Source organism: Paractinoplanes deccanensis (assembly GCF_016862115.1).
In the GTDB taxonomy this organism is placed as follows: Bacteria; Actinomycetota; Actinomycetes; order Mycobacteriales; family Micromonosporaceae; genus Actinoplanes; species Actinoplanes deccanensis.
The window spans coordinates 1-56382 of record NZ_BOMI01000194.1 but is presented as its reverse complement, the minus strand read 5'-3'; the positions used below and the strand labels follow the sequence as shown (position 1 = coordinate 56382).

General features: G+C 72.8%; 51 protein-coding genes and 1 pseudogene. 17 read left to right on the top strand and 35 right to left on the bottom strand.

Annotation, left to right across the window (positions count from 1 at the left end):
* Positions 1-803: 803 nt before the first annotated feature.
* Positions 804-1277, bottom strand: coding sequence for a hypothetical protein (locus tag Ade02nite_RS46000; protein WP_203777753.1), 474 nt, complete (start codon positions 1275-1277; stop codon positions 804-806).
* Between the two features lie 483 nt (positions 1278-1760).
* On the opposite strand from Ade02nite_RS46000, the gene Ade02nite_RS45995 reads away from it, so the two are divergent.
* Positions 1761-2288 (top strand): LysR substrate-binding domain-containing protein, encoded by a 528-nt coding sequence (locus Ade02nite_RS45995; RefSeq protein WP_203777752.1) that lies wholly within the window; start codon positions 1761-1763, stop codon positions 2286-2288.
* On the opposite strand, the gene Ade02nite_RS45990 is transcribed toward Ade02nite_RS45995, so the two are convergent.
* From Ade02nite_RS45990 to Ade02nite_RS45925, 14 genes are all read right to left on the bottom strand, one after another.
* Entirely contained in the window at positions 2285-2776 is a 492-nt protein-coding gene (locus Ade02nite_RS45990) for a GyrI-like domain-containing protein (RefSeq protein ID WP_203777751.1), read from the bottom strand. The genes Ade02nite_RS45995 and Ade02nite_RS45990 overlap by 4 nt on opposite strands.
* 44 nt (positions 2777-2820) lie before the next feature.
* The gene (locus Ade02nite_RS45985) at positions 2821-3312 is read right to left on the bottom strand and encodes a hypothetical protein (RefSeq protein WP_203777750.1); all 492 of its coding nucleotides are present in this window, start codon (positions 3310-3312) and stop codon (positions 2821-2823) included.
* A gap of 25 nt (positions 3313-3337) precedes the next feature.
* Positions 3338-4132, bottom strand: a complete 795-nt coding sequence (locus Ade02nite_RS45980; protein WP_203777749.1) for an inositol monophosphatase family protein — start codon at positions 4130-4132, stop codon at positions 3338-3340.
* A gap of 78 nt (positions 4133-4210) precedes the next feature.
* Complete coding sequence (locus Ade02nite_RS45975; RefSeq protein ID WP_203777748.1) at positions 4211-4846, bottom strand: double zinc ribbon and FHA domain-containing protein; 636 nt, start codon at positions 4844-4846, stop codon at positions 4211-4213.
* Positions 4843-6108 carry a vWA domain-containing protein gene (locus tag Ade02nite_RS45970; protein WP_203777747.1) on the bottom strand — a complete coding sequence of 422 codons (1266 nt, stop codon included), beginning with the start codon at positions 6106-6108 and terminating at the stop codon, positions 4843-4845. The genes Ade02nite_RS45975 and Ade02nite_RS45970 overlap by 4 nt, the downstream gene beginning before the upstream one ends.
* A gap of 2 nt (positions 6109-6110) precedes the next feature.
* Positions 6111-7163, bottom strand: coding sequence for a protein phosphatase 2C domain-containing protein (locus Ade02nite_RS45965; protein WP_203777746.1), 1053 nt, complete (start codon positions 7161-7163; stop codon positions 6111-6113).
* Between the two features lie 193 nt (positions 7164-7356).
* The gene (locus Ade02nite_RS45960; RefSeq protein WP_203777745.1) at positions 7357-9561 is read right to left on the bottom strand and encodes a serine/threonine-protein kinase; all 2205 of its coding nucleotides are present in this window, start codon (positions 9559-9561) and stop codon (positions 7357-7359) included.
* Entirely contained in the window at positions 9558-10739 is a 1182-nt protein-coding gene (locus tag Ade02nite_RS45955; protein ID WP_203777744.1) for a hypothetical protein, read from the bottom strand. The genes Ade02nite_RS45960 and Ade02nite_RS45955 overlap by 4 nt, the downstream gene beginning before the upstream one ends.
* Positions 10736-11704: a glutamate ABC transporter substrate-binding protein gene (locus tag Ade02nite_RS45950; protein ID WP_203777743.1), complete on the bottom strand. Its 969-nt coding sequence runs from the start codon at positions 11702-11704 to the stop codon at positions 10736-10738. Before Ade02nite_RS45950 ends, Ade02nite_RS45955 begins: the two co-directional genes overlap by 4 nt.
* The gene (locus tag Ade02nite_RS45945) at positions 11704-13014 is read right to left on the bottom strand and encodes a GlnX family signal transduction membrane protein (RefSeq protein WP_203777742.1); all 1311 of its coding nucleotides are present in this window, start codon (positions 13012-13014) and stop codon (positions 11704-11706) included. The genes Ade02nite_RS45950 and Ade02nite_RS45945 overlap by 1 nt, the downstream gene beginning before the upstream one ends.
* Positions 13015-13081: 67 nt before the next feature.
* The gene (locus Ade02nite_RS45940; protein ID WP_203777741.1) at positions 13082-14629 is read right to left on the bottom strand and encodes a long-chain-fatty-acid--CoA ligase; all 1548 of its coding nucleotides are present in this window, start codon (positions 14627-14629) and stop codon (positions 13082-13084) included.
* Between the two features lie 31 nt (positions 14630-14660).
* Positions 14661-15923: an O-antigen ligase family protein gene (locus Ade02nite_RS45935; RefSeq protein ID WP_203777740.1), complete on the bottom strand. Its 1263-nt coding sequence runs from the start codon at positions 15921-15923 to the stop codon at positions 14661-14663.
* A gap of 88 nt (positions 15924-16011) precedes the next feature.
* Entirely contained in the window at positions 16012-16593 is a 582-nt protein-coding gene (locus Ade02nite_RS45930; RefSeq protein WP_203777739.1) for a dihydrofolate reductase family protein, read from the bottom strand.
* 66 nt (positions 16594-16659) lie between these two features.
* The gene (locus tag Ade02nite_RS45925; protein WP_239169553.1) at positions 16660-17292 is read right to left on the bottom strand and encodes a helix-turn-helix domain-containing protein; all 633 of its coding nucleotides are present in this window, start codon (positions 17290-17292) and stop codon (positions 16660-16662) included.
* Between the two features lie 372 nt (positions 17293-17664).
* Here Ade02nite_RS45925 and Ade02nite_RS45920 point away from each other — a divergent pair, with 372 nt between their 5' ends.
* Complete coding sequence (locus tag Ade02nite_RS45920) at positions 17665-18033, top strand: hypothetical protein (protein WP_203777738.1); 369 nt, start codon at positions 17665-17667, stop codon at positions 18031-18033.
* Between the two features lie 70 nt (positions 18034-18103).
* On the opposite strand, the gene Ade02nite_RS45915 is transcribed toward Ade02nite_RS45920, so the two are convergent.
* The 9 genes from Ade02nite_RS45915 to Ade02nite_RS45875 are packed head-to-tail and all read right to left on the bottom strand — an operon-like array spanning position 18104 to position 27697.
* Positions 18104-19387: a lipopolysaccharide biosynthesis protein gene (locus Ade02nite_RS45915; RefSeq protein WP_203777737.1), complete on the bottom strand. Its 1284-nt coding sequence runs from the start codon at positions 19385-19387 to the stop codon at positions 18104-18106.
* Positions 19380-20060: a sugar transferase gene (locus Ade02nite_RS45910; RefSeq protein WP_239169552.1), complete on the bottom strand. Its 681-nt coding sequence runs from the start codon at positions 20058-20060 to the stop codon at positions 19380-19382. Before Ade02nite_RS45910 ends, Ade02nite_RS45915 begins: the two co-directional genes overlap by 8 nt.
* 40 nt (positions 20061-20100) lie before the next feature.
* The gene (locus Ade02nite_RS45905; RefSeq protein ID WP_203777736.1) at positions 20101-21822 is read right to left on the bottom strand and encodes a bifunctional aminotransferase class I/II-fold pyridoxal phosphate-dependent enzyme/GNAT family N-acetyltransferase; all 1722 of its coding nucleotides are present in this window, start codon (positions 21820-21822) and stop codon (positions 20101-20103) included.
* A complete protein-coding gene (locus Ade02nite_RS45900) occupies positions 21819-22817 on the bottom strand; it encodes a glycosyltransferase family 2 protein (protein ID WP_203777735.1) in 999 nt (332 codons plus the stop codon). The genes Ade02nite_RS45905 and Ade02nite_RS45900 overlap by 4 nt, the downstream gene beginning before the upstream one ends.
* Positions 22814-23923, bottom strand: coding sequence for a DegT/DnrJ/EryC1/StrS family aminotransferase (locus Ade02nite_RS45895; RefSeq protein WP_203777734.1), 1110 nt, complete (start codon positions 23921-23923; stop codon positions 22814-22816). The genes Ade02nite_RS45900 and Ade02nite_RS45895 overlap by 4 nt, the downstream gene beginning before the upstream one ends.
* A complete protein-coding gene (locus tag Ade02nite_RS45890; protein ID WP_203777733.1) occupies positions 23898-24845 on the bottom strand; it encodes a transketolase family protein in 948 nt (315 codons plus the stop codon). The genes Ade02nite_RS45895 and Ade02nite_RS45890 overlap by 26 nt, the downstream gene beginning before the upstream one ends.
* Entirely contained in the window at positions 24842-25636 is a 795-nt protein-coding gene (locus tag Ade02nite_RS45885; protein ID WP_203777732.1) for a transketolase, read from the bottom strand. Before Ade02nite_RS45885 ends, Ade02nite_RS45890 begins: the two co-directional genes overlap by 4 nt.
* Positions 25633-26394: a TylF/MycF/NovP-related O-methyltransferase gene (locus Ade02nite_RS45880; protein ID WP_203777731.1), complete on the bottom strand. Its 762-nt coding sequence runs from the start codon at positions 26392-26394 to the stop codon at positions 25633-25635. Before Ade02nite_RS45880 ends, Ade02nite_RS45885 begins: the two co-directional genes overlap by 4 nt.
* The gene (locus tag Ade02nite_RS45875; protein WP_239169551.1) at positions 26384-27697 is read right to left on the bottom strand and encodes a tyrosine-protein kinase domain-containing protein; all 1314 of its coding nucleotides are present in this window, start codon (positions 27695-27697) and stop codon (positions 26384-26386) included. The genes Ade02nite_RS45880 and Ade02nite_RS45875 overlap by 11 nt, the downstream gene beginning before the upstream one ends.
* 151 nt (positions 27698-27848) lie before the next feature.
* Here Ade02nite_RS45875 and Ade02nite_RS45870 point away from each other — a divergent pair, with 151 nt between their 5' ends.
* Complete coding sequence (locus tag Ade02nite_RS45870) at positions 27849-29318, top strand: nucleoside-diphosphate sugar epimerase/dehydratase (RefSeq protein WP_239169550.1); 1470 nt, start codon at positions 27849-27851, stop codon at positions 29316-29318.
* Here the strand turns inward: Ade02nite_RS45870 and Ade02nite_RS45865 are convergent.
* Positions 29304-30131, bottom strand: coding sequence for a DUF1028 domain-containing protein (locus tag Ade02nite_RS45865; protein ID WP_203777730.1), 828 nt, complete (start codon positions 30129-30131; stop codon positions 29304-29306). The genes Ade02nite_RS45870 and Ade02nite_RS45865 overlap by 15 nt on opposite strands.
* Positions 30132-30176: 45 nt before the next feature.
* On the opposite strand from Ade02nite_RS45865, the gene Ade02nite_RS45860 reads away from it, so the two are divergent.
* Together Ade02nite_RS45860 and Ade02nite_RS45855 are read left to right on the top strand one after the other, a co-directional pair.
* Positions 30177-30716 carry a pyridoxamine 5'-phosphate oxidase family protein gene (locus tag Ade02nite_RS45860; RefSeq protein ID WP_203777729.1) on the top strand — a complete coding sequence of 180 codons (540 nt, stop codon included), beginning with the start codon at positions 30177-30179 and terminating at the stop codon, positions 30714-30716.
* 224 nt (positions 30717-30940) lie between these two features.
* Positions 30941-31306: a hypothetical protein gene (locus tag Ade02nite_RS45855; RefSeq protein ID WP_203777728.1), complete on the top strand. Its 366-nt coding sequence runs from the start codon at positions 30941-30943 to the stop codon at positions 31304-31306.
* Here the strand turns inward: Ade02nite_RS45855 and Ade02nite_RS45850 are convergent.
* Entirely contained in the window at positions 31303-31746 is a 444-nt protein-coding gene (locus Ade02nite_RS45850) for a universal stress protein (RefSeq protein WP_203777727.1), read from the bottom strand. The genes Ade02nite_RS45855 and Ade02nite_RS45850 overlap by 4 nt on opposite strands.
* A gap of 103 nt (positions 31747-31849) precedes the next feature.
* Between Ade02nite_RS45850 and Ade02nite_RS45845 the strand changes: the two genes are divergently transcribed.
* Complete coding sequence (locus Ade02nite_RS45845) at positions 31850-33220, top strand: APC family permease (protein WP_239169549.1); 1371 nt, start codon at positions 31850-31852, stop codon at positions 33218-33220.
* A gap of 53 nt (positions 33221-33273) precedes the next feature.
* Here Ade02nite_RS45845 and Ade02nite_RS45840 read toward each other — a convergent pair whose 3' ends face one another.
* From Ade02nite_RS45840 to Ade02nite_RS45820, 5 genes are read right to left on the bottom strand one after another with little or no spacing between them, the layout of a single operon-like run.
* On the bottom strand, positions 33274-33894 hold the full coding sequence (locus tag Ade02nite_RS45840) for a dihydrofolate reductase family protein (protein ID WP_203777725.1): 621 nt from the start codon (positions 33892-33894) through the stop codon (positions 33274-33276).
* Positions 33894-34361 (bottom strand): SRPBCC family protein, encoded by a 468-nt coding sequence (locus Ade02nite_RS45835; protein ID WP_203777724.1) that lies wholly within the window; start codon positions 34359-34361, stop codon positions 33894-33896. The genes Ade02nite_RS45840 and Ade02nite_RS45835 overlap by 1 nt, the downstream gene beginning before the upstream one ends.
* Positions 34362-34364: 3 nt before the next feature.
* On the bottom strand, positions 34365-34706 hold the full coding sequence (locus Ade02nite_RS45830) for an ArsR/SmtB family transcription factor (RefSeq protein ID WP_203777723.1): 342 nt from the start codon (positions 34704-34706) through the stop codon (positions 34365-34367).
* 43 nt (positions 34707-34749) lie between these two features.
* Complete coding sequence (locus Ade02nite_RS45825) at positions 34750-35415, bottom strand: response regulator (RefSeq protein ID WP_203777722.1); 666 nt, start codon at positions 35413-35415, stop codon at positions 34750-34752.
* Complete coding sequence (locus tag Ade02nite_RS45820; RefSeq protein ID WP_203777721.1) at positions 35412-36554, bottom strand: sensor histidine kinase; 1143 nt, start codon at positions 36552-36554, stop codon at positions 35412-35414. Before Ade02nite_RS45820 ends, Ade02nite_RS45825 begins: the two co-directional genes overlap by 4 nt.
* A 123-nt stretch (positions 36555-36677) precedes the next feature.
* On the opposite strand from Ade02nite_RS45820, the gene Ade02nite_RS45815 reads away from it, so the two are divergent.
* Positions 36678-37367, top strand: coding sequence for a GAP family protein (locus Ade02nite_RS45815; RefSeq protein WP_203777720.1), 690 nt, complete (start codon positions 36678-36680; stop codon positions 37365-37367).
* 106 nt (positions 37368-37473) lie between these two features.
* Here the strand turns inward: Ade02nite_RS45815 and Ade02nite_RS50065 are convergent.
* Positions 37474-37713 (bottom strand): annotated as a pseudogene (locus Ade02nite_RS50065) (helix-turn-helix domain-containing protein); the annotation flags it as partial.
* Positions 37714-37815: 102 nt separating this feature from the next.
* On the opposite strand from Ade02nite_RS50065, the gene Ade02nite_RS45805 reads away from it, so the two are divergent.
* Positions 37816-39285, top strand: coding sequence for an ATP-binding protein (locus Ade02nite_RS45805; RefSeq protein ID WP_203777719.1), 1470 nt, complete (start codon positions 37816-37818; stop codon positions 39283-39285).
* Between the two features lie 204 nt (positions 39286-39489).
* Positions 39490-39894 carry a hypothetical protein gene (locus Ade02nite_RS45800; protein ID WP_203777718.1) on the top strand — a complete coding sequence of 135 codons (405 nt, stop codon included), beginning with the start codon at positions 39490-39492 and terminating at the stop codon, positions 39892-39894.
* Positions 39895-40058: 164 nt separating this feature from the next.
* Here the strand turns inward: Ade02nite_RS45800 and Ade02nite_RS45795 are convergent, their stop codons facing one another.
* Both Ade02nite_RS45795 and Ade02nite_RS45790 read right to left on the bottom strand, forming a co-directional pair.
* Positions 40059-40277 carry a hypothetical protein gene (locus Ade02nite_RS45795; RefSeq protein ID WP_203777717.1) on the bottom strand — a complete coding sequence of 73 codons (219 nt, stop codon included), beginning with the start codon at positions 40275-40277 and terminating at the stop codon, positions 40059-40061.
* Positions 40278-40408: 131 nt separating this feature from the next.
* Positions 40409-42001 carry an acyl-CoA dehydrogenase family protein gene (locus Ade02nite_RS45790; RefSeq protein ID WP_203777716.1) on the bottom strand — a complete coding sequence of 531 codons (1593 nt, stop codon included), beginning with the start codon at positions 41999-42001 and terminating at the stop codon, positions 40409-40411.
* 386 nt (positions 42002-42387) lie between these two features.
* Between Ade02nite_RS45790 and Ade02nite_RS45785 the strand changes: the two genes are divergently transcribed.
* Positions 42388-44067 (top strand): dynamin family protein, encoded by a 1680-nt coding sequence (locus Ade02nite_RS45785; protein WP_239169555.1) that lies wholly within the window; start codon positions 42388-42390, stop codon positions 44065-44067.
* On the top strand, positions 44064-45509 hold the full coding sequence (locus Ade02nite_RS45780; protein ID WP_203777714.1) for a dynamin family protein: 1446 nt from the start codon (positions 44064-44066) through the stop codon (positions 45507-45509). The genes Ade02nite_RS45785 and Ade02nite_RS45780 overlap by 4 nt, the downstream gene beginning before the upstream one ends.
* Here the strand turns inward: Ade02nite_RS45780 and Ade02nite_RS50550 are convergent.
* Positions 45466-48168, bottom strand: coding sequence for an Hsp70 family protein (locus Ade02nite_RS50550; protein ID WP_203777713.1), 2703 nt, complete (start codon positions 48166-48168; stop codon positions 45466-45468). The genes Ade02nite_RS45780 and Ade02nite_RS50550 overlap by 44 nt on opposite strands.
* 159 nt (positions 48169-48327) lie before the next feature.
* Here Ade02nite_RS50550 and Ade02nite_RS45770 point away from each other — a divergent pair, with 159 nt between their 5' ends.
* The 6 genes from Ade02nite_RS45770 to Ade02nite_RS45745 all read left to right on the top strand — a co-directional run.
* Complete coding sequence (locus tag Ade02nite_RS45770; protein WP_203777759.1) at positions 48328-50562, top strand: GH92 family glycosyl hydrolase; 2235 nt, start codon at positions 48328-48330, stop codon at positions 50560-50562.
* Positions 50559-51809 carry a glycosyltransferase gene (locus tag Ade02nite_RS45765; RefSeq protein ID WP_203777712.1) on the top strand — a complete coding sequence of 417 codons (1251 nt, stop codon included), beginning with the start codon at positions 50559-50561 and terminating at the stop codon, positions 51807-51809. Before Ade02nite_RS45770 ends, Ade02nite_RS45765 begins: the two co-directional genes overlap by 4 nt.
* Positions 51806-52954, top strand: a complete 1149-nt coding sequence (locus Ade02nite_RS45760; protein WP_203777711.1) for a cytochrome P450 — start codon at positions 51806-51808, stop codon at positions 52952-52954. Before Ade02nite_RS45765 ends, Ade02nite_RS45760 begins: the two co-directional genes overlap by 4 nt.
* 341 nt (positions 52955-53295) lie before the next feature.
* The gene (locus tag Ade02nite_RS45755) at positions 53296-54951 is read left to right on the top strand and encodes a histidinol-phosphatase (protein ID WP_203777710.1); all 1656 of its coding nucleotides are present in this window, start codon (positions 53296-53298) and stop codon (positions 54949-54951) included.
* A gap of 354 nt (positions 54952-55305) precedes the next feature.
* Positions 55306-56037: a hypothetical protein gene (locus tag Ade02nite_RS45750; protein WP_203777709.1), complete on the top strand. Its 732-nt coding sequence runs from the start codon at positions 55306-55308 to the stop codon at positions 56035-56037.
* The coding region (locus tag Ade02nite_RS45745; protein ID WP_369076686.1) for a LexA family protein at positions 56037-56382 on the top strand (346 nt) is incomplete at its 3' end. The genes Ade02nite_RS45750 and Ade02nite_RS45745, both read left to right, overlap by 1 nt.

Sequence of the window (56382 nt, the reverse complement as noted above, 5' to 3'; positions counted from 1 at the left end):
GTCTGGTTCGGGGAACAGATACAGTGGCCCTGCCCGTATCAGGTCGGTGAGCTCCAGGAGGCCGCGGATCGTCCCAGACGCGATTAGCGTCGTTCGCGGGTTCAGATCCGGCATCGCGTAAATCCACCTGTCCGTCGTATGACTGCCGAGCTCGGCCTTGCTTCCCAGCTTCGGCTCGCTCGCCTGATGGTCGGACGCGGATCGTCCGCCGAAGGTGTCGGTCCGCAACGGGGTTTTATCGGCGGTTCTCAACCACCCATGATCAGTGCACGGATCTGCCGCAGATAAGGCGTGTGTCGCTTCTACTCCAGGCCTTCGGCCTGAAGGCCTGGAGTAGCCAGTGGCCAGTGTCGGCTACTTGGCCGTCCAGGTTTGGAAGACTCGACGGACTTCTTGTGGCCAGTCTCGAGTCCCGTTGGACCAGCCGGCACCCGGCTCGCCTGTCTCCTTGTTGACCACGAGGGCCGCGAGCGAGCAGTCCTCGCCTCTGGCCGGCAGTCCTCGGAGACATCGTCCAGAACGTGCCGTAGGTGGTTCCGGAGGCTGACACCTTCCATATCCGAAGCCATACCGAGCTCACCGTAAGTGAGAAGGGTCCGCCGAGTCGCAGCGATGACCAAGGCAGCACGGGCTTGGTGGACCCAGCGCGCCCGGTTCTCTGAAGGCATTCGACCAACATGTCGAATTACGTGCCGGAGCGCATCGTCGGTGCGGCCAACGTGAGTGACCGATTGTGCCAGATGCTCACTCTCTTCTGGCCGCGCTAGTGAAGCCGATGGTGGCGGCGGAGCCATCCCAGCGCCCTAGGTGTCGTATTCGCCGTTCCATGGCTCGTGGAACCCAAGTCCCTGTGGGTAGAGCTCGGCCCATGGCCCGCCGTGGCCCTCGTCTGGGTCGTCGGTAGTCTCATCGATGAGGCCGAAGACCACATTGTCGAAGTCGACTCGGAAGGGCCGGATGGCGATATCGCAGTTCGTGACCGCCCCGAGGCCGGCCAGCCAGTCCGACAGGACCTGTTCGGCGGCCTCGACGGCTGCGGGGCTGTCGCCCCTGACGCCGGTGAACCGGAGGTTCGAGCCAGTGTGGTGCCCGCTTTCGTCGAACAGATGGAGCACCGCGTAGATCCGCTGCTGGTTCCGCCAGTCGTGACCTGGCCTGACGCCTTCCTGATAGGCGCCGGTGATGTCAGCGAAGAACTGTCCGCTCGTATGCCGTCCGATGCGGCCGGTACGGTAATCGGGCGCGTACTTGATGGGGATGACGTCTGGGAGCCGCACAGCGCGGATCCTAGCCAGCGTCGCCCGGCGTCCGCTCATGGCCGCGATCCGATCGTTACTCCACGCCACCTCGGGTTCAGGCCGGCGCACAGCCGACGATCGGTCACCGCGGACACGACGTCCGCGACAACCTCCTTGATCGCATTCTTTGGGATTAACGCGCGTCGAGGTCGGGGTCAACTCGGCTGCCAGGGTGGTTTTGCCCTTGCCCGGGCCAGTCCGTCGACGACGACTAGATTAAACAAGGTCCGATGACGCCGACGCACCAGGTCTCGCCGGCCGTTGATACGCGGATGGCCGCGCATCAACGGCGTAGTCAGCAGGCGTGGCAGACTCGGCCGATCAACGTGGCGGCGGAACTCTCGGCCGTCGCTGCGCGAGCAGGGCCACTCCACTAGCAAGTGCACGTTTCCCCAGGTCACGGCTCATAGCGCCAAGGCGGTTCGGGTACCGCCCAAACGGATTCACGTTTTCCCAGCGCGCATGCCGTTTGTGATGCTGCTGGAGTTCGAACCGCACGAGAGCATGCCGGCGCTGCGCCGTGGGGACGCCGACGTCATCATCACGACGACGGACTTCGTGGGGCATCCGCTCGACCCGGCGATCGATCTGATGCCGCTCGGGTCGGATGAGGTGGTGCTGGTGCTGCCGCCCGGTCACCAGCTCACCGCGCACGATGCTGTGCCGTTGGCTGCCTGCGCCGACCAGCGGTGGATCTTCGACGTCGACAGGTCCTACATGTCGGACCTGTCGACGAGGCTGTGCCGCGAGGCGGGGTTCGAGCCGGCGGTGATCGGGCGCTTCAACAACTACATGGTGGCGTTGCAGCACGTGGAGGGCGGCGGCTCGATCACGCTGCTGCCGAGCCTGGCCGTGGATCCGCGCTACCGGGTGGTGACGCGGCCATTGTCGCCGCCGGTGACCCGGCGCATCACGGCCGCGGTCCGCCGCCCGGCCAGCCCGCGCCCCGAGATCACGGCGGTCCTGACCGCCCTCCGTGCCGCGCGTTAGTCGCGCAGGCGGATGGCGAGCTCGATCTGCCACTTGGTCTTCATGCGCTCGGCCCGGGGATCGGTCAGGTAGGCCTCGTACCGGCACGCGAAGCGATCGCCCGCGGGGTTCTCCTCCACGTCGAGGGCCTCGTCGCCGGCGCGGACCCAGTCGATCAGCGTGCCGTTGGCCCGGCGGCCGTGACCCACGTACGTCATCGTCGCGTAGCGGCCCGCGGGCAGCACCCCTGCCGCAATCCGCCCCGTGCCCCGGACCGGGGCTTTCGTGACCACGCCGGTCTCGATCTCCATGGTGCCGTTCATGTCCACCACGTGCAGCCGGAAGAAGGTCACGCCGTGCTCGACGCCGTGCTCGCCGAGCCAGGCGTACAGCTCCCTCATCAGCTCGTCGCGCACCGCGAACATGCCGCGGAACGGGGTCCGCACCCGGATGCCCACGCTGTGCCGCTCCGGCAGCTCGCTGACCGCCGGGCCCGCCAGGATCTCCATCCGCTCATCCAAGCGACTCGATCCCGGATGACCAAGGAACCGGGTCAGAGTTTCGCGCACTCGTTGCGGGCGTCCTGAATGCGTACGCCCACCGCGTCCAGCTGGAAGGTCAGCACCGTCTGGTGGGCCTGCTGGGCGGCGTCCGACAGCGACTGGTAGCGCTTGTCGTCCTGGGCGGCGGAGGTGGCCAGGGCGTAGGCGGCGGCCAGGCGGTTGGTGTTGGCCAGGTCGAACGTCTCGCGGGTCCAGGCGTCGGGGAGCCGGTCGAAGATGTCGCACGAAGCCTGGGCGTCGGCGGCGGCGTTCGAGTCGTCGCTGCCGAACGAGGCGGTCGCGGCCCAGACGAGCCCGACGACGAGGGCGCCGAGCAGCAGGCCGGCGACACCGGTCAGGGCGAGCGGCAGATAGCCGGTGCGGCGGCGGGGCGCCTCGGACTCGTAGGGCGGCAGGCCGGCGTACGGGTAAGGCGTGCCCGGCGCGGGGGAGTCCGTGAAAAGGCCGGGGCCCTCGGGGCGCTCCGGCGGCGGCGTCGTCATGGGATCGAAGTCTTCCACGTATCGATCAAGGTGTCGCGGCGGCCGCGCCGACCAGCTCCAGGACGGCCTCGCGGAGCGGCTCGCTGCGCGCGTACACCGAGGCTCCCGGTCCCGGGGCCAGGGTGCCGTCGACCCGGCTGTAGGTGCCGCCCGCCTCGCGCACGATCAGCGAGGTGGCCGCGAAGTCCCAGATCTGGCCGCCGGTCTGCACCGCGACGTCCAGGTCGCCGCGCGCGATCATCAGGGCGGGGTGGATGGGCCACGCCAGGGCCGGCGTCAGCGCCTTGACCGGCGCCACCAGCTCCTTGCCCCAGTCCTCGGGCACCACGGCGAAGCGGCTGCCCACCACGGCGTCGGCGCCCTCCGCGGTCACGTGGACGGGGGTGTCGGCCACGACCCGGCCGCCGACGACGCGGCCCTCGAACGCGCCCGCGCCCTTCGCCGCCCACCAGAGGCTGCCCTGCGCCGGGTGGGCCGCCACGGCCGCGACCATCTCGCCGCCCTCCTCCAGGGCGACGAGGATCAGCCAGCGCGGGTCGCCCGCCACGAACAGGGCGGTGCCGTCGATCGGGTCGATGATCCAGCGGCGGTGGGCCTCCTCGCCGGTCTGGCCCTCCTCCTCGCCCAGGATCGCGTCGCCCGGCCGCGCCTCGGTGAGCACCTCGCGGATCGCCGCCTCCACCGCGCGGTCGGCGGCCGTGACCACCGAGCCGTCGGCCTTGAGCTCGCGCGGCAGGTCGGCGAGGGCGGCGAAGTGCGGCAGGGCCACGGTCGCGCCGGTCAGGGCGGCGCGCTGGGCCAGTTGAAGATCCGTCTCCACGGCTCCATCCTGCCCGCGCGAGCCGGGCGGCGGCCCCGACTCGCGGCAGATGTCACCCGGATGTCGGGCGCCGGCAACCTACGGCGCGTGCAACGTGAGCGTGGTCCACGCGCCGACGTGGACGCGGTCGCCGTCCTGGAGCGCGCGCGAGTCGCCGGCGGTGAGCGGGCTCTGCTCGTCGTTGATGTACGTGCCGTTGGTCGAGCCCAGGTCCGAGACGAGCCAGACGCCGTCGACGCTCAGGGTCAGCAGCGCGTGGCTGTGCGAGACGCCCGGGTCGTCGTCGGCGAGGTCGATCTCGGGGTGGGTGCCCTTCGAGGAGCTCTTGCGCCCGATCCGCACCTGCGGCGGCGGGAGCGGCACCGTCCGGGACGTCGCGGTCGCCGGGAAGTCGATGCCCTCGATCGCGTTCTCCTCGAAGTACTTGCGGTCGGCCTCGATCGTCGCCGTCCAGCCCTGCGTCGGCGCGTCCTCGGCGGCCGGCGCGGTCAGCGTGGGGACGCGGCCGGTGTTGTGGTCGTAGCCGCAGTCCTCGCAGAACCGGCTCGTGCCCGCCCGCGGGGTGCCGCAGTTGGGGCACGGCGGTCCGCCGGCAGGCAGCGTCGGCCTGCTCTCGACCGGCGGCGGGGCGGCACCGGAGATCTTCGCCCCGCACGTGTCGCAGAAGTCGTCGGTCTCGGACAGATGACCTTTCGGGCAGGCGTACGTCGTCACTGGCCGCGCCCCACCCGCACGGTCTTGGTCGAGCGGGTGTCGAGCGCCATCTCGTCGGCCGCCGCCACCTTGCGCCGCAGGCGGACCGTACCGGTCGCCGCGTCCTCGATCTCCACCACCGAGGCGAGCAACTCCTCGGTGGCCGTGTTGCCGCTGGCATGCGCGAGCTGCGCCGCGCGGCCGAACTTCAGCGTCGCCGTACGGTCGTCGCCGGCCTTGCGCGCCTCGATGCCCGCCTGGATCGCCTCGGCCAGCTCCGCCTGGCCCGTGTAGTGGGCCACCTGCCGGTTGATCCGCGTCGACAGCGCCGTGTCGTCGGTCCACACCGCGCGCACCAGCGACTGCGCGTGCACGGTGTCGCCCTCCACCACCGACACGCGCGCGGCGAGCATCTCGTCGCCCGCGTTGCCCGGCGCCACGTCGACGCAGATGTGGTAATCGCGGCTCTCCCTGCCCCACGCGCCGAGCGGGTAGCGGCCGGCGCGCGGCCCGTCCGGCACCCGCTTGCCGGTCAGGTCGGCGACCTGCGGCTCGACCTGCTTGACGAAGCGCACCGTCGAGTTCACCGGGGTCCAGATCTTCAGCTGTACGTCGGCGCTGGTCTTGCCCATCGCGTTCGTCATCATCTGCTCGAACGAGGCGGTCAGGTCGGCCGGCTGCGCGACGATGTCCACAGTGCCCAGCATCGCGTCGGCGATCTTGCGGAGCTCGGACACCTTCCAGTTGGTGCCCACGCCCCGCGAGTCGACGGTGAAGCGGCCGGCGATCGAGTCGAGCACGCTCTCCAGGTAGCCCTGCCGCTCGCCGTTGTCGCCGTCGGTCAGCAGGATCGCGTGCGAGATGTCACCGGGCCGCTGGGCGAGCAGCTGCGCGGCGAGCAGCAGCCACGCGCCCATCGCCGTACCGCCACTGGCCTGGAGCCGGTCGATCGCCCAGGACGCCTCGGACCGCGTCTGCGGCGACGACACGGCGAGTTGGCCGGGCGCGGGGAAGAGCTGCTGAGCCGTGCCCACCCCGGCGATGATCGCGAAGTGCACCCCGTCGTCGATGCAGGCCACGGCGGCCTTCGCGGCCTGGCGCGCCGCGCCGATGCGCCCCTCGGCCTGCATGGAGCCCGACGCGTCCACGATGATGATCTCGGTGGCGCCGGCCGTACGGCGACCGCCCTCGGCACCCGACGAGGTGACGGTGACGATCGCGTTGACCTCGGTCGCGCCGAGCGCGAGATATTCGTTCTGGAAGGCCTCGGCGGTGTACGACATCCCTACTCCTCGGATGGGGCGGGCCGGACGGGGATCAGCGCCACGGTGATGTTGTCGGCGCCGCCGGCGTTGATCGCGTAGTCGGTCAGGTACCGCGCGGCATTGATCAGAGTGCCGTGCGTGTGCAACCCGGTCCGCACGGCGGCGGCGAACGCGGCCGGGTCGGTCAGGTAGTTCCACAACCCGTCGCTGCACAGCACCAGATGACCGGGCTCGGTGACGGTGAACGAGGCCCCGCGAGGCTGCACCGACCCGGCGTCCGCGCCGAGCCAGCCGGTGATCGCGTGCGCCTTGGGGTCGCGCATGGCCACCTCGGGATCGACGCCCAGGGCGATGACGTGGGTGGCCCAGGAGTCGTCCTCGGTGAGCTGCTCGGCGGGCCCGTCCAGCGGCACCCAGTAGGCGCGGCTGTCGCCGATCCAGCCGTACGCGATCTGGGGCCCCCGCACGACGGCCGCGACAATGGTGCAGGCCGGGTTGGAGACGGCGCGCCGGGGATCGCCGTCGTCGGCGAGCGCGGCGACGGCCTCCTTGGCGGCGAGGATCGCGGCCCCGACATCGGCGGCGAGCGCCTCACCAGCGGCCGGAGCCTCAGCGGCCGGCGTCGAGCCGGCGGCCGGCGTCTTATCAGCGGCCACCGTCTTGCCGCCGCAGGCGGTCAGCGTCTCGCCGGCGGCGGCGAGCGCTTCGCCTGCGGCGCCGGCGGCGGTGGCGGAGGCGACATCAGGGTCGAACGACGAGGAGACGCCGTCGCAGACGACCACATCGACGTCGCCGCCGCGAACGGCCAGCCACATCGAGTCCTCGTTGCGGTGGTGGCGCAGCCCCCGGTCGGTCACGGCCGCGGCGATGTCGCCGGCGTCGGCCTCGAGGTGGTCCCGGGGCCGGGCGGCGAGCATCCCGCACTGCTCGCAGTAGCCGTCCTCGCCGACCGCCCCGGCGGCCCCGCAGTGCGGGCAGGCCGGGCCGGCGGCGAGCGACCGGCCGCAGCTCTCGCAGAAGGCCGCCCCGGCAGCGCGCTCATCGGCGCACGAGGCGCACTCGGTCATCGTCATCGTGCCTCGCCGTCGTCGTGGTGCAAGTCGTCGTGGTGCAGATGGTCGTGGTGCAAATTTGAGAGAACCGAAAGATTACGCCGCCCCTGTTCGCCGCCTGCGCGGGGGACAAAGCCGGACATAACACTGGGTTGGCTCTGGGCGGGGCCTTGGTTCTGGGCGGGGCGTTGACCGGGGGTGGAGCGGGACCGGCTCACGTGCGGGTCCGGGGGCGGGCCGCGTTGGCCAGGTCGACGAGGGCGATCTTCTCCGCCCCGTGGGCCGCGCGGGCCATCTCGCGGTAGGCGGCCTCCAGCGCGAACCGGACCTCCCTCTCGCGCACCTCTCCTTGGTGTGCCGCCCCCAACACCGCCGGCGGCAGCTGCGCTCCACCCTTGATGGTCTCCAGGGCTTGTTCCAGCAGCGACACGCGCAGCGCCGCCAGCTGGGCCGCCTCCACCTCGAGCCGGTCGATCAGGGCTGCCGCCGCCGCCAGCGAGTCGACGTCCGCCGCCGCCGACGGGTGGGACTGCACCAGGGCCAGCACCGCGCCCACTTGGGAGCTTCGGTAGGCCGCCGACGTGCCGGGCACCCGGTTGTACGCCTCGACCGCGCCCGCCCGGTCGCCGCTGTGCAACCGGCATCGGGCCAGCCCGGCCGCCGCCGACGTGTAGGCCGGGTCGGTGCGGCTCACCACGTCGTAGTAGCCGGCCGCGGCCGGGTCGCCGGCCAGTTCGAGGGCGAGGGCCAGGGCCAGTTGGGGCGCCAGTTCGCCGGGCAGGGCGGAATAGACCGCGTCGAAGCGCTCGCGGGCGTACGCGTAGTTCTTCACCGCCAGCGCGAGCAGCCCGTCGTACCAGGCCACCCGCCAGTCGGCGCCCTCGGTGCGCAGCAGCGCGTCGCGGGCGGCGCGGGCGTCGTCGAAGTAGCCGTGCCGGGCGGCCAGGTCGATCTCGGCCCGCAGCGCGCGCAGCCGGACCTCCAGGGTGGCCACGGGGGCGCCCTTGAGCAGCGCCAGCACCTCGGCCGGGTCGGTGACCGTCACCGAGGCCAGGAACGCCGCCGACGGGTCGGCCAGGTCGATCAGCGGGGACGGCAGGTCCTGCCAGCGCGGGGCGTCCGACTTCAGGTCGGTGCGCATCTCGCCGGTGAACAGCCGGGACGTGGCGGGCCGGGGCGTGCCGTCGGCGGCCAGCACCTGGCGCAGCACGCCGATCATCTGCTCGGTCATCTCGGCGGCGTCGACGAAGCGTTCCGCCGGGTCGGGGCGGGTGGCCCGCTGGAGCAGCCGGTAGAACGACTCGAAGCGCTGGTAGACCTCGAACTCGCCGCGGTCGGGCAGGCTGTCCTTGAAGGTGCTCTGGTAGCCGCGGAAGTCGGTGGTGAGCACCGCCAGGGTGCGCCCGATGGTGTAGAGGTCGGAGGCGATGGACGGCCCGGCGGTCGCCATCTCGGGCGCCTGGTAGCCGACCGTGCCGTAGATGGCGGCGTCCATGTCGTCGAAGCGCACCACGCCGCCGAGGTCGATGAGCTTCATCTGGTCGCCGGACTGGATCACGTTGTCCGGCTTGAAGTCGCAGAAGATGAGGCCCCGGTCGTGCAGGTAGCCGAAGGCCGGCATGATCTCGACGATGTAGGCCAGCGCGCGGTCGACGGGCAGCGGGTCGGGGCGGCGCTCCTTGAGGATGCCCTTGAGCGACTCGCCGCCCACGTACTCCATGACGATGTAGCCGGCGCCGTCGTGCTCGACGAAGTTGTAGATCTTGACGATGTTCGGGTGCTCGACCTCGGCGAGGAAGCGCCGCTCGGCCACGGCGGCCGCCAGCGCGTCGTCGTCGCCGGAGTTGAGCAGGCCCTTGAGCACCACCCAGCGGTCCGAGACGTTCTTGTCGACGGCCAGGTAGATCCAGCCGAGGCCGCCGTGCGCGAGCGGGCCGACCACCTCGTACTGCCCGGCCACCAGGTCGCCCTTGACCAGCTTGGGGGTGAAGTTGAACTGCTCGCCGCACTGCGGGCAGAAGCCGGCGGTGCGCCCGGGCCGGTCGCCGCGGGCCCGGCCGACCGCGTTGCCGCACTTCGCGCAGTAGCGCTTGTCCTCGGGCACCTCGGCGGTGGTCATCACGGCGGTGGCCGGGTCGGCCTGCACGATGGGCTCGACCTCGACGAGGCCGCCGCCGAAGCGGCGCCGGGAGGCGGTGCGGGAGCTGCCGGCGCGCCCGCTCCCGGCTGTACGGGTGGAGAGCGCGCCGGTGCGGGCCGAGGGCCCGGTCGCCGCGGTGGCGGTGCGCTGCACGGGCACCGGCGCGGGCTTGTACGACACGGCGGACGGCGCGGTCGCCGGGGTGGTCAGGGGCGCCATGCCGCATGTGTCGCAGTAGCCCTCGTCGATGGTTCCGGGGCAGTTGCGCTGGCACTTCATCGGGTGTCCCTCGCGATCGTGGCGGTGAGCGCGTCCTGGTAGGCGTTGACGGCCGCCCGGGCCGTGCCGAGGTCGCAGGGCGCGGTCCAGAGGGCCGCGCGGGCCGCCTCGTGCAGCGGCACCAGCCGCGGATGCTCGCCGAGGCCGCGCCGCAGCGCCTTGGCCTGGTAGGCGTCGAGCCGGCCGCGCAGCTCGTTGCGCGCGGCGAGCAGCCCGGCGTTGTGCGCCGCCGCCTCGCGCAGCGCGGTGTGCCGTTCGCGGGCGCGGCGGGTCCAGTCGGCGAGCCGGGGGCTGATCAGCGACCAGTGCCCGGCCGCGGCGAGCGCCTCGATGGCCGCGAGGTCGGGCCGCAGGTCGCCGCCCGGGGCGACGGCGAGGAGTTCGCGTGGCAGGAACCGGCCGGCGGCCGCCTCGGTGGCGCTGATCGCGGCGGCCTGGGCCTCGGCGAGGGAGTCGAGCAGGCGGCGGGCGTCGGCGAGGCGCTGCTCCAGGGCCGACCGCAGCTCGGTGGCCGAGGTGCGCTCGGCGTCGGCGCGGTCGATCAGCACGCGGATGGCCTGCAGGTCGCGCTCGTCCACGCCGAGCGGGTCGCCGGCGAGGGTCGCGGTGAAGGCGCCGAGCCGCCGGTCGGCCTCGGCGAGCGTCGCGGCGTCGCCGCCGAGCCGGCGCACGTGCTCCAGCGCCGCGGCGGCGTCGGCGGCCGCGGGCAGCATCTTGTCCCAGACCTCGCCGGCCCGGATGGCGACCGCCACCGCCGTGGTGAACGCCTGCTCCATCACCGAGAGCAGCTCGGCCGGCGTGCAGACCGTGGTCACGTGTCCCGGCCCGAGCAGGCCGCGCTGGGCCAGCGGCACCACCTCGGTGGACAGCGTGATCGACTCGCCGAGCACCTCGTGGGCGAACTCGGCGCGCTCGGCGTCGCTGATCCGGCGCTGGCCGCTGATCGCGCGGGCCCGGGCGATCAGCTCGGTGAGCAGCCGGTAGCCGTCCCAGAGGCGGGTCAGCGCGTCGGACGCCGCGGCCCACGCCGAGGCCGTGCGCCCGGTGAGCCGGGTGCGGTCGAGCTCCTTGCGGGCCGGGTTGTCGTCGAGGTCGACGAGGTTCGTGGAGATCGCGGCGACCGCCTTCTCGAGGCGGAGCAACTCCGCCTCGGCCGCGGCATAGCGGGGAGAGGTCATCGATACTGGGCCACCGGGGGTGCAGGCGCCGGCCGGATGTCGCCGAGCCATTTCTCGTACGTCGCCTTCCACGTGCCGTCCGCGCGGTTCTTCGCCAGCACAGCATTCACGAACCGGGTGAACTCCGGGTGCTGGCGGGGCATCGCCATACCGTACGGCTCCTCGGTGAAGCGGTCGCCGATGACCTTGGCGTACGGGTCCTGCGCCGCCATGCCGGCCAGGATGGTGTCGTCGGTCGTGATCGCGTCGACCTGGTTGCGCTGGAAGGCGACCAGGCAGTCGCCGAACGCGGCCCGGCCCACCGGCACGAGCGGCCGGGGCTGCGCCTTGACCGTGGCGATGTTGTCGTACGACGTGGAGCCCTGCACCGAGCAGACCCGCTTGCCGCCCAGGTCCTCGATCTTCTTGGCCGCGGAGCTGGTGGAGACCAGCACCTTTTGCCCGGCCTCGTAGTAGATGCTGGAGAAGTTCACGTCCTGCCAGCGCTCGCAGTTGGCCGTCATGGTGTCGGCGACGATGTCCACGTCGCCGTTGACGACCGAGCTGACGCGCTGGTCGTACCCGATGACCTTGATCTGGATCTTGCTGGGGTCGCCGAAGATGGCGGCGGCGATCTGCCGGCCCATGTCGACGTCGAAGCCCTCGATCTGGCCGGTGAGCGGGTTGCGCGAGCTGAACAGCAGCGTGTCCTGGCTGGTGCCGAGGATCAGCCGGCCGCGCTTCTGGATGTCGGCCATGTAGCTGCCGGCGGGCATCTTGCCGGGCTGCGGCAGGCCGGCCGGGCGCAGGCTGGCCCGGGGGTTGCAGGCCGGCGCCGAGCCGCCGCCCTGGGCGGGCGCGTTGCCGGGCAGAGCCTCGACGCGGGGCCCGGTGGTGAAGCCGGGCAGCGGCGACGAGTCGGCGGAGCAGCCGGCCAGGCCGATCGCCAGGAGCACCGCGGTGGCGGCGGCAGCGACGGTACGCATCAGCGGTATTCCTCCAAGCGCGCTCGCAGGCCCGCGTACGCCAGCGCGCAGATCACCAGCGCGAGCAGCGGCCCGAGAACCGTGAGCAGGCCGAGCCCGCCGGACGCCGCGCCGATCTCTTCGGTGAAGACGGCCTTGCGGTCGTCGAAGGCGGCGTCGAGGTCGCGGCGCAGGCTCTCGAACGTCTCGGTGGTCTTCGCGCCGATCGCGAGGTCGACAGCGCCGTCGTAGTTGCCGTTGTCGTCGAGCGCCCGCACCGCGTCGTGCGCGTCCACGTAGGACCGGAACGACGTGGCGGCCCGGTTCATCACCTCGCCGAGATGCGGGTCGAGGGCGCCGTACTGGTTGACCAGTGGCCCGCCGGACGCGGTGAGCCGCTCGCTGACGGCGTCGAAGTCGGCCTCGTACGCGGCGCCGCTGCCCCGCGCGGCGAGCGTCAGCGCCTCGTCGCCGCGCGCCTGGAGCGCCAGAATGCGGCTCTCGGCGATCGACGCGGCGGGGGCGGAGCCGTAATTCTCGGCGCGGCCGAGGTGGGCCTGCTGGTTGATGACGACACCGAACGCGACGAGGGCCAGCACGGCGGTCACGGCGGTGGCGCCGAGCAGCGGCACGTTGAACGTGCGGTGCGTGCGCCGGCTCAGGTAGCGCTGCACGAGCAGCAGGGCGACGAGGAGGCCGCCGAGCAGGAGCAGCAGCGGCACCATCCAGCCGAGCGCGGCCGCCGCGCCGTACCCGTCGTTGACCTCGGTCTGCGCGGTGCGGAAGAGCGCCCGCGCCTGCGGTTGCAGCGTCTCGCGGTTGAGCTTCGACGCCTCCGACAGGTACGACGCGCCGACCGGCAGGCCCTGCCGGTTGTTCGCCCGGGCGGTGGCGACCAGCGCGGAGTATTCGGCGACACCGGCGGAGAGGACGCGCACCGCGTCGGCGGCCGCGCCCTCGGCGGGGGTGCGGCGGGCGGCCGAGGTGAGCGCGGTGGTGGCGCGCTGGAGGTCGTCGTCGTACCGGTCGGTCAGCGTGGCGGGCTCGAGGCCGCCCGCCAGGAACGCCTGGGCCGCCGTGGTGTCGGCGTCGGCGAGCGCCGAATAGATCGTCTCGGCCTCGACGAGCAGCGGCTGGGCCCGGCCGCCCAGGTCGCGGGTGCCGGCGCGGGCGGACTGGCCGGCGGCGGCCGCCACCACACCGGCGAGCAGGCCCAGCGTGAGCAGGGTGGTGAGCAGCAGCTTCAGGCGGCCGGGGGACGTGTGCCGCAGACCCCCGACGCGCTTGACCAGGCCCACGGGCTCGGGCCGGGTGATCAACGCAGTGCTCATGCTTCCCCCCGTCCCGGATGCTGTTGTGTGTGCCCCACTGTGCTGCATCGGCGCAACCCCGGTGTGGTCAGTGCAGTTCGCGCTTGAGCAGCTTGCCGGTCGCGGTCATCGGCAGCGACTCCACGATGCTCACGACGCGCGGATATTTGTACGCCGCCATCTGCTCCTTGCCCCACGCGACCAGCTCCTCCTCGGTCGCCGTCGCGCCCGGCTTGAGGATCACGAACGCCTTGATCTCCTCGCCGTGGCTCGGGTGCGGCACGCCGATCACCGCGGCCAGCGACACCGCCTCGTGGGTGATGAGGACCTCCTCGATCTCGCGCGGGTACACGTTGAAGCCACCCCGGATGATCATGTCCTTGGCGCGGTCGACGATGTAGTAGAAGCCGTCCTTGTCGCGCCGGCCCAGGTCGCCGCTGCGGAACCAGCCGTCGCGCACCACCTCGGCGGTCGCGTCGGGACGGTTGTAGTAGCCGCGCATGATGTTGTGGCCGCGGATGGCGATCTCGCCGATCTCGTCGGCGCCCTCGATCGTGTTCCACTCGGCGTCGATCAGCTTCACCTCGACACCCCAGATCGGGATGCCGATCGAGCCGGGCCGCGGATCGCTGTGCGGGTCGCTGAAGGTGGCGACCGGGGAGGTCTCGCTCAGCCCGTACCCCTCCAGGATGGTCACTCCCAGCCGCTCCCGGACCTCCTTGATGATCTCGACGGGGAGGCTGGAGCCGCCGGAGACCGCCACGCGCATGGTGCGCGCGATGCGTGCCACGTCCACGTCGTCGGTGAGCGCGTTGAGCAGCCCCCAGTACATCGTCGGGACGCCGGCGAAGAAGGTGACGTCCTCGTCCTGCAGCAGCCGGACCGCGGCGGCGGCGTCGAAGCGGGGCAGCAGCACCAGCGTGGAGGCGGTGGCGAAGCCCGCGTTCATGTTGACGGTGGAGCCGAACGAGTGGAACAGCGGCAGCACGAGCAGGTGCGTGTCGCTGCCGACCGGGCTGCCGAAGAGGCGGTTGCAGGTGAGCGCGTTGAGCAGCAGGTTGGAGTGGGACAGCTCGGCGCCCTTGGCCTGGCCGGTCGTGCCGCTGGTGTAGAGGATGACCGCCGGGTCGGTCTCGGGCAGCAGCACCGGCTCGAAGACCGGGGCCTGGCCGGCGAGCGCGGAGCCCATCGTCTCGGCGCCCTCGATCGGCGACGGCGCGGCCGGGTCGGCGGTGATCAGGAAGAACGTCTCGCAGCCGTCGGTGCGCTCGAAGCCCTCGTGGCCGGCGGCGCCCATCGGCAGCTCGGCGGTGCCCTCGAAGCAGAAGTAGGCCCTGGCGTCGGAGTCGTCCAGGTGGTACGCGATCTCGCGGCCCTTGAGCAGCACGTTCAGCGGGACGACGACGGCGCCGGCCTTGAGGATGCCGTAGTAGACGACCGGGAAGTACGGCACGTTGGGGCAGGAGAGGGCGACCTTGTCACCGGGCCGGATGCCGCGGCTCACCAGCAGGTTGGCGACCTGGTTGGCCGCCGCGTCCACCTGCGCGTAGGTCAGCCGCCGGTCGCCGAGCACCACCGCCGCCCGCTCGGGGAAGTGCCGGGCGCTGTCCTCCAGGAGGATCGAGAGGTTGAGCATGCGGGTCGTCCCTTCAGGTGTGGCGGCCGTCTCATCCCACCATCCCCCGCGAACCTGAGAAACCCTCCGTTCCGGTGTTGTTACTTGCCTGCTGCGCGGCGGTGACGGCCGGGTGGATGGCCGCGAGCAGCCACAGGATCCACATCAACCGGGTGTCGTAGTAGTCGCCGGAGAACAGGCTGGCGCCCAGCACGAAGAAGCCGGCGTACGCCGCGGCGCGGCTCTCCAGGGAGCGTTCCCGCACCGGCAGCCGGGCGTACTCGGTGCGCAGCGACCAGAACGCGAGCAGCAGGATGATCAGGCCGACCGCCCCGCCCTCGGCCGCCACGGCCAACGGCAGATTGTGCACATATCGCTCGCCCGGCCCGAGGTTGGTGATGGCGTAGAAGCCGTGCACGCCGGAGCCGAGCACCGGGCGCTCGAAGAAGACCTCGACGCCCTTCTCGTAGAGCACGTCCCGGTCGGAGGCGTACCGGTTCTGCAGGGTGGTGGCGACCAGCCGGTTGTTCAGCAGGTCGGTCACCATCTCGCCGATGATGCTCCACAGCACCGCGAGCAGGACGGCCAGCGCGGTGAACGCCTTGACGAAGCGCATCGACCGGATCGTCGGCCACAGCGACCGCAGCGCGATCCCCGTGGCGATGCCGAGCGCCGCCAGACCGCCCCGCGACCCGGAGGCCAGCGCGCCGACCAGGAACGGTGGCACCCCGACCAGCCAGATCAGCTTGCCGTTGTGCCGGAAGTAGAAGTACGCGGCCGCGAAGATGCCGAGCACCATCACCCGGACGAAGACGTTGGGCCCGCCGCCGAACGCCGCCCACCGCCCGCTCGCCGTGTGGCCGCGGCCCGACGCCGCGTACAGGAAATAGAGCCACCCCGCGAGGTAGAGCAGCGTGAACGTGATCCGGACGACCCGGTCGCGGTCCCAGACGGCCAGGTTGGTGTAGACGATCAGCAGCACGCCCATCGCGACCAGGTCGCTGAGCACGTCGTTGATGATCGCCCCGCGCGGCGCCCACGACGCCGACAGGATCTGATAGCCCAGCAGCAGCAGTACGGGGTAGAGCGCCCGCGACGCCGACCGGTTGTGCCAGCGCGCGGCCTCGCCCGCGTGGTGCTGCTCCAGCAGAAAGGCGAGCACGACCGCGGTGAACAGCAGCACCCGTACGTCGTTGAGCACGGGAATGCTGAGCCCGATCCGCTCCAGCGTGAAGTGCCCGGCGAGCGTGGCCACGAAGGCGGCACCGATGAGCAGCAGGGTGGGCCGCACGGGCGCCTGGTCCGATCGGTGCACCGGCGGGTCGTTCCTTCACGGACGTCGACAGGTCAGCGGTCTCCCGTCGATCATCCTCGCGCCGCCGCCCGCCCGCAGACGTTTCCGGTCAACGGCGCACCCGATAGCGCAGGTGCAGCACCCGGTTGCCCGCGATCACCACGTCCGGGTCCGCCAGCAGGTGCTGCCCCCCGGCCGACCCGAAGTAGCGCTTGCCGGAGCCGAGCACGACGGGCACGACGTCCATGCGCACCTCGTCGACCAGGCCGGCGGCGAGCGCCTGGCCGCCGACATCGCCGGCGGCGACCTCGACCACCCGGTCACCCGTGAGCTCCCGCGCCTTGGCCACGCCCGCCTCGACGCCGTCGACGAAGTGGAACGGCGCCGCGGGATCCCAGCCCTCGGGCGCCGGCCGGTGCGTCACGACGACCACGTGACCGACCCCGCTCGGCGGCTTGCCGTCCCAGCCGCCGGTGAGGTCGAAGACGTGGCGGCCGGCGACGGTCACCCCGATCTCGTCCCAGTACGGCCGGGTGTAGTCGTAGGACGTCTGCGACACCGTCAGCGCGCTGCTCGCGTCCAGCGGGACGTCGCCGCTGGTCAGCCAGTCGAACAGCGGCCCGGGCTGGTCGTTGTCGTCGGCGATGAAGCCGTCCACCGACACCGAGGCGTACATGACCACCTTGCCCACAAGGCTCTCCTCTGCTTCGCCGAGGCCCCAAGGTAGCGTGCCGTGAGCCGCCGTTCTTGTAAGAAATCAATCGGCCGGCAGCGGCCAGCCGTCCAGCACGTGGCCGGGATTGTCGCGCAGGAACCGCCGCCGGACCTCGGCGTACCGGGTCGGCGTGAGCCCGGTGAACGCCCGGAACTCGTGGCCGAAGTGCGCCTGGTCGAAGTAGCCCGCGCCACCGGCGACCGCGGCCCAGTCGACCGGCCCGGTGAAGTCGACCGCGAGCAGGGTGGCGGCGAAGCGCTGGGTGCGGGCCAGCCGCTTCGGCGTGACACCGACGAGCTCCTTGAACCGCCGCGCCAGATGAGTGCTGCTGACCCCGGCCGCCGCGCGCAGGTCGCCGATCGCCACCGCCCCGCGGCTCGCCGCGATGACGCCGCTGGTGTGGCGGACCAGCCCCAGGCCGGCGGTCTCGCGCAGCTGCCGCATCAGCTCGTCCTCGAGCACCGTCATCATCTCGTGCGGGCCGCCCGCCCCGGCCAGCCGCTCCCGCAGCTCGGCCACGGCGGCCCGGCCCCACACCTGCTCCACCGTCACCGGCCGGTCGCACAGCTCGGCCGCGGGCATCGGCAGGAACGGCGCCAGCCCCCACGGCTTGACGTGCGCGCCGACCGACCGGGTCCGCACCGGGTAGCCGAACTCCCACGCGCGGGTCGGCACGGACACACACAACCGTCGGCATAGTCGGCCGCCTCGACATCGGCGCCGGCACGGACCTGAAACGGCGCCCCGAGATTCACCACGAGCAACGCCCCCGGCGCCGACGGCAGCGTCAGCCGCGCGTACGGCGGCGCGCCCGCCAGGTAGTAGAGGTCATCGATAAGCCCGTCCAGCGGCGGCCGCGGCACCCGGGAGACGTATTCCACCCACACAGCATCGCCGACACCCGTCTCCGCGGCGTCAGCAAGCCACTTCGGACTCGTCGCAGGAGGCGGTGGCCCAAGCGGAGCCGCTACGTTATGGCCGTGCATCCTGGGATCGGATTGGGCGAAGCGTGGCGGCTCTGGTCGGCGGGCGCGGGCCGAGTTGGCTATGCGCCAGGTCGAGGCGGCGGAGGGATTCACCAGGACGTACCGCACCAACGATTGGGTCGAGATCGTGGTGTTGTCCCTGGTCGGTATCGGGTTCTGTGTGCTCGTCGCGGTACAGAGCGCCGGCGACTGGGTGCTCCAGCGGATCTTCGATCATCCGTGGCTGCTCGTGTTCGTACCCGTCGTCGTCTTGCCCGGACTGCTGTTTTACTTGGTGACACTCGCGATCTCCGTAGTCCGCGCAGGACTGGGCCAGGCGCTCCGGCCGCTGGCCTGGCTGCTCGACCGTGGCAATCCCGGCCACCCGATTCGGTGGTTCGCCTTCGCCCTCTTCGTCATCGGCTTCCACTTCGACCTGCTCGCGTCGTGACCTTCCCTGAGGGCGAGCACTCGCACCAAACGAATACACGCCACGCCTAGCGGCCCACCTCGTACGGGCGTCAGGCGGGCTTGAGTCTCGGGGCGGGCAGGACGTGCACCAGGGCCACGTAGGACAGCGCGCCCAGCGCCAGCGCCGCGGTGGTCAGGCCGGCCAGGGCGGCGGTGGTCGGGGGGAGCAGGTGGCCCAGGCCGTACGTGACGAGGATCTGCAGGAGTAGGCAGCCGAGCAGCAGGCGGCTGACGATCGGGGTCTCGGCGAGCGCGTCGAGGGTGGGGCGGGCGGCGTAGAAGACGGCGAACGGGATGGCGGCCAGCACGCCCAGGCGCAGCGCGTGGACGGCGTCGGTGAACTCCAGGCCGAGGAAGTTGTGGACGATCGGCGGCGCGGCCAGGAACAGCAGGCCGGTCAGCGGGATGGTCAGGGCGGCGGCGACCACCGGCAGCGTCTTGAGGCCGCGGCCCAGTTCGGCGCCGACGCCCGAGGTGTGGAAGGTGCCGCTCAGCCGGGGGAGCAGGACCGGGGTGAGCATGGCGAACAGGGCGCAGATCAGGGTGATCGCCGAGGTGACGAAGCCGACGTAGCCGGCGTCGGGGTCGCCGGGGCCGGCCGCGGCGGCGGCGTAGAAGGTGGGGAAGGAGAACAGGGCGGGCAGGGCGATGTCGCCGGGGGCCCGCCGGAGGCCGAAGAGGATGACGGTGCGCAACGACGGGGCGGGGGACGTGTCGCCGGTGGGGCGGCCGGCGACGGCGATGCCGGCGAGGGCCACCAGGATCATCGCGATGCCCTGCAGGGCCAGGAAGAGCTCCATCCGGTCGGTGAGGGCGAAGGCGGCGATCGGGAGCAGGCCGAGGCCGAGGAGCCAGGCCAGGTTGGCGGCGCCGACCTGGCCGCAGCCGCGCAGGGCGGCCACCGCGACCACGCAGAGGCAGTTGCCGGTGGCCAGGGCGACGACGGCGCGGACCGAGTGGGCGCCGCCGGGGATGCCGAGCAGCCGGCCCAGGTCGTCGGCGACGACCAGGCCGAGCAGGCCGATCAGGTCCATGACGACCAGCTGGACGAGGAACGACTGCCGGGCCAGCGCCCGCGCCCGGTGGCCGGCGCGCGGCAGGTAGCGGTGCAGGGCGGGGACGAGGCCGAGCAGGGCGAACGGCTGCAGGGTGGCGACCACGCCGCGGGCCACCTGGTAGTAGGCGAAGCCGGCCGGGCCGGCGCGGCCGGCGACCAGGTGGAACAGGAGCAGGCCGGAGGCGAGGGTCAGCCAGTGGACGACGGTGGACACGACGTAGTCCCGCCGGACCGCCGCCGGGATGCCGCGAGCCAGCGAGCGCAGGCCCTCACGCATGTGCCGGGACGCCGGCCGGCGGGATCATCTCGTCGACCCGGTCCACGCCCGCGACGGCGAGCGCGGTGATCAGCAGGATCCGCAGGTCGGTGACGAGGCCGCGGGTCTCGACGTAGAGCAGGCCCAGCTCGATCTTGCGGGGGCGGATCAGTTCGTCGTACGCCGCGTCCGGGTCCGGTTTGCCCGCGAGGATCGCGCCCTCGTCGCGGAAGGCGATCGACGCCCAGTCGGTGATGCCGGGCTTGACGCTGAGCAGGCGCCGCTCGCGCTCGGTGTAGCGGCGCACGTCCGAGGCGACCTGGGGGCGCGGGCCGACCAGGCTCATCTCGCCGGTCAGCACGTTGACGAACTGCGGCAGCTCGTCGATCTTCCAGCGGCGCAGCATGCGGCCGGTCGCGGTGAGCCGCGGGTCGTCGTCGGCGGTGGACGGGCCGCCGAGCCTCTCGGCGTCGAGGACCATGCTGCGGAACTTGAGCATGGCGAACGGCTTGCCGTGCCGGCCGATCCGCTCGCCGCGGTAGAGCAGCGGGCCGCCGTCCTCGCGCTTGATGCGCCAGGCCGCGTACGCGGTGATCGGCGCGGTGGCCAGCAGGATCCCGGCGGCCCCGGCGATGTCGACGACCCGCTTGGCCAGCTCGTAGCGGGCGGCGGGCGACAAGAGTCGCGCGATCATGGCTCCCCCTCTTCGGTGAGCGTATCGACCGCTCGTACCGCTATGGAGTGGTTTGCGGGTTTTGCTCCCGCATCGCCGTGCGGTAGAGGTAGATGCGCGACGCGGTGCCGCTGTGGATCGAGGTGTGGCCGTGCAGCTCGGCGCCGACCTTGCGGTAGAAGCCGTGCGCGCGCTGCTGCCGCTCGCCGGTGACCATCTTGACGGCCGTCGCGCCGTGCGACTCGAACCACCGCATGAGCCGGTCGAACAGCACCTGGGCGGCGCCGGTGCCGCGGGCCGGCGGGCGTACCACGAAATTGATCACTTCGGCGTGCGGCAGGTCGCTCTCGGCGTTCGCGTAGCGCAGCGTCTCGATCGCCCGGAACACGCGGCCGGGGCGGAGCAGCCGGGGCAGCAGCGCCGGGGCCGCCACCCACCACCGGCGGCGGACGAACTCGCGGACCAGCGCCGAGGTGTCCAGGCTGCCACAGATGTAGCCGACCGGGCGGCCACCGTCCAGGGCCAGGTACAGCGCGCAGTGCTCGCTCGCGGCGACGTGACGGTAGAGCACTTCGAGCGCCGGCACGCCCAGTGACGACAGGAAGCCGTGTGCCACCTCGGTGGCGTGCATCTCGGCGACGGCGCGTATCTGAGTGTCGGTGAACGGGCCGGCCACGATGCGCAGCCCGCCGTCGCCCTCCGGCGTGCCGGCGATCGCCCCGAGCAGCGCGATGCCGCGCTCCACGTCGTGCGGGCTCGCGTCGGCGCGCACCGGGAAGCTCACCACGTGGTCGGCCGCCCACTCGGCGTTCGGGCAGGCGCCGGGCCGGTATCCGGTGGCCTCCAGGGCCGCGCCGGTCAGCGGGTGCACCGCCGTGGCGAACCAGTCGCCCACCTCCAGGCGCCGGCGGGTCGCGGCGTCGAGCAGCCCGCGCTTGTCCGCCACCGCGACCGGCACCCGCAGCGGCACCGGGCCGGGCGAGCCCGCGGGCGGCAGCGGGAAGCCGAGACGCGTCACGCCCGTGCGGTAGCGGGCGGCCACGGCGGTGCGGCGGGCGATCGCCTTGCGCGCCCGGGCGGTGCGCCGGGGAAGGCGCCACCGCACCGACCGGGTCATCCGCCACCGGTACTCGGGGCTGTCCGCCGGGTCCTCGGCGTACGAGCCGACCACCAGGCCGAGCCGCGACAACCGCCGGTACAGGGCGCGCAGCCGCCACGTCACGCCCAGTTCGGAGGCGACCGAGTGGACGAGGAACTGGGCGGCCATCACGGCCTCGCGGCGTAGCGGCGGCGGCGCGTACGCCCTGTATTGCTCGCGCATCGTGGCCGCCAGCCGCTCGTCGTTGACGACGGCCTTGCCGCCCACGCCGGCGATGACGGGCTTGCCCCACTCGTACGAGTAGAAGGCGGCCGCGCCCGTCGCGCCGACCGGGCCGCGCTCGTCCGGCTCGGTGATGTGCGCGCAGTCCTCGACGATCGGCACGTCCCCGGCGACGGCCCGCACCCGCGCGAGGTCGACCGGGGTGCCGAACGTGTGCTGCACGATGATCGCGCGGGTGCGGCCGGTGACCGCGGCGGCCAGCGCGTCGAGATCCATCGTGTACGTGGCGCGGTCGATGTCCACGTACACCGGGGTCACCCCGAGCCGCTGGAGCGGCTCGACCACCGCCGCGCAGGTGTACGCCTGCACGATCACCTCGTCGCCGCGCGAGACCCCGAGGCCGCGCAGGATCGCGTGCAGCGCCACGCGCCCCCGGTAGTAGTGGAACTCCGCCGCCGTCATGACCGCCGCCGCCCGGCCGGATCGAGGATGCCCCACACCGAGCCGACGCCGTAGACGACGTGGGTGGTGGCGAAGATCAGGGGCATCGCGGCGAGCAGGCGCGGGTCACGGTGGCGGCGTGCCAGGCGGGCCCCGGAGTAGGCGGCGGCCGCTCCGTACGTACCGAGAAGGGTGAAGGTGAGACGCCGGGCCGCGCGGGAGAAGGGGGACAGGGCGAGGCCGCCGGAGGCGGCGAGCACGAAGCCGAGCGGGACGACGTTGCGCCACGAGCCGATCCAGCGGCCGACGGCGCGGCTGGCGCGGAACGGCCAGTAGCCGCCCTCGAACATCCATCCGCAGAACTCGCGGTAGCCGCTGCGGGCGTAGTACGTGCAGGTGATGTCGGGCAGCAGCAGGATCTTGCCGCCGGCGGCGCGCAGGCGCTGGTTGAACTCGCGGTCCTGGGCGCGGGTGAGGGCCTCGTCGAAGTAGCCGATGCGGTCGAAGACCTCGCGCCGGTAGCAGCCGCCGAAGACGGTGTCGACCCACTGCGGCTCGGCCGCCCCGATGCGGTACCTGGTGTTGCCGGCGCCGAAGGCGTCCGTGGTGGAGAGCGCGATGGCCCGGCCGATCAGGTTGTCGTCGCGGGCCTCGGAGCGCCGGACGCCGCCCACGTTGTCGGCGTCGGGGTGGTCGAGCAGCCCCCGCACACACTTCGCCAGATAGTCGGGCGGATAGTCGGCGTGCACGTCGAGGCGCACGATGATGTCGCCCTTCGCCTCGCGGATGCCGAGGTTGAGCGCGACGGGTTTGCTGCGGCCCGGATTGTCGATGAGGCGCACGGCGTCCCGCTTCTGCAGGACGTCCCGAGTGCCGTCGTCGCTCATCCCGTCGACGACCAGGACCTCCAAGCGGTCGGCGGGGTAGTCGAATTCCTGGACGGCGTCCAGGAAGCCCTCGATGAAGTCCGCCTCGTTCCAGCACGGCACGACGACGCTGACGAATGGCATGCTCATCGGCCGAAGAACCTTCGAACGCTGTCCGCGACGTACTCCGCCTGGTCGTCGGCGAGCTCCACGTGCATCGGCAGCGACAGCACCTCGTCGCAGAGCCGCTCGGTGCGCGGCAGGCGGAAGTGCTCCAGGCCGAGGCCCTTCTGCCGGTGCAGCGGGATCGGCCAGGAGATCAGCGTCTCGATGCCGTCGGCGCGCAGGTGCTCGGCGAGCCGGTCGCGGTCCGGGGTGGTGATCGGGTAGTTCTGGTAGACGTCGCGCCGGCGCGGGTCGTCGTCCGGCCCCACCGGGATGCGGATCTCGGGCACGTCGCGCAGCCGCTCGGTGTAGATCCGGGCCAGCTCGCGGCGGCGCTCGATCCACTGCGGCAGGCGGGCCAGGCGCCAGTCGAGGATCGCGGCCTGGAGGTTGTCAAGCCGGCAGTTGTAGCCCCAGCCGTCCAGCTCGGCCTTGGCGACCCGGCCGTGGTCGCGCAGCGCGAGCAGCCGGTCGGCGAGAGCCTGGTCGTCGGTGAGCACCGCGCCCGCGTCGCCGAGCGCGCCGAGCATCTTCGCCGGATAGAACGAATAGGTGCTGGCCAGCCCGAACGTGCCGGAGGTGCGCCCGTCGAGGGTCGCGCCGAGCGCCTGCGCCGCGTCCTCGATCACCAGCGCGCCGACCGCATCGGCCGCCCGCTGGACGGCTGTCATGTCGACAGTGCGCCCGTTCAGGTGCACCGGGACGACGGCCCGGGTGCGCTCGGTGACCGCATCCGCGAGCAGCCCGGTGTCCATGAGGTGGTCGTCGCCGATGTCGACCAGCACCGGCGTGGCCCCGCGCAGCACGAACGGCGAGATCGTCGCGACGAACGTGTGCGCCACGCTGACGATCTCGTCGCCCGGCCCGACGTCGAGCGCGTGCGCCAGCAGCCGCAGCCCGTCGGTGCAGTTGCTCACCCCGACCGCCCGGGCCGATCCGTTGAAGGCGGCCAGGTGCTGCTCGAAGTCGGCCAGCTGCCGGCGCAGCATGAGGTCGCCGCGCGCGATGGTCTCCTCGATCACCGGCAGCAGACCGTCGCGCTGGCGCCGCCACTGCTCGGGATAGTCAACGAATCTGACACGCCAGTCCACGGTTGACCTCCATCTGTTCCAGCACCCGATGGGTGATCGAGGCGGGGTCGAGGCCGTGCGCCCCGCGCAGGTATTCCTGGTCGCCGACGAGCGAGGAGAACCGGGGCGGCAGCGCCACCCGGATCAGCGAGGCCGACTGCGGCATCTCGGCGAGGATCTCGGCCACCGCGCTGCCGAGCCCGCCGATGATCGAGTGCTCCTCGACGGTCACGATCGTCGGATAGCGGTGGGCGGCGTCGTGGATCGCCACCGTGTCGAGCGGGTCGAGCCAGGGGAACGAGCGCACGTCCGCCCGGACGCCCGCCTGCGCCAGCAGGTCGGCGGCCCGCAGCGCCGACTCCAGGATCGCGCCGGTGCTGAACAGCGCGATGTCGCCGCCGGTGCGCAGCGCGATCGACTCGCCGCGGCAGAGCTGGATCGGCGCGTGGTGCACGACCGGCTCGCCGGCCTTGCCCAGCCGCAGGTACGCGGGCCCGCCGTTGGCGACGAGGTCGGCCATCACGGCGCTCGTCTCGACCGCGTCGCCGGGCGCGGCCACGGCCAGCCCCGGGATCGCCCGCATGATCGCCAGGTCCTCGGTGGCGTGGTGCGACATGCCGAGCGCGCCGTAGGAGAGCCCGCCGCCGACCGCCACCACGGTGACGTCGGCGTGGTGGTAGGCCACGTCGTTGCGGATCTGCTCGAGGCAGCGCAGGGTGGGGAAGTTCGCGATCGAGTACGTGAAGACGCGCGCGCCGGCGAGCGCGATGCCGGCGGCCAGCCCGGTCATGTTCTGCTCGGCCACGCCGGCGTTGACGAACTGGTCGGGGCAGCGCCGCTGGAACTCCTCGACGACGCCGAAGCCGATGTCGCCGGTGACGAAGACGATGTCCGGGTCGGCCGCGGCGGCCTCGAGCAGGTCGGTGAAGAACTGGCTCCTCATCGCGTCACCTCGCTCATGGCGCCGGCCAGCTCCAGGTCGTCCGGCGGCCGGTAGTGCCAGAGCACCTGGTTCTCCATGAAGGAGACGCCCTTGCCCTTCACGGTGCGGGCGAGCACGACGGCCGGCCTCTCGTCCCGGGCCGCGAGCGCCGTCCTGATGGCCGCGTGGTCGTGCCCGTCGATCTCGCGGACCGTCCAGCCGAACGAGCGCCACTTGTCGGCGAACGGCTCCAGCGCCAGGGTCTCCTCGGTGGTGCCCATGGACTGCAGGCCGTTCCAGTCGACCACGGCCGCCAGGTTGCCGAGCCGGTGGTGGGCGGCGAACATCGCGGCCTCCCACACGCTGCCCTCGTCGCACTCGCCGTCGCCGAGCAGCACGTACGTCCGCCAGCTCTGGCCCGCGCGCCGGGCCTGCCAGGCGAGGCCCGCGCCGACCGGCAGCCCGTGCCCGAGCGAGCCGGTGGACAGCTCCACGCCCGGGATGCCGACGTGGCTGACGTGCCCGGACAGGAACGACCCGTTGCGGTAGTGCTGGGTCAGCAGCCGGGCGTCGAAGAAGCCGCGCTCGGCGAGGACCGCGTAGAGGGCGGCCCCGGCGTGCCCCTTGCTCATGATGAACCGGTCCCGGTCGGGCCGGTCCGGGTGCGCGGGATCGACGTCGAGGACGTCCGCGTAGAGCACCGCGAGCAGGTCGGCGCAGGACAGCGCCGAGCCGACGTGCGAGCTGCGGCCCGAGTTGGTCATCCGCAGCACGTGCTGGCGGACGGCGCGGGCGACGTCGGCGCTCGTCATAGGACCGCGTATCCGATGTACGGGTCGAAGTCGAACCGCCGCAGCTCCAGCCGGCCGATCCCGATCTCGTCGAGCACCGCCTGGGTCTCGCCCGGCCACAGCGGGTTGTCGAGCTCGTCGAAGGCGAGCACCGCGCCCTTCGGCATGCGGGGCACGAAGTGGCGCAGCGCGGCGCGGGTCGGCTCGTACAGGTCGAGATCGAGGAAGAGCAGGCTCACCACCAGGTGCGGGTTGTCGGCGACGAACGCGGGAACGGTCTCGGTGACGTCGCCGCGGATCAGCCGGGCCTTCGGCAGGTGGCCGAGGAAGCGGTCGGTGTCGTAGATCTCCAGCAGCCGGGTGAGCTCGGCGTAGCTGTCGGCCGCCAGGTCGCCGCGGGCGGCGCCGGTCTGCTCGGGGCGGTCCGCCTCCGAGACCGACGGGAAGCCGCCGAACGAGTCGAACCCGTACAGCCGCCGGGTCAGGTTGGTGGGCTCCAGGGCGGCGCTGAGCTGAGCGAACGTCATGAAGCTCGATCCGCGGAAGACGCCGCACTCGACGACCGAGCCCTTCACCGGCAGCGCCAGCTTGAACAGCTCGTAGAGGGCGGCGAAGCGGGTGACCTGGGTGCGGCGCGCGTACCGGGCCAGGTTGGCGAGCCGCGTGGGCAGGTCGTCGGCGCTGGCGGCGAAGACCTCGGCGATCCGGGCGGCCGCCTGCTTCTCGGCCTCGGTGCGCAGGGTGCCCGGCTGCTGCGTGAGGCGTGTCTCAGGCGGCATAGCAGGCCCGCCTCGACGTGACCATGGTGAAGACGCAGCCGAGCAGCCGGGCGTCGACCTGCTTGAGCGCGCGCATGGCGCCGGCCACCTGGGCGGTGGTGGTCTTGCGGGAGCGCACGAGCAGCAGCGCCCCGTCGGCGCGGGCCGCGACCACCGCGCCGTCGGCGACCGGCAGCAGCGGCGGCGAGTCGAGGATGACCAGGTCGAAGCGGCCGCGCAGCTCGTCGAGGAGCTCGCCCATGCGCTGCGAGCCGAGCAGCTCGCTCGGGTTGGGCGGCGGGTGCCCGCTGGACAGCAGCCACAGCCCGGCGCCCCACGGCTGGAGCACCTGGTCGAGCGAGGCGGCACCGACCAGCACGGTGGTGAGCCCGGCCGAGCCCTCCCGGCCCAGGAACGCGGCGAGCCGGGGGCGGCGCAGCTCGGCGTCGACGATCAGCACCCGGCGCCCGGTCTCGGCGAACAGGATCGCCAGCCCGCACGCGGTCGCCGAGCGGCCCTCGCCGGGCATCGCGCTGGTCACCGCGAGCGTCTTCACGGGCCGGTCCTTGCCGGCGAACTGGACCGTGGTGCGCAGCTGGCGCAGCGCCTCGGCCCGGGGCGAGCCGCGGTCGGCGATCAAGGCCGCCCGGCGGTCCCGCGGGATGCAGGCGAGCACGGGTGCCGCGGTCAGCTCGCGCAGCTTCCTCGGATCGCGGACCGACCTGTCGGCGATCTCGCGGCCCACGCCCAGGGCGGTGCCGACCAGCAGGCCCATCGCCACGCCGAGGGCGAGGTTGTGCATCGGGCGGGGCACGACCGGCGTGCCGTGCGGCATGGGCGGCACCATCGTCTCGATCGTCGCCATGGGCGTCTTCGTGACGCCCGTGTCCGGCGTCTCCAGCCGTTTCACCAGCGTGGGAAACTGCGCGGCCAATTCCTCGCAGAGGCTCTGCGCGAGCTCCGGATCGGCGTCCTCGACGGTGACATCGATCAAGACGGTCGCCGAGTCGGAGACCACCGAGATGCGTTCGCGGATCTGCTCCGGGGTCAGCGAGGTGTCGTCGTTCGCCGCGATCAGGCCCGCGAGCCGTTCGCCCGTGAGCACCGCCTCGTACGTCTTCAACCGTTGCTGCGCGAACATTGCCCCCTCGAGAGCGCTCGACCCTTCCACGTTCCCGGTCGCGATGAAGAACTGCACGGTCGACGCGTACAACGGCTTGGTCTGCGCCGTGAACAGCGCGGCGATCCCCATCGCGGCGATCACGGTGAGCGCGACGACCCACCATTGGCGGCGGGCCACCCGGAGGTAGTCACGCAGTTCCACGCAGACCCCCCGAATAGCGCCGAATACCTGTGAATCTAAGGGGCCGATCGATAACGCGAAGCATTATCCGGAACTTGCGTGGTCACTCGTACGCGCGCATTTAGGCTTTTTCGCAGCGAGGGCCGGTGCGGGTGTTACGGGAGGTGCTTCTGTGCGGCCGCGAAAGGACACCCGGGGCGAGAATCTGCTCTATTTGCTCGCCACGCGCTACGAGCGCTGGCGTTCCCGGCCGGCGCGCGGGCTCAAGGAGCGGGTCCTGCTCTTCGGCGGCGGCGGCGCGGCCCGCGACCTGCTGCACAGCATGCTGTTCGACCCGCGGAGCCGGTACCTGCCCGTCGGGGTGCTCGACGACGACCCGCGCAAGCGGCGGACCCGGGTGTCCGGCGTGCCCGTGCTGGGCGACCGCACCGCGCTGGCCGCCACGCTCGCCCGGACCGGGGCCACCACCGTCGTCTTCGCGGTCTCCAACGCCGGCGCGGCGCTCGTGCGCGACATCCGGGCCCTGGCCGACGCGGCGGGCGCCCGGTTCCTGGTGGTGCCGGCGATGAGCGAGCTGCTCGACCACGAGGTCGGCGTGCGCGACCTGCGCGAGGTGCGGGTCACCGACCTGCTCGGCCGGGTGCAGATCGAGACCGACCTGGACGCGATCGCCGGCTACCTGACCGGCAAGCGGGTCCTCGTCACCGGGGCGGGCGGGTCGATCGGCTCCGAGCTGTGCCGGCAGATCCAGCGGTTCTCGCCGGCCGAGCTGATGATGCTCGACCGCGACGAGAGCGCGCTGCAGGCCGTACAGCTCTCGCTCGACCCCCGGGCCACGCTCAGCGACCCGGCGGTGATCCTGGCCTCGCTGCGCGACGTCGACCGGATCCGCGCGATCTTCCGGGAGCGGCGGCCGGAGGTCGTCTTCCACGCGGCGGCCCTCAAGCACCTGCCGCTGCTGGAGCGCTACCCGGGCGAGGCGGTGAAGACGAACATCTGGGGCACCCTCGCGGTGCTGGAGGCGGCCACGGAGGTGGAGCGGTTCGTGAACATCTCCACCGACAAGGCAGCCGACCCGGCGAGCGTGCTCGGCTACTCGAAGCGGATCACCGAGCGCCTGACGGCCCACGCGGCGGCCCACCGCGAGGGCACGTTCCTGTCCGTACGCTTCGGCAACGTCCTCGGCAGCCGCGGCTCGGTGTTCGACAGGTTCAGCGCCCAGATCGCCGACGGCGGCCCGATCACCGTCACCCACCCGGAGGTGACCCGCTACTTCATGACCATCCAGGAGGCGGTGCACCTGGTGATCCAGGCGGCCGCGATCGGGCGCGGCGGCGAGGCGCTGGTGCTCCAGATGGGCTCCCCGGTGCGCATCGCCGACGTGGCGCGGCAGATGATCGAGCTCGCGCCGGCGCCGGTCGACATCGTCTACACCGGGCTGCGGCCGGGGGAGAAGCTCGGCGAGGTGCTCTTCGGCGCCGGCGAGGAGGACCGGCGGCCGCACCACCCGCTGATCTCGCAGGTGCCGGTGCCGCCGCTCGACTTCGCGGCGGTGCGCAACCTGGCCGCCAACGCCGATCCCGCGGCGCTGGTCTCGTCGCTCGCCTCGCTCTGCGCCGTGCCCGCCCTAAGCTTCTCGTAGGATCTCGAGGACCAGCGGGTCGATCCGGCCGGGCACGATGCGCTCCTCCAGGTTCTCGACGCCCGCCCAGCTCGCCAGGGCCTCGTCGAGGTCGTCGTCCTTGTGCCCGGCGCTCGCGAGCCGCCGCCGCACCTCGTCGCCGATCTCGCCGGTCAGCGGGATCAGCGTCGCCGGGTCGGGGCGCTCGAAGTAGAGGGTGTGCAGCTCGAGCAGCCGGGCCAGCTCGGCGACCGGGTCGGGGTGGTCGTCGACGCGCAGGTCCACCAGCACGTCGCTGGTGCCGCCGTAACCCATGCCCTTGGCCATGACGAGCAGCGCGGCGCTCTGCCGGCCGCGCCGGTCGCCGCCGGCCAGGTCACCGGCGCGCAGCGCGCCGAGCAGGCGGTACTGGATCTTCTGCGCGGCGTTCGCCCGCCAGGCCGCCTCCATCTCGCCGACCACCTGCGGGCCGGCGAGCATGTTGCCCTGGATCGCGTAGCCGTCGCCGGCCACCCCGCCCGCCCACGGGTGGCAGTCGTCGCCGGTGAACGTGGCGCCCGGCCCGTCGGGGCCGACCACCCCGACCTGACGGTGGCTGACCGGGCCGGCGTCCCCGGCGATCAGCGCCTTGACCGTCTCGGTCGCCGCCATGCCCGTGCCGAGCAGCGCGAGCGCCTGCGGGCGGTAGGCGAGGTTCGCGTACGACTGGGTGGCCACCGCCCCGACATCGGCGAGCGCCGCCGGAACGGCCGCGCCGACACCGAGGAACTTGCTGGCCACCGCCACGCCGAGCGCCGTGCCGTCCGCCGAGCGGGCCACGATCGAGAAGGTCATGGCGCTGTTTCTAACACGCGTGCCCGCGCGGGCTACGATCCGCCCATGGCTGACACGGAACCGGTAGGAGAGCTCGACCCGCGGTTCAGCTCGCCGGGCGCCACCGCGCGGCCCTGGCGCGACGTCGAGCGCGTCCTGACGGGGGCCGCCATCTCGTGGCTCGCCACGGTGCGCCCCGACGGCCGCCCGCACGTCACCCCGATCCCGGCCGTCTGGGACGCCGGCGCGCTGCACTTCTGCACGGGCGCCGGGGAGCAGAAGGCGAAGAACCTGGCCCGCAACCCGCACTGCGCCGTCACCACCGGCACCGACCGCGCCGGCGAGGGCCTCGACGTGGTGGTCGAGGGTGCGGTGACCAGGGTCGTCGACCCCGGCCGGCTCACCGCGCTGGCCGCCCTGTGGCAGTCGCGGCACGGCTGGGAGTTCCGCGCGGGCGACGGCGTCTTCGTCGGCGACGAGGGCAACGAGGCGCTGGTCTTCGCGCTGGCCCCCGCGAAGATTCTCGCCTTCGGCAAGGGCGAGCCCTACACGCAGACCCGGTTCCGTCCCGAGTCGGGAAGCCGACAGCCCGCGGACGGGGCCTGAGGAGCCGCGCGAAGCGGGTGCGGCAGTCTTCCGGGACAGATGCTTGAAGGCAATAGTGTTCACCGGAAATACCCGGTCGGAGGGTGTGGATGCGGCCGATCGCGGTCGATGCGGGTGGATCAGTCCGGTCACCTATCCATAACAGCCGATATGCAGAACGTGACCGGCGCGGTTGAGTGGATCTCGCTCGACGGGTGTGGGGGACACGAAGGGGTCGGTCAGTGGTGAACGCGGTGATTTACGTGCGGCCGGAGAACTACGGCGCGAGCGCGAGCCGCTGCCTCGAACACTGCGCCGCCCGCCGGTACAACGTGGTCGGACTGATCCAGGGCGACTGGCCGGCCGCCTCCCGCATGCTCGACCAGGGCCTCGCGAGCGTCGTGGTGGTGTCGTCGGCCGAGCAGCTCGACCCGCACCTGGAGCCGCGCATCGAGGTCGTGCCGAAGCCGCGCCGGCAGCGCCGCTCCTCCTCGTCGGCCGCCCAGCCGGGCCGCCGGTGGACATCGGACAATCCGGGCTCGTCGTTCCACGGCAGCCCGCGCGGCGGGGTGCCGGCCCGCCCGGTACCCCGCAACCTCTTCCGCTCCTAGCCGCTGCTCGCCGGCCCCTGCGTCGCCGGGTGGCCCGGGTGGGTCACCACGACCACCGGGCGGGCGGAGTGTTTGATCAGTTCGAGGGGGACGCTGCCGAGGAGGCGCTCGGCGACCGCGGGGCGGCTGCTGGCGCCGGCGACGATGAGGTCGGCCTGCTGCTGCTCGGCGAACCGGAGGACGGCGGGCACCGGGCGGCCCGGCACCACCGTCACGCTCGCCTCGATGCCGGCCTCGGCGAGGCGCTGGGCCATGGCCGAGGCCGACTGGTACGCCTTGTCGGCGAAGACGCTGCGGGGCACGGCGGCCAGGCGTTCCAGCTCGACCTCGTCGGCGGCCACCACGGCGACCGTCGCGCCGGTCTGCTTGGCCAGGCCGATCACGGCGTCGGTGACCCAGGGCGTGTCGGCTTCGGGTTTGGCGGCTACGACGATGCGCATGCGCTGACGCTAACCGGGCGATCGCGACGCGTCGATAGTTCGTCCACGGTCGAGACTCGACAGATCGTGCGATCTGTATGACGCTCGGTGGATGGCGGACGCGGTGACTACGGAACAGCCCTCCCTCAAGCGGGTCATGGGGCCCGGCCTTCTCCTGCTCTTCGTGGTCGGCGACATCCTGGGCACCGGCGTGTACGCGCTCACCGGGCGGGTCGCGGCCGAGGTGGGCGGGGCGGTGTGGCTGCCGTTCCTCGTCGCGTTCCTGGTCGCGCTGCTCACGGCGTTCAGCTATCTCGAACTGGTGACGAAGTACCCGCGGGCGGCGGGCGCGGCGCTCTACACGCACAAGGCGTTCGGCATCCACTTCCTGACCTTCATCGTCACGTTCGCGGTGATGTGCTCCGGCCTGACGAGCGCGTCCAGCGCCTCCAAGGCGTTCGCGTCGAACTTCGTCGAGGCGTTCGACCTGTCGTGGGAGGAAGGCGCGGCGCTCACCGCGATCGCGCTCGGCTTCATCGTGCTCGTCGGCCTGATCAACTTCCGCGGCGTCGGCGAGAGCGTCAAGCTCAACGTCCTGCTCACCTGCGTGGAGCTCTCCGGCCTGCTGATCGTGATCGGGATCGGCGCGTGGGCGCTGGGCGGCGGCAACGGCGACCTGAGCAGGCTCACCGACTTCACCCCGGCCGAGGGGGAGAGCGCGTTCTTCTCGGTCACCGCGGCGACGGCGCTGGCCTTCTTCGCGATGGTGGGCTTCGAGGACTCGGTCAACATGGCCGAGGAGACCAAGGACCCGGTCCGCATCTTCCCGAAGGTCATGCTCACCGGCCTGTGCATCACCGGCGCCATCTACATCCTCGTGTCGATCTCGTCGGTCGCGCTGGTCGCCCCGGAGGCGCTGGGCGAGGGCGACGCCCCGCTGCTGAAGGTCGTCGAGGCGGGCGCCGCCGGCTTCCCGCTCTGGATCTTCGCGTTCATCACCATGTTCGCGGTCGCCAATTCGGCCCTCATCAACATGCTGATGGCGAGCCGGCTGCTGTACGGGATGGCGAACGAGCGCGTGCTTCCCCGGGTCCTCGGCCGCGTGCACCGCACGAGGCGCACCCCCTGGGTCGGCATCCTGTTCACGACGGCGATCGCCTTCGGCCTGATCTGGTTCGCCGACCTGGCGGCGCTCGGCGGCACGACGTCGCTGCTGCTGCTCTGCGTCTTCACCGTGGTCAACATCGCGGTGCTGGTGCTGCGCCGCGACCGGGTCGACCACGAGCACTTCAAGGCCCCCACGGTGATCCCGGTGATCGGCGCGATCGCCTGCGCCTACCTGGCGAGCCCGCTGTCGGGCCGCGCGGGCGCCGACTACCGGGTGGCCGGCATCCTGCTCGTCATCGGCATCGTCCTCTGGCTGATCACCTACCTCTACAACCGCTACGTGCGCCACGAGGAGACCACCCTCGACCCGACGAACCTGCGCGAGTGAGCCCGGCCCGGTGCGCCGGGGAGTCCGCCCCTGTCTCTGCCTGGACTGACCGGCTACCGGGGCCGCACGGCGTAGGTCAGGTGCGTGACCCGCGGCGACGGCTCCGACCGGATCGGCTCCAGCGCCACCCGGGCGGCGTCCACGCCGTCGAACAGGCGGATCCCGGCGCCGAACAGCACGGGGGACACGGCGACCGAGAACTCGTCGACCAGGCCGGCGTTCACATACTGCAGGATTGTCGCGGCGCCGCCGGCGATGCGGACGTCCCGGTCGCCGGCGGCCTGGCGCGCCCGGTCGAGGGCGGCCTCGGGGCCGTCGGTGACGAAGTGGAAGGTGGTGCCGCCCGGGCGCTCCCACGGGTCACGCTTCTCGTGGGTCACGACGAAGACCGGCGTGTGGAACGGCGCCTCCTCGGGCCACGCGTGCTCGCCGGCGTCGAACATGCGCTTGCCCATGACGCTCGCGCCGGTGCGGTCGAACGTCTCGCGCAGGATGTCGTTGTCGCGGCCCTCCTCGCCGCCGTCGCCGAACCTCAGGTTCTGCCGGAAGAACCGCTGCGGGAACACCCATGCCTGGAGCTCGCGCCACTGCCGGCCCATGAGCTCCTCGGGGGACGCGGGCGCGATGAAGCCGTCCAGCGACATCGACACGCTGAAGAACACCTTGCCGGCCATCAGCCCTCCGCTCCCCGCCGGACGATCTCGGTGACGTAGGCGGCGAGGTTGCCCAGCGTCTGCCGGCCGCCCTCGATCGCGTGGTACTTCTCGACCGCCTCGTCGCGCAGCTCCCTGGTGGGGAAGACCGTGCGCATCACGATGTGGGTGCCGGCACCGTGCGCCGCGAAGGTGAGGACCGACGCGAAGGCGTTCGGGTCGTCCCGGAACTCGCCGTGCAGCAGCTCGATCCGCTCCGGCGGGGTGATCTCGGTCCAGGTGATCCACTCAGGGTAGTCGGTGCCGTCCGGCCCGTGCATGACGAAGTCCCAGACCCCGCCGGCGCGGAACTCGAACGCCCGCGTCGTGGTGGTGAACCCCTCGGGGCCCCACCAGTGCGACAGGTGCCGGACCTCGGTGAACGCCTCGAACACCAGCTCGCGCGGCGCGTCGATGACCCGCTCGATCACTATTTCCCGGTCGTCCATCGGTCACTCTCCCTGTCGTGATCGCTCGAGGTCTCGCACGTACGCGTCGAGGCGGCCGAAGCTGTCGTTCCAGAACCGCTCGAACCCGCCGACCCACTCGTGGACCGGCCGCAGCCCGCGGGCGTCCAAGCCGTACAGCCGCTGCTTTCCCACGCCGCGGACCCGCACCAGCCCCACCTCGCGGAGCACCCGCAGGTGCTTGGACGCGCCCGGCAGGCTCATCCCCAGCTCGTGGGCCAGGTCGGTCACCGGCCGCTCACCGGTGCGCAGCAGCGCCAGGATGTCCCGGCGCTGGGGCTCGGCGATCGCGTTGAACGCGTCCGACGTCGTCGCTGCTCGTGCCATGGCGGCCAGGATATTTTCCGATATGGGAAAACGTCAAGGGCGATCAGGCGAGCCCGGCCTCCTTGGCGAGGATCGCGGCCTGCACGCGGGAGGCGCAGCCGAGCTTGGCGAGGACCCGGGACACGTGGGTCTTCGCGGTGGCCTCGGTGATGGAGAGCTCGGCCGCCAGGTCGGCGTTGGAGAGGCCGCGGCCCAGCGCCGCCAGGATCTCGCGTTCGCGGGCGGTGAGACCGTCGAGCGCCGGCTCGTCGCGGGCCGGGGCGGGCCGCTCGGCCGCGAAGGTGGCGAGGAGGCGGCGGGTCAGCGACGGGGCGATCACGCCGTCGCCCGCCGCGACGTGGCGCACGGCGGCGATCAGGTCGGCGGGCTCGACCGACTTGAGCAGGAAGCCCGCCGCGCCGGCGCGCAACGCGCCGAAGACGTAGTCGTCGAGGTCGAAGGTGGTCAGGATCAGCACGTCGGCGAGGCCCGCGGAGGTGATGGCCCGGGTCGCGCTGATGCCGTCGGTGCCGGGCATGCGGATGTCCATGAGGACCACGTCGGGCCGCAGCGCGCTCGCCTGGCGCAGCGCGACCGCGCCGTCGGCGGCCTCGCCCACGACGGCGATGTCGGCGGCCTGCTCCAGCATGAGCCGCAGCCCCGCGCGGATCGCGGCATGGTCGTCGGCGAGCAGCACGCGGATCGGCGGAGCGCCCTCGGCAGGCGTCATGCCGCGGCCGCCACCGGGAGGGTGGCCCGCACGCGCCACGACGAGCCGACCCGGCCGGCCGTCACCGAGCCGCCGAGCAGGGCGGCGCGCTCGCGCATCGAGGGCAGGCCCGTGCCGGCGCTCAGTGCCCGGTGGTCCAGCGGCGGCGGCTGTGTCAGGTCGTTCGTCACGGTGACGTCGACCCGGTCGCCGGTGCGGCGCACCTCCAGGCGTACGTGCGAGGCGGGAGCGTGCTTGCGGGCGTTCGTCAGCGCCTCGTGCACGATGCGATAGACGGTGTGGGCCACGATCACCGGGATGGAGCCCAGGTCGGGCAGGCTCGCCGTCACCCGGAGGCCGTCGGCGCCCGCCGCCTCGACCAGGGCGGGCAGCCGGTCCAGGCCGCCGGGCACCGTCTGGTCGGCGGGCGCCGCGTCGCGCAGCAGCATGATCATGGCGCGCATCTCTTCGAGGGCGGCGAGGCTGCTCGTGCGGACGGCTCGCAGGGCGGCGCGGTCGCGTTCCGTGTCCGGGGGAGCGGCCAGCGCGGCCCCGGAATGCAGCGCGGTGGTGGACAGGTGGGCGGCGATGACGTCGTGCAGGTCGCGGGCCATCGCCGCGCGCTCGGCGAGCACCGCCTCCTGGGCGGCCATCGCGCCCAGCCGGCGCTGCTGGCGGACGTTCGCCGACCACCAGAGCGGCACGAACAGCAGCGTGGTCAGCTGAAGCGCGATGAAGACGGCGACGCGGAACTCCCCGGCCGCCAGCCCGCCCACCACCCCGGCCGTGCCGATCACCACGAAGACGGCGGTGGTCACGGCCCGCCGGGCGCGGGCGGAGGCGAACAGGCCCACCGAGAAGATCAGGTCGAACAGCACCAGCACCATGGCGATGCTGCCGCCGAGCGCCAGGTCGGCGAGGCTCGCGACGACGCCGATCAGCAGGGCGAGGACCGGGCGGCCGCGCTTGACCAGCATCGCCGCGCTGCCCACGACCAGCGGGACCGTGTGCCACCACGCCGGCGCGGTGTCGAGCCGGTCGATGCCCGGGTCGACCCACACATCGGTCAGCCCGACCAGGTTGAGCGCCAGGCCCGCCGCGAACGTCGACCCCGCCGTCACCCTGTCCTGCAACGCCGGGCTGCTCCGCCACCTCCGCACGATCGCCGCCCTCACCCGCCCATCCCATCACGCCCACGGCGCCGCGGCGTCAGACCAAAGTTGTACGCGGCAGGTCATCCTTTCGCCGACGCGCGTCCCGCCCGCGTGCGCGACGGTGCCGATATGGACCTCGCCCTGCTCGGCTCGCTCGCCGTGCTCGCCCTGATCGACTCGACCAGCTTCGGCACGCTGCTGATCCCCCTCTGGCTGCTCATGCACCCCGGCCGGGTCAGACCCGTGCGCCTCCTGGTCTTCCTCGGCACGGTGGCGGCCTTCTACTTCGCGGTCGGCCTGGCCGTCGCGCTCGGCGCCGACGCCTTCCTCCCGCAGATCACGAGCCTGCTCGACACCCGCCCGGCGTCGTGGACCCAGCTGGTGCTCGGCGTCGGCCTGTTCTTCCTGAGCTTCCGACTCGACCGCAGGCGCGGGGGCGGCGGCCGGCCGGCCCGCTGGCGGGAGCGCGCCCTGACCGACGGCAGCGCCGCGAGCCTGGCCGGCCTGGCCCTCGCGGCGGCCGCCGCCGAGGTCACGACGATGTTGCCCTACCTGGCCGCCATCGGCCTGCTCACCAACGCGGGGCTGACCCCCGGCACGGTCGCCCTGGTCATGGCCGGCTACTGCCTCGTCATGATCCTGCCCGCGCTGGTCCTGCTGGCCGCCCGCCTCGCCGCCGGCGACCTGCTCACCCCCCTGCTGACCCGTGCCGGCGACTGGCTGGCCCGCAGCAACGCCCTGAGCTGGGTGGTCGGCATCGTCGGCTTCCTGCTGGCCCGGGACGCCGCCATCCGGCTCTTCCCCGGGATGGGCGCGTGAGCGGGCGGCTGCGAGGTCAGGCGGCGAGCTGGAAGTCGCCCCGGCGGGTGGGCTGCTGCCGGAGGCGGCGGGCCGGGTCGGCCAGCTCGAAGCGGCCCTGGCGCAGGTCGATGCGCTGGGGCTGCTGCTGTGCCTCGCGCAGCACGGCCAGGAGCAGGTCGAACAGGGTGAGGCCGAGCGCGCGGCAGATGGCGTCGAGCAGCTCCGACGAGGGCTCCTTGCGGCCGCGCTCCACCTCGGACAGGTGCCCGATGGAGACCCCGGCCAGGTCGGACACGTCGCGCAGCGTCTTGCCCTGGGCCATGCGCGTGCGCCGGAGCACCTGGCCGATGAGCTTGCGGAGCATCACGCCCCGACCCTACCCCCTAGGGGATCGGGCCGGGTGCCCGTGTCGTACAGGCGTGTCACTCTTGGAGGCGAGACTGCCGTCCACCACTGGGAGCTGAGCATGTCCGACGCCGGTTACGCGCGAGCGCGCGGGGAGACCTTCGAATACGCGGGCGCCACCGTCGAGCTCGTCGACGCGGCCACCGTGCTGGCCGCCGCCCGGGTGAACCCGGTCGAGCTGCTGCGGCGGGCGACCTGGCCCGAGCCGGTGCAGCGCGTCGACCTGACCGTCTCCAGCGCCGACCGGGACGGCGGGCCGGTGCACACGTTCGCGGCGGCGATCAGCACGGCCGACGAGCCGCTCTCCAAGGAGCGCATCCGCAGGCTGGTGCTCGGCAACGACCCGGTGGGGCTGCTGCTCGCGAAGCGCATCGAGGCCGGCGACCCGATCGCCACGCGCATCGTGGACGGGGTGGGTGCGGCGGCCGCGGCCGCGTACCGCCGTCTGGGTCTGGACAAGCCGGAGAAGCCGGCGGCGAGCCGCCAGCCGGGGACGATCGCCGACGCCGCGGTGGGCATGCAGGCCACCGTGACGTACGACGAGAGCGGGACCACCGTGCGGCTGCACGCCGAGGTGCCGCGCGACGAGGTCACCCCGGCGCATCTGCAGGCGTTCGCCGGGCTGACGCTGCAGGCGGTGATCGAGCTGACCGGGCCCGAGTCGCTGGCCGGCCGCCGGTTCGTGCTCAGCCGCGAGACCCTGCCGACCACCAAGGCCACCACCAAGGACGTCACCCTCGACATGGTCGGCGGGCTCTCCGCGGTGGTGGGGCAGCTGCGCGAGATCGCGGTGTCGTTCCGGCACCCCGAGTCGATGGCGCGCTGGGGTGCGCAACGCCCGCAGGGCATCCTCATGTACGGGCCGCCCGGCACCGGCAAGACGATGCTCTCCCGCGCGCTGGCCAACGAGATCGGCGCCGACTTCCGCGAGATCCGCACCCCGGAGATCCTCGACAAGTGGCTCGGAGGGTCCGAGCGCAACATCAAGCAGATCTTCCGCGACGCCCGGCGCTACCGGGTGCCGACGCTGATGCTGTTCGACGAGTTCGACTCGATCATCAGCTACGCGGGGTCCGGCGGCGACGCGGCCAGCCAGGCGATCAACGCGGTGGCCGGCATCTTCAAGCAGGAGATGAACGACCTCATCGAGGCGAACCCGAACGTGATCGTGGTGGCGACCACGAACTTCCCGCACCGGGTCGACGACTCGCTGATCCGCTCCGGCCGCTTCGACGTGAAGCTGAGCATCCCGAAGCCCGACGAGGCGAGCCGTGCCGAGATCTTCCGCAAGATGATCCGCGCCCTGATCGCGGCGCACGAGGCGCCCGGCTTCCAGATGTTCGCCGACGACCTCGACCTGGCCGCGCTCGCCGCCGCCAGCCACGGCATGACCGGCGCCGACATCAAGGAGGTGCTGCGCCGGGTGCAGCTGGCCAAGGCGATGGAGGACGCGCGGACCGGCGGCCGCGTCAGCCCGATCTCCCAGGAGGAGCTCCTGGCGAGCGTCCGCGAGCTGCTGGGCCCGCGCTAGTGGCGTGAGTCGTTGCGTCGTCGGCAGTGGGTACGAGGGTTGCGTCGATGAGAAGTCCCCGATCTTCCGCGGGCACGGAGCGTTCGGCGCGCTGTTCGGGCCGTTCGGGGCACTTCCGCACAGTACGGGTCCGTTCCGCCTGATGGCCGGACACCTCGCCGGCACGGTCCACTCCTCCGGTCCGTTCCGACGAAGGAGGATTCCTTGACCTCACTACTCCCGGCGCCGCGCCGAACGGTGGCTCTGGCAACGACGCTCACCCTCGCGTCGATCTTCGGACTCGCCGGTCCGGCCCTGGCAATCGATGACTATCCGGTCAAGTTGATCAAGGATGCCAACTACACCCTGGGATCCGCGCACATTCAGCGCATCAGCGGGCACACGTGGGACATCGCGGTCCGCGACCATCGAACCAACGGTCGTGAGGTCTGCGTCAAGATCTTGTCGGCGGACCCCGGTCCCGCCATCTACTACTGCGACCGGACGTCGTCCAGCGCAGACGCAGTAGCCGACCACTACCGGATCTCCTACCCCTGGTATCAAGCCAGCCTCTGCGACATGGGCGGACTCGGCTGCGAGAAGTACATCTACAAGGACCCCACCGACTGAAAGCTGACCAAAGCCGCGTCACCGTCAAGGTGCCCACGAGGTCTCCGGTGGTCTCCGGTTCTGCTTGCCGCTGAACCGTCCACCGGAGACCTCGCCGCCTGTCGATCAACGACCCGCGTGATCCTCTCCGCCCTCAGCGCCGCCTTCGATACACGGCCTCGCCGTCACACCATCACCTTCTCCCTGTTGCGGACCTGGTAGGTGACGGCGCCGGTGCCCGCGACCGCGACGACGGCGGCGAGCACGGCCGTCACCCACTGGCCGTCGGTGACGGTCTCGAAGCCGGTGTTCTCGCCCTGCAACGCGGTGAGCAGGGACGACAGGAAGGCGATGATGCCACTGGTGACGGCCGAGAAGACCGCCTTCGTGCTGGTGGTGCCCACGGTGACCTCCCGGGTTCTGCGTCTCGTCCGATCAGGATGAGCCGCCCGCGGGGCCGGCGGATACGTCGTGTCACCTATCGGATCGGCTCACCGGGTGACGGATCGACGCCAGCGCGCGTGCCCGGCGGTGGTCAGGCGGGCGCGGCGCGGTCCACGATCGCGGCCGTGGCGGTGCCGCGTGGCAGCGTGCCGAAGGTGTGACCCCACTCGCCGCCGAGCCGGGACGCGCAGAAGGCGTCGGCGACCTCGGCCGGCGCGTGCCGCACGAGCAGGGAGCCCTGGAGCACCAGCGCCATCCGCTCGGCCACGCGGCGGGCGTCCTCCTCGGCCGGCCGCTCGCCCTTCAGCTGCCTGATCGCGGCGTCGAGGCGGCGGTCGGCGCCCGCGGCGGTCTCGGCCTCGGCGAGGAAGGCGGCCAGGGCGTCCGGCTCCTTGTGCAGCGTCCGGAGCACGTCGAGGGCCTGGACGTTGCCCGAGCCCTCCCAGATCGAGTTGAGCGGGGCGTCGCGATAGAGCCGGGGCAGGCCGGAGTCCTCGACGTAGCCGTTGCCGCCGAGGCATTCGAGCGCCTCGCCGACCACGACGGGCTGGCGCTTGCACACCCAGAACTTGCCGACGGCGATGGCGAGGCGCTTGAACGCCTGCTCGCCCCGGTCGACGGCGCCGGCGAGGCGCAGGGCGAGCAGGGTGGCGGCCTCGGACTCGATCGCCAGGTCGGCGAGGACGTTGCGCATCACCGGCTTGCCGGCGAGCGGGCCGCCGAACGCGCTGCGGTGCCGCGCGTGGTGGACGGCCTGGCTGAGCGCCGCGCGCATGCCCGACGCGGAGCCGGTCACGCAGTCGAGGCGGGTCATCGCGACCATTTCGATGATCGTCCGGACGCCGCGTCCCTCCCCGCCGACCAGCCAGGCGACGGTGTCCTGGAACTCGGGCTCGGAGGAGGCGTTGCTGCGGTTGCCGAGCTTGTCCTTCAGGCGCTGGATGCGGAACGTGTTGCGAGTGCCGTCCGGCAGCACGCGCGGGACGAGGAAGCAGGAGAGCCCCTGCGGCGCCTGCGCGAGCACGAGGAACAGATCGGACATCGGCGCGCTGGTGAACCACTTGTGGCCGGTGAGGCGGTACGTGCCATCGCTCGACCGAACGGCCTTTGTCGTGTTGGCCCGGACGTCGGAGCCGCCCTGCTTCTCGGTCATGCCCATGCCGGCGAGCAGGCCGCGCTTGGTGGCGGGCACGCGCAGGCCCGGGTCGTACGCCGTGGCGGCGAGCAGCGGCTCGTACAGCGCCGACAGCTGCGCGTCGTGGCGCAGGGCGGGCACCACCGCGTACGTCATCGAGATCGGGCAGATGTGACCGGCCTCGACCTGCGACCAGACGAAGACCCCGGCGGCCCGGGCGACGTGGGCCCCCGGCCGGGTGTCGGCCCACGGCGCGCCGGCCAGCCCCTCGGCGACCGCGACCTCCATGAGCCGGTGCCACGACGGGTGGAAGTCGACCTCGTCGACGCGGTGCCCGTACCGGTCATGGGTCATCAGCCGGGGCTCGTGCCGGTTGGCCTCCTCGGCCCAGCGCTGCGGCTCGGCCGTGCCCGCGAGCTTGCCCAGCCGGTGCAGGTCGCCGACCGCCCACGGCGCGCCCTCCCGCGCGACCGCGGCCAGCAGAGCCGCGTCGGCCGCCACGTCGTAACCCACCAGCGGCGGCGCCTGGTTGAACACCTCGTGCGTCACCCCGGCAATGTAACCCGCCGGTAACTTCGGGCGCTATCGCCCGGCGGTCCGCAGGATGTCCGCGTGCCCCGCGTGCCCGATCGCGGTGCCGGCCTCCCCGTCGTCGTTGCGGGGCACGGGCTTGCGTCGAGTCTCGGCCATGCGCGCACGACAGCGGTTCGCGGCGTGGGGAAAGGGGCTCCGCACGCGCCGCGCGGGGTGCCGTTCCGCGCGGCACGTGCGGAGGGTCTGAGGAGGGGTACGGCGCACAACATCGCACACCGGAGGGGCCGCGCGCATGTCGGAAATCCGTCCGCTCGGAGGGGTCGACCGCGGGCGATCACTGTGTAGGGTCGTGCGGTCGGTCGCTGTGAGTGAGGACGCTGAGCGGAGGAGAGCCGTTGACCGTGCTCGGCGAGCTGGCCAGCGCGCGGGTGCTGGCGGCCGAGAGCGGGGACGGTGATCTGGTCGAGCGGATCGACCGGGCCACCGAGCAGCTGCGCGCGGCCGACATCGCGGTGGCCGTGGTGGGCGAGTTCAAACAGGGCAAGAGCACGCTGATCAATGCCCTTCTGCGCACCGACGTCTGCCCTGTCGACGCCGACGTGGTGACCGCGGCGCCGATGACGCTGCGGTTCGGCCGGCCGCCCGCCGCCTCCGCCGACGGGGTGCCGATCGACCTCGCCGACGTGGGCAAGCACCTCGACAAGCCCTTGGAGGTACGCCTCGACCGGCGGCTGCTGGGCGCGGGTCTCTCGCTCGTGGACACGCCCGGGGTCGGCGGGCTCGACTCCGCGCAGGGCAACATCACGCTCGCGCTGCTGCCGTCCGCGGGCGCGGCCCTGTTCGTCACCGACGCCGCGCAGGAGCTCACCGCGCCCGAGGTCGACTTCCTCAGGCGCACGGTGGAGCGCTGCCCCCGCACCTTCTGCGTGCTCACCAAGACCGACTTGCACGTCCAGTGGCGCCGCATCGTCCAGCTGAACGAGGGCCACCTGCGGCGGGCCGGGCTGGACGTGCCGATCGTGCCCGTGTCGTCGTTCCTGCGGGCCCGGGCGCAGGCCCGCGACGACACCGCCCTCAACGAGGAGTCCGGCTATCCGCGCCTGGTCGACCTGCTGCGCCGCGACGTGCTGGAGGCGGCGATGGCCGACCGGATCGCCGCGGCCAAGGCGGAGCTGTCCTTCGTGGTCGATCGCCTCCGCGAACGGGCCGACGCCGAGCACGCCGCGCTGCGCGGCACCCCCGGCGTGGCCCAGCGGTACGCGGAGAAGGCGCGCCGCAGCGCCGCCCTGACGAACGGGACGTGGCAGACGGTCCTCGGCGACGGCATCCAGGACCTCGCCGCCGACGTCGACCACGACCTGCGCGAGCGGTTGCGGCGCATCGTGCGCGAGGGCGAGGAGGTGCTCGCCGGCTCCGACCCGCGGGACACGTGGCAGGACTTCCAGGCGTGGGCCGCCCGCGAGGCCGCCGCGGCCGCCGCCGACAATCTCCTGCTGCTGGTGAGCCGTACGCAGGAGCTGGCGGCCGAGGTGGCGTCGCGCTTCGGGCTCGAATGCGACCGGCTCGAGCTCGACCTGCCCGTGCCCGAGCTGACCCTGGGCAAGGCGGCCGCGCTCGACGTCAGCTTCCAGCAGACCCGGGTGCAGCAGTTCCTGCGCGCGTTCACGGCCGCGCGGGTCTCGTACGGCGGCTTCTATCTGCTCGGCGCGGTCGGGGCGCTGTTCAGCGTGCCGTGGGCGGCGCCGCTCGGACTCATCGCGGGGCTGACGCTCGGCCGCCGGCTGATGAAGATGGAGAAGGAGCGTCAGGTGCAGCAGCGCCGCCAGATGGCGTTGAGCGAGCTGCGCAAGTACATCGACGACGCCGGGTTCCACCTGACCCGGGACAGCCGCGAGGCGGTACGCCGCACCCAGCGCCTGCTGCGCGACGAGTTCACCAGCCGCGCCCGCGCGATCGAGCGTTCCGCCGCCGCCACCGAGGCCGCGGTGCGGCGCGCCGCGGAGATGCCGGACACGGGGAAGAGGTCGCGGCTGGCGGAGCTGGCCGAGCGGCGGCGCAAGCTGGACGGGCTGGCGGCATGACGCTGCTCGATCAGGTGCGCGGGCTGCTCGACCGGGCGGTGGCGGAGACCGGGCACCCGCGGCTGGTGGCGGCGCGGCGGCGGGTGGACGAGCCGCTGCGGGTGGCGATCGCGGGGCGGGTCAAGGCCGGCAAGTCGACGCTGCTGAACGCGCTCGTCGGGGAGGAACTGGCGCCCACCGACGCGGGGGAGTGCACCAAGGTCGTGACCTGGTACGCCGACGGGCCCGCGTACGCGGTCACCGCGCACCTCGGCGACGGCTCGGCCGAGGCGCTGCCGTTCACCCGGCGCGACGGTGCCCTGCAGATCGCGCTCGGGCGCGGCGCCGAGGAGGTCGAGCGGCTGGAAGTCCGCCTCCCGAGCGGCCGGCTCCGGCGCCACACGCTGATCGACACCCCCGGCATCGCGTCGCTGTCGGCGGACGTGTCGCTGCGCACCATGGCGTTCCTCGACGCCGAGGGGGAGCGGGCCGCGCAAACCGACGCCGTGCTCTACCTGCTGCGCCACATGCACGGCAGCGACGTGCGGTTCCTCGAGTCGTTCCACGCCGACGGGGTCACCGAGGGCACGCCGGTCAACGCGGTCGGCGTCCTGTCGCGCGCCGACGAGATCGGCGGGTGCCGCCTCGACGCCATGACGGCCGCCGCCCGGATCGCCGGGCGCTACGCCGCCGACGAGCGGCTGCGGCGGCTCTGCCCGGTGATCGTCCCGGTCGCGGGCCTGCTGGGCGCGGCCGGCGCCACCCTGCGCGAGGACGAGTTCCGCGAGCTCGCCGGGGTCGCCGCGCTGCCCATGGACGAGGTGGTCGAGCTGTTGCTCACCGCCGACCGGTTCGCCGGCTCCGGCGCGGCCCGCCGCCGGCTGCTGGACCGTCTGGGCCTTTTCGGCGTGCGCGTGTCCGTGCGCCTCCTCAAGGACGGCGCGGTGACCGACGCGCCGGGGCTCGCCGCGGCGCTCACCGAACAGAGCGGCATCGGCCGGCTTCGCGAGGTGCTGACCGCCCAGTTCGCCGGGCGCGCCGAGGTGCTCAAGGCCCGGTCGGCCCTGGCGGTGCTGGACGAATGCGTCGCGCCCGGCTCGCGGGCGGCGGTCGAGGCCGAGCGGGTCCGCGCCGGCGCGCACGAGCTGGTGGAGCTGCGGCTGCTGCGCCAGGTGCGCTCCGGCCGCGTACCCGGCAAGGACGGCCAGCTCACCGAGATGGACCGGCTGATCGGGGGCCTGGGCATCGAGCCGTACGCCCGGCTCGGGCTGGCCGCGGACGCGAGCGCGGATCAGATCGCCGAGGCGGCGCGCGCGGCCCTGTCCCGGTGGCAGCGCATCGCCGAGCATCCGCTGTCGGCGCGCGACCTGCGGACGGCGGCGCGCGCGGTCACGCGCACCTGCGAAGGGCTCCTGACCCTCAGAACCAGCACGGGTGAGCCTCCCGCTGCCCCGGCTTGGTGATCAGCGACTCGCCGGTGCCGTCGGCCTTGAGCAGCACGATCGTGGGCAGCTCGTAGGGTCCCCGGACGAACGCGAACCAGCTGCCGTCCGGCGACCAGCTCGGGTCCATCTCGCGGGCCGGGTTGCGCGTCAGCCGCTTCGCGTTCTCGCCGTCCCGGTCGACGATCCAGATGTCGGAGTCCTCCTTGGACACCTCGCGGGTGAACAGGATGCGCGACCCGTCCGGCGACGGCGCCGGATCGTTCACCTCGCCCATCTCGGGCGTGGTGATCTGGCGGCCCGGCTCCCGCGGGTCGGCCGCGTCGAGCTCGTAGACCTGCCGCACGCCGTCGCGCTCCACCCAATAGGTGATCGTGCTGCCGTCGGTCGACCAGAACGGATCGTCCTTCACCTGCGGCGAGAAGGTGATCTGCGTCGGCGTGCCGCCCGCGACGGGCATCGTGAAGATCTGGTTGATCTTGTTGACTTTGCGGACGAACGCCAGCCTGGTGTCGTCACCCGACCACGCGACCCGCCCCGAGGTGACACCGCCGATCAGCTTGCGGCGCTCGGTGCCGTTCGCGTTCATCACGTAGATCTCGCTGCCGTCGGGCGTGTTGTGGGTCAGGGCGATGAGCTTGCGGTCGTGCGACCACTTGGGCAGCACGTCACCGGCTTCCGTGCCCGGCAAGGGGGTGCGAGGGGTGTCGGCGCCCGGCTGCAACGAGGAGACGGTGGAGACCCGCTCACCGATGGCGACCGGCCCGCTGTCGACGCGCACGAGCAGCTTCGCGTCGGTGGGGTAGGGCACCTTCGGGGCGGCCGGGCTGCTCGCCTGCCCGCTCGGGGGCGAGGCGGTGCTCTTCTCGCCGCCGTCGTCATCGGGGTTGAGCGCGATGAAGAGCCCGGCCCCGGCGGCGGCCAGCACGGCCACAAGGGCCCCCGCGATGGCGAGGGTGCGGCGCGTGCCGCGCTTTTGCGCGGTCTCGGGCACGCGGAGTTCGCTGATCAACGCGCTGTCCGCGCCGTGCCCCGGCGTGGCGTGGGGCGGCGTGGCGCGCGGTGGCGTGGCATGCCCCGGGGTGGCGTGGGGCGGCGTGGCATGCCCCGGGGTGGCGTGGGGCGGCGTGGCGCGCGGCGGTGGCGCGGCATACCCCCGCGTGACGGCGGGCGGCGTGGGCGTCTGAGGCGCGACGGCGTGGATCGTGGCCGGCCCACGCGGCGTATCACCGCCCAGACCACCACCACGAATCGGATATTCAGTATTTGTCGGATTTGCGCCCATCGAAGTTGCGGGTCCGGGGAGGCTCTGCGTGGGCGTGGGCGTGGGCGTGGGCGTGGGCGTGGGCGTGGGCGTGGGCGTGGGCGTGGGCGTGGGCGTGGGCGTGGGCAGGTCTTGCGTCGGCGGAGTCGCGTCTTGCGTAGGCGTGGATGCGGCCGACACCGGCGTGGTCTGCATGGGCGTGGTCGGCGGGAGCGCGTCCGAACCCTGCGTCTGGGTGCCCGGCACGGTGGCGGCGCCCCGGCTGAAGTGGACGTTCGTCGCCGTGCCGAAGGAGACCATGCGGTCCCGGGCGAGTGGCACGGTCATGGTGGCCAGCGCCGCGCCGAGGGCCACGCTGTGCTCCGGGTGGGGGTCGGCGGCCACCGGGCGGCCGAGCGCGCCGGTGAGGGTCTGCGCCACCAGCGGGATGCGCGACGAGCCGCCCGCCAGCAGGATCGTGCTCAGCTCCTCCGGGGGGACGCCGGCTCCGCGCAGGGCTCGGCGGGTCGCCTCGACCGTGTCGGCCAGGGCCGGGGCGATCATCGCCTCGAGTTCCGAGCGGTTGAGGCGCACCTGTCTGTGCAGGCCGGGCAGGGCCACCGGGATGACCGTCTCGGTGTCGAAGGACAGCGCCTCCTTGGCCTCGACGCAGTCGCGCCGCAGGCGGGCCAGGGCCGTCACCACCTCGGGGTCGTCCGTGTCGAGGCCGTCGACCGCGTCGCCGAGCACCTCCAGCACGTGGGCGAAGACCGCCTCGTCGAAGTCGGCGCCGCCGAGCTGCTCGATGCCCTCCGCCTCGCCGAGCAGGACGAAGCCGGGGCCGGCGGGGCCGGGGCCGGCGGGGCCGGGGCTGTCGCGGCGCAGCACCGCCACGTCGAACGTGCCGCCGCCGAGGTCGTAGACCGCCACCGTCTCGCCCGGCGCCATCCGGCGGGCCGTCGCGTGCTGGAGGGCCGCGGCCTCGGGCTCCGTGCGGAACTGGACCCGGCCGGCGTCGGCGAGCCGGACCGCCTGGTCGAACTGCTCCCTCTTGTACGGTCCCCAGTTCGCCGGGTGGGTGACCGTGATCGTCGCGGGCGGGCCGCCGCGCTGGGCGATCACCGTGTCGAGGACGTGCCGCAGCAGCTTGCCGGTGAGCGCGTGCGCCGAGAAGGGCACGCCGCCCGCCAGGATCGGCACCGGGTCGCCGATGCGCCGCTTGAACTCGCGGGCCAGCCGGTCCGGCTCGGCCTGGCCGCGCCGTTCGGCCGCCTCGCCGATCAGCAGCTCGCCGCCGGGCGCCACGAAGACCAGCGACGGGATCTCGGCGCGCCGGCTGCCGAGGCGCACGACGTCGACGCGGCCGTCGTCGTCTCGTACGGCCGCGGCCGTCTGCGTCGTGCCGAGGTCGACGCCGAGGGAGTAGTGGAGAGGCACGCCACGATGCTCGCAGAACCGCAGGCCCGGCGCGCCCGCCCGAAAGGCGGATATGCGACAGAATGATCGCAGGGCCCGGCCCCGGGCTTGATCAAGCTCCCGGGTGGAGTTCACCTGACGGAAACCTCCACCGGGCCAGGTGATGGGTAGGGTTCCGCCATTCTCGACAACGTTGACCCCTTCATCGGCACCGCGGCGACCGACCTGCCACCGCCCCGCGGTCTCGCCGCCACGTGGTGGTGGCCCAAGCCCCAGGTGGGCAACACCCATCCGGGCGCGACCTCGCCGCTGGGCATGGTCTCCGCGTGCGCCTACTCCGGCGCCTACCCGACCGGGTACGGCCTCTACAGCAAGAACACCGAGGGGGTGCCGGAGGAGATGTTCGACCGCCTCCAGGCCTCCGGCTTCACCCACTTCCAGCAGTCCGGCACCGGCGCGATCCGCAAGTACTACAACTACGTCCGGGTCACCCCGATGCTCCAGCCCCTCGACGAGCTCGGCCGGTCGTGGGCGCTGACCGAGGAGGAGGCGTCGCCCGGCTACTACGCGGCCACGCTGGACACCGGCATCCGCTGCGAGGTCACCGTCGGCGCGAAGGTGGCCGTGCACCGCTACACGTTTCCCGCGCACAGCAGCGCCCGCGTGGTCGTCGACATGTCGATGGGCGGCCTCGCCGTCGAGCTCGGGCGCACGGTGCCGCTGCGCGCCCAGGTCGAGAGCATGGGGCTGGGCCGCGTGCAGGGCACGGTCGTCATGGAGGGCGTGCCGCTCAGCGTGTACGCCGAGGTCGACGCCCCCGGCTGGCGGCAGATGCTGTGGTACGACCGCCGCCTCATCGACGGCGGCACCCGGCTCGACCTCGACAGCATCCGGCACACCAACCTGCGCCCGTTCGGCATGCTCTTCCGCGGCGGCGCCCGCGCCGGGCAGACCATCGAGGTGCGGCTCGGCTTCTCGCTGCGCGGCTGCGACCAGGCCCGCGACAACCTGCGGCGCGAGTGCGGCGACGGCGTCCCGTCCTTCGACCGGGTGCGGTCGGCGACCCGGCTGCGCTGGCGGGAGCACTTCGACAAGGTCCAGATCGACGGCGGTACGCCGGCGCGGCGCACGGTCTTCGCGACGGCGCTCTACCACTCGCTCGTCAAGCCGTGCTTCGCCGACGACGAGAGCCCCTTCTGGCCCGACTCCGGCCCGTACGCGTTCGACATCTGCACCATGTGGGACATCTACAAGACCCAGCTGCCGCTGCTGTCCGCCCTCGCCCCGCAGCGCTCGGCCGACCTGCTGGAGTCGCTGGTGCGGGTCTGCGAGGAGGAGGGCAACTTCCCGATCGGCTACCGGATGGCCCGCGGCGCCGACCGGTTCTTCCGGCAGGCGAGCGCGCTCGCGCACACCGCGCTCTCCGACGCGCACGCGCTCGGCCGCGCCGAGATCGACTGGTCGTGGGCGCTGGTGCACATGGTCGACGACCTGCGGCGCATGTACGGCGAGGACTTCTACGAGCACGGGGTGGTGCACCCGATCACGCACACGCTGGACCTCGCGTACGCGTACCACTGCACCGCCCGGGTCGCCCGCGCCCTGGGCGACCGCCGCCTCGCCGACGACCTGGAGGAGCGCGGCCGGGGCTGGATCAACGCGTTCGACCCGGCGACCGGCCTGCTGCGCGACTCGGAGTTCTACGAGGGCGGCAAGTGGAACTACTCGTTCCGCCTGGTGCACGACATGGCCGCCCGGATCGCGCTGGCCGGCGGCGACGGCGCGTTCCTGGCCAAGCTCGACAGGTTCTTCGGCTTCGGCGCCGACCCGGTGAAGCAGCCCGGGCCGCGCCCGTCGCCGGCGGAGATGGCCGCGGGTTACGCGCTCAACCGGTTCGAGGGCCTCAACAACGAGCCGGACATGGAGGCCCCGTGGGCGTACCACTGGGCCGGCCGTCCCGGCCGCACCGCCGAGATCGTCCAATCGGCGCTCACCTGGCAGTTCGGCACCGGGCGCGGCGGGCTGCCCGGCAACGACGACTCCGGCGGCCTGAGCTCCTGGTACGTGTGGGCGTCGCTGGGCCTGTTCCCGGTCGCCGGGCAGCACCAGTTCCTGATCAACGCGCCGGCCTTCGAGCGCGCCGCCGTGCGGATGCCCGAGGGCGAGCTGATCATCGAGACGAGCGGCCACCGGGAGCACCCGATCGGCGCCGAGGGCCTCGACCGTGACGTGCGGGCCCAGTACGTCCAAGAGGCCACCCTCGACGGCAAGCCCCTGCACGCCACCCACCTGAGCGCCGCGGCCGTGCACCGCGGCGGCCGGTTGCACCTGCGGCTGGGCCCCGAGCCGACGAGCTGGGGAAGCGGGAACCGCCCGCCCTCCCTGTCCGACCCGCCCCCACCGGAGGAACCTTGAGCCACCCCGATCGCCGACTCGTCATCGTGGTCCGGGCCGACCCGGTCATCTGCGGGCACTCCGGCGAGGCCCGCAACCTCGCCGAGGTCGCGCTGACCCGGGGCTTCACCGACGTACGCCTGCTGACCTGGCCGATCCCCGTGCTCCAGGCCGCCGGGCTGCCGCTGAAGCCCTTGGACACGCTCCTGCCGTACAGCGAAGGCATCACCGTGGAACGGCCGGAGGCCGTGGGGGACTACCGCGTGCCCGACGGGCGCCACCTGGCCGGCCTCACCGGCCGGCTGGTCGAGCTGCTCGCCGACCCGGTCCCGACCGTCTGCCTGTCGATGTACCTGGTGCCGCACACGCAGGTCGTGGTCGACGCGGTCACCGCGGCCCGCGCCGCCGGTTTCGCCCCGCGGGTGCGCACGGTCGCCAAGGCGGTCGGCTCGGACGTGACGAACGTGATCCGCTCGTGCCTGCGCGAGGGCCGCTTCGGCGCGGCGACGGTGCTGTTCACGACATTCCTGGCGAACGACGAGGTGGTAGCGGTCTCGGAGTACACCCGCGACGAGATCATCGCGTCGGCCGAGGAGGTGGACGCGTCCTGCGGCACGTCGTTCGCCGAGCAGTGCCGGTCCCGCGTCACGGTCAGCTATCCGCCGATCGACTCGTCGGCCTACCTCGACCTGGACGAGGCGGCGGTGGACGAGGCGCTGGAGCGCCGGGGCCTCACCCGCAACGGCTACGTGCTCTTCCTGTCGCGGGTGGCGCGCGCCAAGGGCATCTACGACCTGATCATCGCGTACGGGCAGATGCGCGCCCGTGACAAGGTGAAGCTCGTGGTGGCGGGCACCGGGCCGGCGCTGGAGCACGTGCGGGCGATGGCGAAGGAGGACGACCGGATCGTCTTCCTGACCGACGTGCCCGACGAGGAGAAGCCGCTGCTGATGCGCGGCTGCGCGGCGTACGCCCTGCCCACGAAGCCGGAGCCGGACTTCGTCGAGACGTTCGGCATCGCCCTCGCCGAGAAGGCCCTGGCCGGCGGCGGCCCGATCATCACCACGCTGACCGGCGGCACCGGCGAGGCGGTCGGCGACGCCGCGATCATCGTGGAGGCCGGCGACATCAACGCCCTCGCCGACGCCGTCGACCGCGCGGTGCTCGACATGCCCTCCGCGGAGCGCGACGACCTGGAGAAGCGCGCCCGCGACCACGCGATGACCTTCGACCGGTTCGCCGTCTTCGACGACCTCTTCCCCTCATGATCGACTTCTCGGATCGGGACTTCCTCACCGATCCGTATCCCGCCCTGGCCCGGCTGCGCGTCACCGGGCCGGTGTCCTGGCACGAGCCCACCGGCCGGTGGCTGGCCGCGAGCCACGCCACCGCCGGCGCCGTCCTGCGCGACCGCCGGCTCGGCCGCCTCTGGGCCGACCGCACCCCGGCGCGGGTGTGGGAGCCGTTCAACCTGTTGCACCGCAACCAGATGATGGAGAACGAGCCGCCCGCGCACACCCGGCTGCGCTCCCCGGTCGCGTCGGCGTTCCAGCGCGGCCACGTCGCCCGCCTGCGCCCCACGATCACCGCCGCGGCGAAGTCCCTCCTGCGGGCCGCGGGCTCCTCGTTCGACCTGCTCGCCGACGTGGCGGAGCCGCTGGCCGTCACGGTGATCGCGGAACTGCTGGGCGTTCCGCCCGAGGACCGCCGGTGGTTGCGGCCGTGGTCCGCCGCCATCGTCAAGATGTACGAGGTCCAGCGCACCCCCGCGGACGAGGCGGCCGCCCTCGACGCGTGCCGCGAGTTCGCCGCCTACCTGCGTGCCCTCGCCGCCCGTCGCGCGGAGTCACCGCGCGACGACCTGATCAGTCACCTCGTCGGCGGCCTCTCGCCCGACGAGCTGGTGGCCTCGGCGATCCTGCTCCTCAACGCCGGCCACGAGGCGTCGGTGAACGCCCTCGGCGGGGGAGTGGTGGCCCTGCTCCGGCACCCCGCCGAGTGGGCGCGCCTGCTCGCCGACCGCTCCCTCGTCGACACCGCCGTCGAGGAGATGATCCGCTACGACCCACCCCTGCACATGTTCGTCCGCACCGCCACGGCCGACGTCCGCCTCGGCGACGTGACCATCCCCGAGGGCGCCGAGGTGGCAGCCCTGCTCGGCGCCGCCAACCGCGACCCCGCCGTCTTCACCGACCCCGACACGTTCGACGTGGCCCGCACCCCGAACCCGCACCTGGGCTTCGGCGCCGGCCTGCACTTCTGCCTCGGGGCACCCCTGGCCCGCCTCGAACTGCAGGCCGCCCTGGCCGCGCTGCTCGACCACGCCCCGCACCTGACCCTCGCCGAGGAGCCCGCGCAGAGGCCGACTTTCGTCCTGCGCGCCTACACCGCCGTGCGATTGAACGCCCGCTGAGGCCGCATCCCGTCACCATGGCGGCGGTCGCACCATCGCCGCCGCGGTCCTGGTGAACCCTTTCTCGGCCGCGGTGCGCAGCAGATGAAGCCTTCCGGAGGCAGCCACCAGGAGGCTGTGAGCGGCAGACACCGCGCCGAGGACGATGATCGACGCGGCGCCGCCGAGTTCCCGCGCCGAATCGTCACCTTCGGGCAGGCGCCGGTCGTGGTGCCCGCGCGGTGCGCCCGTCCGGAGTTGGGCAGCAGATCTTTCCCCGTTCTCCGGCTGTTGGGCTGGTAGTCGGGTGTGTTGACGAGGGTGAGTCCGCTTCAAGATCAACGCAGTGGAGGGGTTTCGCCATGACCACCGAACAACCGTTGCCCGAGTGGGCCGATCCGGCGGTTGCCGAGTCGAAGCTGGACGCTCAGGCGGTGTCGCGGCGAGGCATCCTCAAGAGCGCCGGGCTCTTCGGGGCGGGCTTCGCGGCGGCGAGCGCCCTCGCTCCGGCGGCGGCGAGCGCTCACTCCTCGCAGTCCTCGCACTCCTCCGGCGGCGACGGTGACTTCGTGTATCTGGCGGGCGACCACCATGTGCACACGGTCTACAGCCACGACGCGAAATACACGTTCAGCCAGCAGGCGATGCGGGCGGCGCAGTTCGGGCTCGACTGGATGGTGCTGACCGAGCACAGCAACATCGGGCACGCCAACGCAGGCGGGGCGCTTGCCGAGCACGCCGAGGTCGTGACGGCGCGGGCGGAGAACCCGCGCATGCTGCTCTTCCAGGGCCTGGAGTGGTACATCCCGGGCGCCGAGCACGCCACCGTCTTCACCGCGCCCGGTCCGCTCGAGGCGTCGGTCCTCAAGGACTTCGAGCTGGCGTACGACGGGAAGCTCCTCAACCGCACCACGTCGGACCCGGCCAACGAGGCCCTGGCCGTCGAGGCGATCAAGTGGCTCGCGGCGCGCAAGCGTGCCGGGGACGTCCCGGACGTGCTGGTCTTCGCGAACCACCCGTCGCGGCTCGGCATCGACTCCCCGTCCGAGCTGCGCGGATGGCGCGACGCCGACCCCAGCATCATGATCGGCATGGAGGGCGCGCCGGGCGCTCAGGGCGCGGCGCTGCCCGGCTGGCGCGGGGCTACGAGCATCCGCGGCGAGTACGAGAACAAGCCGTCGGCGCAGTCGTGGGCCGGCTACCCCGCCGAGGCGTACGTGACGTACGGCGGCTTCGACTGGATGACCGCCACCGTGGGTGGCATGTGGGACGCGATGCTCGCGGAGGGCAAGCTCTTCTCCATCACGTCCAACTCGGACAACCACCGCACCGTCTACGACACGTGGCGCAACGGCGACTGGCCGGCCGGGCAGAACTTCGACAACACCGGCAAGCTGCCCGACCCGGTGCAGACGTCGGCCCCGCAGCCGGGCAGCGACTTCTGGCCGGGACAGTTCAGCCGTACGCACGTGGGTGTCACCAAGTACGGCTACCGCGAGGTGATGGACGGGCTCCGCGCCGGGCGCGTCTGGGTCGACCACGGTCAGCTGATCGACGCCCTGGACGTGCGGCTGGTCGGCTCCGGCTCGCGCTCGGCGACGCTGGGCGGCCGTCTGCGCGTACGCAAGGGCGAAAAGCTCACGCTGCTGGTGACGGTGACGACGGCGTCGCGCCCGAACTACCACAATGTCCTGCCGGCGCTGGCGCATGTGGACGTCATCCGGGGAGCCGTGCGCGGACCGGCGGCGGACCGCACCTCGTGGCGCGCCCCGGCCACCCGCGTCGCCCGCAGCGTCGGCGTCGCCGGCCGCAAGGGCACCTACACCCTGCGCATCCCGATCGACCCGGTGCGCGAGCCCACCTACCTGCGCCTGCGCGGCAGCGACGGCCGCCGCAACGGCCCGGGCCTGCTCGGCGCCGCGATCGACCCGCGCGGCCCGCTCGCGCACACGCCCGGCGACGGCGACCCGTGGCTCGACACCTGGTTCTACAGCAACCCCATCTTCATCGACGTCTGACCGGGGGCGTGCGCCGGCCCTCCGCGGGGACCCCCAACGCCCGCGGCGCGCCGGCCCGCCGACGGGCCCCGATGGCTTCCGGTCATCGGGGCTCGTCCCTTATGCGTACGGTCAGCGCATGGGCGCTCCTCATGTGTACGGTCAGCGCATGGGCGCTCTGAAACCGTGGCATCTGCTCGTCTGCCTCATCGTGGTGATCGGCCTCGTGATCGCGATCATCCAGGCCGCCCGCCGCCGTTGAGAAAAAGTGTCAGACCCCGCGGCTAGAGTCCCGGGCATGACGCAGATCGATGGTGCGTCCCGGTCCCTGCCCGGGTTCGCCTCTCCCGCCGGCGGCCTTCCCGTGGGGTTCCGATGACCGGCGCCGTCGAGGCGGCCCGCGCGCTCCTGTCCGGGCTCGCCGGCTCGGGCGCCGATCACCGGGACGTCGAGCGCGTGCTGCTCGCCGCGGGGTGGCGGCCCTGCGGGGCCGGCGACTGGGCGATCGCCCTGCGGTCGCCCGACGGGGTGGCGGCCGCCCGGATCAGCCCGTTCGACCCCACCGGGCCCTATGCGGCCGCCCTCTACCGGGAGGCCGCGCACACCGGCCAGGTGCCCGTCCTCTTCGATCACCGGCGGCTGGCCGGTGGCGGCGACCTTCAGCTCATGGAGTGGCTCGAGCCGGCGCCTCCGGCCGACGCCGACGCGTTCCACCGCGCTCTCGCCGCCGAGACGGCCGTTCCGGGCCGCGCCCACGAGGTGGCCGAGCTGGCCGCCGTCGTGCGGCGGGTGCACGAGCGGGCGCTCCGCGAGCTGCCGTGGTGCGGGCCGCTCGACGCCAACCCGGCCAACGTCATGCGCTCCGCGCGGCGAGGTCTCGTGGTGACCGACCTGTTCTACGCCGACGGCCCGGCCCTCTACGCGACCGCCGCCACCGACCCCGACATCGTCGCCGCCCGCATCCCGGAGCCCGAGCGCCGCTTCATGACCGAGATACCCCTGGCCGGCTCCGGCCCGTGGCAGCCCGCCGACCGCGAGGCGATGCGCGCCGGCCTCGCCGCGGCCGACGCCCGCCTCGCGGCGAGCCAAGCGGTGAGGAAACCCTGATGCCCGCCGCACGGCACGACGACCTGTCGGCCCGCCAGGAGCGGATCCTGTCCTTCCTGCGCGAGTGGAGCCGCCGCCGAGGCTACCCGCCGACCATCCGCGAGATCGGCGACGCCGTCGGGCTGTCGTCGCCCTCCAGCGTCGCCTACCAGCTGACCCAGCTCGAACGCAAAGGCCACCTGCACCGCCGGGCCGGCCGCGCCCTCCTCATCGACCCGGCGGCGGCGCCAGGCCGTGCCGCTCCACCGGCGCCAGGCCATGCCGGTCTGCCCGCGCCAGGCCATGCCGCTCCACCCGCGCCAGGCCATGCCGCTCCACCCGCGCCAGGCCACGCCGCTCCACCCG

Bases quoted from the DNA above. Each gene is read 5' to 3' on its own strand.
- Ade02nite_RS45955 (WP_203777744.1), bottom strand. From the start codon at position 10,739: ATGACCTCTCCCCGCTATGCCGCGGCCGAGGCGGAGTTGCTCCGCCTC.
- Ade02nite_RS45860 (WP_203777729.1), top strand. From the start codon at position 30,177: ATGGCTGACACGGAACCGGTAGGAGAGCTCGACCCGCGGTTCAGCTCG.
- Ade02nite_RS45780 (WP_203777714.1), top strand. From the start codon at position 44,064: ATGACGCTGCTCGATCAGGTGCGCGGGCTGCTCGACCGGGCGGTGGCG.
- Ade02nite_RS45965 (WP_203777746.1), bottom strand. From the start codon at position 7,163: ATGACGATGACCGAGTGCGCCTCGTGCGCCGATGAGCGCGCTGCCGGG.
- Ade02nite_RS45840 (WP_203777725.1), bottom strand. From the start codon at position 33,894: ATGGCCGGCAAGGTGTTCTTCAGCGTGTCGATGTCGCTGGACGGCTTC.
- Ade02nite_RS45880 (WP_203777731.1), bottom strand. From the start codon at position 26,394: ATGCCGCCTGAGACACGCCTCACGCAGCAGCCGGGCACCCTGCGCACC.
- Ade02nite_RS45915 (WP_203777737.1), bottom strand. From the start codon at position 19,387: ATGCGTGAGGGCCTGCGCTCGCTGGCTCGCGGCATCCCGGCGGCGGTC.
- Ade02nite_RS45905 (WP_203777736.1), bottom strand. From the start codon at position 21,822: ATGACGGCGGCGGAGTTCCACTACTACCGGGGGCGCGTGGCGCTGCAC.
- Ade02nite_RS45920 (WP_203777738.1), top strand. From the start codon at position 17,665: ATGCGCCAGGTCGAGGCGGCGGAGGGATTCACCAGGACGTACCGCACC.
- Ade02nite_RS45910 (WP_239169552.1), bottom strand. From the start codon at position 20,060: ATGATCGCGCGACTCTTGTCGCCCGCCGCCCGCTACGAGCTGGCCAAG.
- Ade02nite_RS45990 (WP_203777751.1), bottom strand. From the start codon at position 2,776: ATGGAGATCCTGGCGGGCCCGGCGGTCAGCGAGCTGCCGGAGCGGCAC.
- Ade02nite_RS45970 (WP_203777747.1), bottom strand. From the start codon at position 6,108: ATGTCGTACACCGCCGAGGCCTTCCAGAACGAATATCTCGCGCTCGGC.
- Ade02nite_RS45850 (WP_203777727.1), bottom strand. From the start codon at position 31,746: ATGCGCATCGTCGTAGCCGCCAAACCCGAAGCCGACACGCCCTGGGTC.
- Ade02nite_RS45985 (WP_203777750.1), bottom strand. From the start codon at position 3,312: ATGACGACGCCGCCGCCGGAGCGCCCCGAGGGCCCCGGCCTTTTCACG.
- Ade02nite_RS45825 (WP_203777722.1), bottom strand. From the start codon at position 35,415: ATGACGCCTGCCGAGGGCGCTCCGCCGATCCGCGTGCTGCTCGCCGAC.
- Ade02nite_RS45940 (WP_203777741.1), bottom strand. From the start codon at position 14,629: ATGCTCAACCTCTCGATCCTCCTGGAGGACAGCGCCCGGCACTTCCCC.
- Ade02nite_RS45750 (WP_203777709.1), top strand. From the start codon at position 55,306: ATGACCGGCGCCGTCGAGGCGGCCCGCGCGCTCCTGTCCGGGCTCGCC.
- Ade02nite_RS45900 (WP_203777735.1), bottom strand. From the start codon at position 22,817: ATGAGCATGCCATTCGTCAGCGTCGTCGTGCCGTGCTGGAACGAGGCG.
- Ade02nite_RS45995 (WP_203777752.1), top strand. From the start codon at position 1,761: ATGCCGTTTGTGATGCTGCTGGAGTTCGAACCGCACGAGAGCATGCCG.
- Ade02nite_RS45945 (WP_203777742.1), bottom strand. From the start codon at position 13,014: ATGAGCACTGCGTTGATCACCCGGCCCGAGCCCGTGGGCCTGGTCAAG.
- Ade02nite_RS45830 (WP_203777723.1), bottom strand. From the start codon at position 34,706: ATGGCACGAGCAGCGACGACGTCGGACGCGTTCAACGCGATCGCCGAG.
- Ade02nite_RS45950 (WP_203777743.1), bottom strand. From the start codon at position 11,704: ATGCGTACCGTCGCTGCCGCCGCCACCGCGGTGCTCCTGGCGATCGGC.
- Ade02nite_RS45755 (WP_203777710.1), top strand. From the start codon at position 53,296: ATGACCACCGAACAACCGTTGCCCGAGTGGGCCGATCCGGCGGTTGCC.
- Ade02nite_RS45805 (WP_203777719.1), top strand. From the start codon at position 37,816: ATGTCCGACGCCGGTTACGCGCGAGCGCGCGGGGAGACCTTCGAATAC.
- Ade02nite_RS45815 (WP_203777720.1), top strand. From the start codon at position 36,678: ATGGACCTCGCCCTGCTCGGCTCGCTCGCCGTGCTCGCCCTGATCGAC.
- Ade02nite_RS45960 (WP_203777745.1), bottom strand. From the start codon at position 9,561: ATGAAGTGCCAGCGCAACTGCCCCGGAACCATCGACGAGGGCTACTGC.
- Ade02nite_RS45885 (WP_203777732.1), bottom strand. From the start codon at position 25,636: ATGACGAGCGCCGACGTCGCCCGCGCCGTCCGCCAGCACGTGCTGCGG.
- Ade02nite_RS45835 (WP_203777724.1), bottom strand. From the start codon at position 34,361: ATGGACGACCGGGAAATAGTGATCGAGCGGGTCATCGACGCGCCGCGC.
- Ade02nite_RS45890 (WP_203777733.1), bottom strand. From the start codon at position 24,845: ATGAGGAGCCAGTTCTTCACCGACCTGCTCGAGGCCGCCGCGGCCGAC.
- Ade02nite_RS45865 (WP_203777730.1), bottom strand. From the start codon at position 30,131: ATGACCTTCTCGATCGTGGCCCGCTCGGCGGACGGCACGGCGCTCGGC.
- Ade02nite_RS45760 (WP_203777711.1), top strand. From the start codon at position 51,806: ATGATCGACTTCTCGGATCGGGACTTCCTCACCGATCCGTATCCCGCC.